Here is a 57,671-nt window from a genome sequence, read left to right on the forward strand (position 1 = left end):
GGTTGCTATTGGCCGTGCCATCGTTCGGGGCCCCGACGTTTTCCTGTTTGACGAACCCTTGTCCAATCTGGACGCCGAGTTGCGCGTGGAAATGCGTGTTGAGATCGCGCGCCTTCATCAGGAAATCGGTGCGACTATGATTTACGTAACCCATGATCAGGTCGAAGCCATGACCATGGCCGACAAGATCGTCGTGCTGCGGGATGGTCGTATCGAACAGGTCGGGGCTCCGATGGATTTGTACCGCGATCCCGACAACCGGTTTGTCGCAGGTTTCATCGGTTCGCCAGCAATGAACTTTCTGGAATGTGACTATGGGGATGGCCATGTCTCCCATCCCGCGCTAGGCAAGCCGTTGCCCGTTTCTGCAACTATCCCCTCGGGTCGGACGAAAGTGACATTGGGCATGCGGCCCGAACATATTCAGATTGACCGTTCGGCCGATACTTGCACCGTGGATCTGACCGAAGCTTTGGGCGGCGTGTCCTATTCCTATTTACGGACACCAAATGGTGATAAGCTGATCGTTGAGGAACGGGACGATCAGCGAAGCAGAACCGGGGACCGGATCGGCATCGCCCTACAGCCAGAGCGTGTGATGTTTTTTGATCCAGAGACCGGGCAACGGTTTCGTTAATCACGACCTTCCAGCCCAAGGGCAGTCCTCCCAGTCCCAAGAGTTTCACGACACATAATCTGACCCGTGGCAAAACGCGCGGGCAGATGTGATTGATTCCTAGTCAAACGTGATTTAAGGGAAGCCCTGTCAAAACAGAGTCACCCAGGGGCTGTATCGTGATTTCGCCCCTCTCGCGCCACGCAATTGTGGTTGCAACTCTTGGATAGCACGCCCCGAAAGGCTTAAAAAAGGTAAAAGAATATGGCAGATAAATCGAACTTCGACATATTGTATACCATTGTAGACGAAGCGCCAGAACTGGCCAGCGCCTCGTTCCTGCCCATCATCCGCAAGTTCGCATCTGCTGCGGGCGTTCGCGTTGGCACCAAAGATATTTCCCTTGCGGGACGCATTCTGGCAGCATTCCCCGAGAACCTTACTGACGATCAGCGGGTAAGCGACGATCTGGCTGATTTGGGCGAGCTGGTGAAGACACCTGATGCCAATGTCATCAAGCTGCCGAATATCTCTGCCTCGGTTCCACAGTTGGTTGCGGCCATCGAAGAACTGCAATCGCAGGGTTACGACATTCCGACTTACCCGGCAGAGCCTGCAACGGATGAGGAAAAGACGATCCGCGCTCGTTATGACGCGATCAAAGGTTCCGCTGTTAACCCGGTTCTGCGCGAAGGGAACAGTGACCGCCGTGCGGCGCGTGCCGTGAAAAACTATGCCCAGAACAACCCGCATTCGATGGGCGAATGGGCGTCGGACAGCAAGACCAAAGTGTCGTCCATGCCGGCCAATGATTTCTATGCAAACGAGATTTCGGCCACCATCACCGCAGCACAAGCAGGCGATGCGACAATCGAATTTGAAGGCAAGGATGGTGACGTCACCGTTCTGAAAGACGGCTGGTCGCTGGAAGAAGGGACCATCGCCGACGCGACTTTCATGTCGGTCAAGGCACTGTCTACGTTCCTTGCAGATGCCATTGAGGACACCAAGAAAGACGGGACCATGTTCTCGCTGCATATGAAAGCCACGATGATGAAGGTTTCAGACCCGATCATCTTTGGCTATGCGGTCAAAGCGTGGCTGGCCCCCGTGTTTGAAAAATTCAGCGCGGAACTGGATGCGTTGGGTGTGAACCCAAATTCAGGCCTGGGTGCATTGCTGGAGCGCGTACAGGGTCACGCCGACATCATGACGGCCATCGACGCGATCAAGGCGGACCGCCCGTCCATGTATATGGTGGATTCGGACCGCGGAATCACGAACCTGCATGTCCCATCGGATGTAATCATTGATGCCTCAATGCCTGCAGTGATCCGCGCCGGGGGTAAGGGCTGGGATGAGACGGGTGCCAAAGGTGACACCAACTGTGTGATCCCTGATCGCTGCTACGCGACCGTCTATGATGAGGCCATTAAGTTCTTCAAAGCCAATGGCGCGTTGAACCCGTCCACTGCCGGAGCCGTGGCGAACGTGGGCCTGATGGCTCAGAAAGCCGAGGAATACGGTTCGCACCCGACAACTTTCGAGGCACCGGCGGATGGTACAATCCGCATCGTTCTGCCCAATGGTGAAACGTTGCACAGCCACGGTGTCGAGGCCGGCGATATCTGGCGCGCCTGCACCGTCAAAAAGGCGCCAATTGAGAACTGGATTCAGTTGGCCATGGACCGTCAGCGTCTGACCGGTTCCGAGGCGATTTTCTGGTTGGACGCAAACCGGGCCCATGACGCAGAGCTTATCAAATATGTCAAACCGGCGCTTGAGGCCGCTGGCGTGGCCGACAAGTTCCTGATCATGGCCCCACGCGAAGCGACTCGTCAGTCGTTGGAGACGATCACAGCAGGTAATGACTCGATTGCCATCACCGGCAACGTGCTGCGGGATTATCTGACTGACCTGTTTCCAATCCTGGAACTGGGTACCTCGGCCAAGATGCTCTCCATCGTCAAACTGATGAACGGTGGCGGTTTGTTCGAAACTGGAGCTGGTGGTTCGGCGCCCAAACACGTGCAGCAGTTGGTCGAGGAAAACCATCTGCGCTGGGATTCGATGGGTGAGTTCTGTGCATTGGGTGAATCTCTGAACTTCCTTGCCGATAGCAAAGGCAACGAAAAAGCGGGCATTCTGGGTGCAGCGGCCGAAGCGGCGACGCAGGGTATTCTGGACAACAACCGCTCACCCAGCCGCAAAGTTGATCAGCCGGACAATCGCGACAGCCACTATTGGTTTGCACGCTACTGGGCTGAGGCTTTGGCCGCCCAGTCCGAAGATACGGAACTGGCTGCCGAGTTTGCATCGCTGGCCAAGGATCTGGCCGTCAACGAAGGGCAAATCCTGTCGGAGTTGGCCGCAGCGCAAGGTCAAGCTGCGGATTTGGGCGGTTACTATCACACCGATCCGGCCAAAACGGCAGCGGTTATGCGGCCCAGCACAACGTTGAACGCAATCATCGGCTAATCGCTAACGGCAAAACAGGTGATCCTTTGCCTGTTCAAAACACGGAAAGGGACCGGCACAGTTGTGCGGTCCCTTTTTTGTATCGTCGACACTGTCACGGAAAGTGGGCTGAGAAAAGTATTATGCATTTACAATGCTTTATAATGAATTTGTTTGTACTTACGGGATTCCCCTAATAGCACGGCAGCTCTGACTGTTTTAAACCTTGGATAACACAGAATTTCACTGGTGATGCCTCAGGGCCTTATCACTCACTCAGAGAATGACCAGCATTTGGGGTGCTGGTCATTTCATTTTGGTTCTCAGAATTTGCTGGGCAGCCAAGCAGTTCAACCATGGTTGAACACGAACACTATATCGAGTGCTCACAAAAATACTGGAGACTGGGTCTTAGCCAACGCGCCGGGGTTCTGGGTTGGCAATCGGCGTCTGTGTTCTTTTCGTTCCGTACGCTGCAACACCTTTGTGTCGCAGATAAGACAGGCGACGCGCCTCACGCCGGGCAAGTGCCAGAGATTCCAGGATCAGCGCGCACACGATTGACAGCATGGTTCCGACAAAACCGGATACCGCGACAACCAAGGACGGAATTCGGTCAACTAAGCCAGTTTCCAAAAACTCGCGGAAAACCGATACGAACACGAACAGCGAAGGTAAGAATATCAACAATGCCAAAGACAGGAAGAACGCGATTGGCTTTTCGTCTTTGATCAAAAGGCCAATCATTTTGAGAATTCGCCACCCATCTGAATATGTGGCCAGTTTGGAGTTCGAATCCGGAAGCCGTGAGACATATTTTGTCTCTACTTCTCCAATCGGCATACGCATCTGCATCGCGTGCACTGTAAGTTCAGTTTCAATTTCGAAACCGTTGGAAACCGCTGGAAAGCTTTTGACAAAGCGTCTGCTGAAAACACGATAACCGGACAGCAGGTCGTTGATTTTGCTGTTAAAGAAGAATTTCACCAGTCCGCTGAACAAGGCGTTTCCAAACTTATGACCCCTACGATAGGCTTGAATGTCCTCGTTAACACGCGCGCCATTAACCATATCAAGGTTTTGCGAGACCAGCAGATTAATCATGTCAGGTGCTGCCATACTGTCGTAGGTCGCATCCCCGTCTGCCATAACGTAGACATCCGCATCTACGTCAGCAAACATCCTACGGACAACGTTGCCTTTACCCTGATATGTTTCAGAATAGACCAGCGCGCCAGCGTCTTGCGCCATTCTGGCTGAGCCGTCCGTGGAATTGTTGTCGAATACGTAGATTACCGCCTCCGGCAGGGCGGCGCGGAACTGCTTGACAGTTTCACCAATGGCAATCGCCTCATTGTAACACGGTAAGATAACAGCAACCTCCAGCCCCGGCAATGACGCCCGTGTCAGAGATCCGTTTCTTAATTTCAAGGCAGCCTGTATCATACGTAACTCAAGCTCGCTCGGGTGTGTCATTTGAAGGAAAATTGCACTTCATTCCCAAGATGCTGCGCGCATGAGGCATTTCTGAAGCAGATAAATGGCCGAATTTTGGCATCCGATTGAAACGCCCTGATAATTCAAAAAAAATGGGCCGGTTCAAGTACCGGCCCCAAAGTTTCAGCTGAACCAAGGGATCAGTTCGAAGCCGCGTTCAACTTTGCGTTTTGCTCACGCAGCGTATCCGAGATGATCGCGTACCATTCACCGGATTGACGCATTTCGATCAGACCCTTGTTCATCATCGCGATGTATTCGCGCGCGAACGGGTTGGTGCGATGCGCAAGGAAGCTCATCGACGACAGTGTAGACACATAGGGGTTCTCAACGATGTCAGCCGAAGTCAAACCCATGTCTTTCATTGTCGATGCGAACAGATCAACTTCGAATGCCGCAACATCTGCGGTTCCGGTCAATACAGCGTCAAGGCAATCACGGGCCGAGCTCGGTTGAACCACAGTCGTGTTCTCGCGGTTCAGTCCCTGTTCTTCCAGAACAACCATGCTCCAGCCTGCCATACGGCAAATAGTCGAACCTTCTAGGTCCTTGAAGCTGGTCGCGCTTGCGTATTCGCTTTCCGGCAGTGTGAAGAAGCCACCGACGATATCGTAAACCGGGACGGAAGCTACGAATTGAGTGCAGCGAGCTTCGGTTTCCGGGGACCATTCGTATGTACGATTGGTACAATCCGGAACGGTCCATGCAATTGAAATATCGAAGGCACCAAGCGGCAACAGTGTATCCAGATGCGAACTCCAGTCGTCGACAAAGCTGACTGAATACTCACGGCTGTTTCCGGCCCGCTGAAGGCTGGTCGTTGCCAGGCGGGTCATGATGCCCCCGCCGTTCAGAGATTCGGTTGTGAACGGTTCCCATCCGTTACCCGCCACCATCTTGATCGGCGGCGCATAGACATTCGAGCGCTTGACGCTGGCTGCGCGCTTTTCTTCAGCAGCGATGATTTCCTGCGCGCTTTGGCCGTTCGGCAGGCTGCCGTCTTCACAGGGTAGGGCCAGCACCAGCCCAGGATTAAGAGACCCTGGGTTTGTGATAGCGTTCCTGTTCGCGTTGAAGATCGGCTGGTAGTTCGAGGTGCCATAGGCGGCGATGGCGATGGTTGCCAACGTGTCGCCGTCTTGCACTGTATAGTTTGTACACGCTTCCTGTGCAGCGGCAGCACCCGCGCTCAGAGCTGTGATGGCGGTTGCCGACAGCACTAGTTTCTTAATCTTCTCGTTAAACATTTCCACTTCCTCCAGACTTTTGTTTGTCAGGCCAAACATGGCCTTATCCATTTTCCATTTGATGGCGCAGGGCGGTCGAAACGATGTCGCGCCATTCGCCAGACTGCTGCATGATTGCCAGACCCTGATTCAGCGTCTCCAAGATCGCTTCCCCATCAGGATTATCTTTATGGGTCATGACATTAAGCGACTTGATCGCCGCCAGGTTGGGGTTTTCGATAATCCGGTGTTTATAGCCAAGCCGCGCGATGGCTTCCTCGGCCAGATGCGCCTCGATTGCCACGATATCGGCGGTTCCGTTCATCACAGCGTGAAAGCAGTCGTCGGGCGACGTGGGCCGCAGCAACTTGATGACGGGTTCGTAAAGGCTCACCGCGTCCATATGAGACAGCGACCAGCCTTCCGGGCGGCAGATCGTTGTTCCGGCAAAGTCTGCATATGTCAACGTTTGTTCGTACCCCGATCCGTCGCGAGCAAAGAATGTATCCACGACCTCGTAGAACGGGTTCGAGAAATTGTAGGTCTCACACCGGTTGCGGTCGCTTTCGGACAGCGCTTCTGCATCTTCGCAATTTGGGCGCGACCAGGGGAAAGTGCCATCAAAAGCAAGTGTTGGCATCAACAGATCCAGATGCGACGACCAATCGTTCACGAACTGAATTTTATACGCTTGTTCTGGCGCGGCCCGCAGCATCGCTGTCTCAACCAGTTGCGTATAAAGCCCCCGGTTGGGCAGCGCTTCGTCTGTAAACGGAGCGTAATTGCCGCCGGTGATCAACAGCAACTGACGATCACGAATTTCAGGGCGCGTTTCAGCGTTAGCATTTCTGATCAGTGCGGCGGCTTCCGAGCGGGCTGCCTCAATCTCTTCTTTTGCTGCGGCACGTGCAGCCACGACCGCATCTTCACTCGCCTTCTTTGCCTCAGCTTCTGCCGCTGCAACGCGCGCTTCCGCTTCGGCCACGGCTTTTTCCGCGCGTTCTTCGGCAGCTTTTACCAGTTCCGAGGCCATTTCCGCTGCCAGGCGTCCGGCTTCCGTGTCTGGCAGCTCAGGTGCGCGCCCGACATCTTCCAGACATGGCAGATTTAAAACGTCACCAATACGAATGATATTGGGGTTTGTGCCGATAACATCCCGGTTCGCATCGTAGATTGGCCGAAAATCTTCGGTCGCGTAAACTCGGATTGCCAATTCCCGCAGGCTGTCGCCGCGCTGAATCTCGTAGCTTGAACATGCCTCTTGCGCTGACGCCGCGCCGGTGGCGGCGGCTAGGGCAAGGCTTGATATGATAAGGTGTTTTCTCATGGGTCCTGTTGCTTTGCCTGGTTATTTTCTGGTAAGTTTCGCGACTGCGATCGACAGATTGTCTTGATCGGGATCGTCCTTGGCCTGGACAGCCAGTTGCAAGGCTTCGGCGATTTCCTGTGCCAGATCTTGCTGGTGTTCACGCAGAATTTCCTGAATCTCAGCGTCGCTGAGATACTGAAGCCCGTCACTGCCAAGGATCAGAATATCAGCGGGTGACACGATCAGTGGGTCTTCTGGGCAATCCACTTTTGGAATGGCACCCCCCATGATCACCGACGTCAGTTGGTTTCTGTCCAATCCCCGTGCTTCAGCTTCCGAAAGCTCACCCGCGGCCAGTTTTGCGTCGATCACGGGGGCCATCGAGTGGTCTTCGTTCACCTGTGTCAACCTGCCTTCGCGGAACAGGTAAAGGGGGCTGTCTCCGATCGATATCCTGAACACACGCTGACCCAGAAAGAGGACACCCAACAAGGTGGAGCCCATGTTGAAACCCTGGCCCTGTGCCTCGTTATGGTCGGATATCGCTGCATTGGCTTGCATGGCTGCCAACGGCAGCGCGTCAATTGCGGCTCCTTCGTTTAAGGTATCGGCTTCTAGCTCGCTATCCAGCGCGTTCCGCCAGGCGGTAATCACCATTTCTGAAGCCACTTCGCCCGCCTCGTGGCCACCCATACCGTCAGCGATCGCAATATAGCCCGCGTCCGATGCATCGAACATGCGCGCAGCAATCGCGTCTTCCTGCGTTTCCCGCTGACCCTGGTTCAGGATCAGTGCAACATCATATGCCGGAGTCGCCAGCATCTATCAGGAATCCCGCCAATCAAAACCTTCATCGCAGAAGGCCATAAATCGGATTGAGGTTTCACTGATGCGGATCAGATCACCGCTGGAGAGCGCGATTGTGCTTAGAACGGGTTTACCATTCAGGCGAACAAGGTTGGCTTTTCCGCCATGCCCCAGATAGCATTTTCGATCTTCGGGGTCATAAGCAATAACGGCGTGGTTCGAACGTGAAATACCCGTGTCGCCGAAATCCAGTTGGATCGCCTGGTCATCGTTTCGACCGATTTGCATCAAGCCTTCGGTCAGGGTGATGCTGGCGCCCCGTCCGGGACCTGCCGTCACCACCAGCCAACCAACCGGGAATGTTTCCTGAGCGGCTTCGGTTTTTGAGACGGGTTCTGATGTTTCAATCAATTCCTGAACATGCGTGTCCGCACGCTCAAACCCAAGGAACGTTGTTTTGACCCGCGAGCGACGGTCTTCGGCCGGGGCGGCAGGCGTGGGTTGAGTCTGTACGGCAACCTCTTCTTCCAAAGCCGGTTCTTGCACGGATGGGGCTGCAACCTCAGCTTCCACCGCTTCCGGCGCGCTCATTTCCACTACATCCAGAGGCAGCGTATCTTCATCCGGTGTTTCGGCAGGTTCGTCGGCTACATGCAAAGTGATGATATGATCGTCCGAGATTTCGTCATCGTCGGGGTCGGCCATCAAGTTCTTGGTATCTTGGTCGTCCTCGTCAATTGCATCTTCAACGAAGATGGACACTTCAACCGGTTCTTCCGCGTTTTCAGCCGCAACTTCGTCGAATTCCGGCATCTTCTCTTCAGGGATAAGCTCGTCTGTTTCTTCGTAAGAGTCAGACGTCATGTTTCCACCGGCCAGTGCGGCGCGCAGCGCGTTGAAGTCCGCGATAGGCTCCTGCTTTACCGTTTCAGGCACAGCGCTGTCTGCTGCATGAGCATTTTCAGCTACATCATCTTCTTTGGATTTGCCGGCACCTTCGAGAAGCCGGCTCAGAGGGCTTTTGTATTTGAACATGGTGTCGACACCTTCGAATTGTTGGCACGGACCTTTTGTGCCATGGGGCTGCTACCTAACCCTGCGTGGAACAACGCAGAGACACTCAATTGAAAACATGGAAACTGGTACTCTCTGCGGCGGGCCGGTTCCCGCCGGGCGGCAAACTGAACGCCGCCCTCAGTAAACACACACTGGCAGATCAAAAATGAACCGGTCAGATCACTCCTGCGCTAGCTGCATGGTCGCAGCTACTTCAGCACCGTTGCGCAACACGGTCAGCTTTGCCTCTGGCTGACTGTCGGAAACCAGCGCAGCCAGCATGCCATCAATGCTTTCGGACTCATCCAATGTCATGCCGGTCTGGCTTTCGCTCAACAGAACATCGCCTTTTCGCAGGCTACCCGTCGCCTCGGCCGGAACCGAGCTCACTTTTGTTTGCCACCCTTCACTTCCCGAGTTGCTGACTGTGAACGAGTAACCGTTCTCCAATCCTACCGAGCGCAGCACAGGCAATGCCAGCAGGCCATTCTGCGCGCGGGTCTTTCCAAGCGGCCGGTAGCGGGCTGCAACCCGTGTAAAGCCATCTGGGTCGACGCTCAGCTTGTCCAGGACTTGCGCTGCGAAAGAGATGTCCTGACGAACCGGGTTGCCGTTCAGAGTAAAGATCACAACTCCGGTTTCCACCCATTCGCCGATAACGCTCATGTCCTGATTGGCGTCCACACCGGTAACCGCAATAGTTGCACCTGTTGCGGTGCGGCGGCGGGACGTCTGGAAGGGGATTTCAACATCCCAATGGTGAAAAGATACCTGTTGTTCGGCTGGAGTGCCGGAAGCAACGTCAGCATCTGGTTCGGCAACAGCCACCGCAATCTCTTGTTCTGCAGGCTGCTCCTGAACACCGGCCGTCTCGGTAGATTCGGACGCTATTTCTGTGGCGGTTGGTTCCGCAGGTTCAACTTGCGCCTGCTCGACAGGCTCTTCTGGTTCAGGTTGTTGCTCTGAAGCGACCGCGACTTCGGGTTCAGGTGTTTCCGCCACGGGTTCTTCCACCGCGGGCGGTTCTGCTTCGGCAGTTTGTGTGGTTGCTTCAGGTAGCGTCGCCGTAACCTCAGCTTGTTCTTCACCTTTGTCGCCGGACATCACGAAGAAACCGCCTGCAGCCAACGCTGCCACAAGCACTGCTGCACCAGCGATCATCTTGCCGCTGCCACCGGATCCGCTCTGAACCACGGTATCAACTGCGACCGGTGTTTCCGCTTTTGCAGAAATCTTTGCCATCTCGGGTTCATTCTTTTTTTCGTTTTCGCGAACAATGTCCGAGTTCCCGGCGAGCAGAGCCGTCACAACCGCTTCGGCATTTTCGCTTTCGGCCTTGATCCGCGCCTTTTCTTCTTCCTTGTCCATGCGATCCATGCCGACAATCACAGAAACCGGGCGATAGGCGAATGTATCGAACATCACGCCAGGTCCGCGGAACATGCGCAGCCAATCCAAGGCTGTCTGCAAACGGTCCGTTGCGTGCACTTCCATTGCCTTGTCGATTGCTTCGAGGAATCCATCGGGGTATCCGTCAAAGCGGCCCGCCAAGGGTGCATAAGGGTCGTCCTGCCCGTTGTTGAACGCATTCAGGCGGCTTTGACCGTCGACCGGGCGTTCGCCACTGATCGCATGGTAAAGGGTTGCAGCCAAAACATAGAGGTCACTGCTGGGCCCTTGTTCAGCACCACGGACGTAAAACTCATGCGGCGAATACCCGTCTTTTATGACGCGTAGGGTCAACAATGCGGCCGACTTGTTTGCGGCTTGCTCACGCGCGGCACCGAAATCGATCAGAACCGGGTTTCCGTTCTCGTCAATCAGGATGTTGTCGGGAGAAATGTCACGGTGCAGCATCCCGCTTTGGTGGATGAACGACACCGCGGACAGCATCTTTTCCGTTACCTGTACTATAAAGTCAGGGCCGCCGACGTTTTCCGGATTTTCAACATAGTCCAGCAGGTCGCAACCGCGGATCAGATCCATCGCGATATAGGCGGTATCGTTGTCTTCGAACACTTGATGCACGTCGACAATATTCGGGTGCACCAGACGTGCATGATTGCGGGCTTCCTGAATAAACAGGTCGATAATGGCGCGCAGATCGTCTTTGTAAGACGGGTCGTTCGGCTCAACCTGGTCCCCGTTGCGACGGCACAATGCACCGGGGAAGCATTCCTTGATCACGACATCGCGCTCAAGGCTGTCGCGCGCAAGATAGGTGATCCCAAATCCGCCATTGCTGAGATACCGGATAATCTCGTACTGACCGCGCAACAGCTTTGCGCCCGGTTGCAGTCCTTCAATCTTTGGTTCGTCGTGCGTTGCACCGACAGCCTGGTTGTGGCTCATTTCAATCCGCCCGTTCTACTCATTTTGCGGCTTTATTTAACAGGGCCGGCAGCCCACGAACTCACAACCAAAAAACAACCGCAGGACACTTAAGAACGGTTAGACGTTTCAAATTTGACTTTAATGGGGCCGCCTGATGGCTTCACTAAGGATCGTTTTTTTGAATATGGCATATATAGTATGTCTACTACATGCAAATACTACATATTGGCTAAAGGGGTGGGGAAAACGAAAACTGATGACCCCAAACAGGTCTGTTGGTCTACGAATTCGAAACAATAAAGGGCCGATTCTTCGGCCCTTCGAATCGCTTCAATCCTGATGGAAAGTGCTAGGTCCCGGTTTTGGATTGTGCTGCGGCAACGGTACTGCCAGCCCAGGCAAGGTTATCACCAAGCTGCACAAGTATGTTGATTGCGTCTTTCAAAGGCGCATCGCCGCTTTCAAACTGAAGCAACAATAACAAGTCAGTCGCTTTTTCAAACTCGGCCGGAACCCAGTCAGCATCCGGATCGATTTCGCCACCTTGGTCCAACCGTTCCGCGAAATCTTCGACGATTTCCTGGCAGCTTTGCAAAAAGGCCGCGGGTTCGATGGCAGCGGTGTCACGCAGATCTTCATAAATGCTGGCAATAGCTGCCAGCCAGTCTTCAAGAATGGGGTTGTTCAGTGGCGGAAGGGCAGACCCCAGCGTTGACTGCATTGACGCAGCATCGTTGACGGTCGGTTCCGGCTCTGGCCCTTTCAATGTTTCCAGGAATGGCAGAAACTCGTGCTTCAGATCCTTCCGGGCAGCGCCAAGGTCACTGCGCCGCCGGTCAGACGCCGCATCAAGGACCTTTTCCGCGAGTTCCTGGCCACCACAGTTTTCCCAAAGATCGAAATCTGGTTCCGGCTCTTGAGCCATGGCGCGCACCGCGACGGGCGTGCCAATTGGGACCACAGCGCGAAACAGTCCCTCTTTCTCTTTGTTCAATCGGGCCAGTACCCGATCCAGAGCGGCCTGCACCGGGGGCAGATCAGCATGTGTGACCGCCAGCAGGCTGTTGGCTCTTAGCTCGGGCGGCACCTGCGCCCACAAATGCCGTTCGGTTTCGCGCCATGCGCTTGTGCCATTGGTGCACCAGATGGCACAGTCGACGAATTTCAGCAGGTCCAGTGTCTGTTTGTATGTATCATCCAATGCGCCAGAGCCGGGAAGATCGAACAGCGATATCTCTTTGAGAGCAGGTGTGTTCAATCCAACCGAAATAAAATCCGGCTCATCCGCAGCGGCCTTTTCCAGCGCGATGCCAGAGTATGTCTTGGGTTCCCTGTTCCACCAGCCGACAGTCGTCTCGGGCGTATCCGCGTAGGCAACGATGACAAGTGGCAGCTTCAGATGCTGCGGCCCGGTTGGAAGGATATCCGCCCCTGCCAGCATGTTCGCAAGGCTTGACTTGCCTGCTCCGAACTCCCCGGCGAAACCGATGTTGACCGCGTTGGACAGGCGCTCGGCGTGGGCGAGGGCCCGCGTGCGCATATCCTCCAATTTCGGGTCCGACGACAATTTTTCTGTCGCTGTCAGAAAGCGCTCCAGCTGCCGCACTTCCTGTTCGGTTCCGGGAAACTCAATCATTCCGCAGCCTCTGCCTGTCGTTCGTCCACGTTGTTTGTTCCAAAGACACTTTCCAACTCGTCGGTAATACGGCGCGCCCGTTCGAACGCAGCTTGTGCTTTCGCCTGAGCATTCAACTCACCCGCCCCGGAACGGTGCTCAAGATGGCCTGCCAAAAGAGCCAAGTAATGATCCAGGACGGTTTTCAACCGGTCCAGCAGATTTTCGCGTGTTGTGTCGATCAGGTCATCGCCAATCAACTCGAATTCCTGCACGATCATGCGCTCGGCCCGCGTCACAACGCTGTTGCGTGATATCAGACGCGACAACCAGTTTACACGCAGCTCAACCGTAATGCCACGGGTTAGCGCAGTGGTGTCCGGGCGGAACCAACGTACCGCACTTGTGTTCATGCGATTGTCTACCGGCTCCTGCCACCCCGGCAGTGCCCGCAAAGCGGCGTTGCATTGCATGTCGATCGCGTAAAGTTCGCTTAGCATGCGTTGGCGAACCACTTGCGACGCGCCTTGCACCAGCTCGCGCATGTGTTCGCGCAGTGGTGAGAAATTCAACTCGGTCGCGCCGCCCTTGGCAAGCAATGGGGATTGTCCTTCAGGCCCGCGCACCACAACAAAGACAGACTCGGACACCGTGTCATCCATGACTCCACGCAGGTTTGACAGAACGTCGTCCATGTCCCTGACAATGTCCTGCGTTTTGTCCGCAATCAGTTTGCGCAGATCGCCCAGCGTCTTGTCGCTGTCCTCAGCGCTGTGCGCACCCGCGCTGCCTTCATCTTGCAGAGCACGAAGATGTACCTGGGATCGCTCCAGTTCGCCACGCGCGAAGCTGTCGAGATGCTGCCACGCCATCCGCAACTGTTCGTTTATCGGCCCCTCCGTCAACGCCTGAGTGACATGGCGTCGTAAGTCGGGCAAGCCTGACGCGATCATAGCGGCAAACCGCAAGACAGCCTCACGGCTGATGGGCCCCGGTCCTTGTTTGATCTCTGCCACACCGTTCAGGTATTGTTGCATCTGTTCCGGGTGCGCCCGCAACCACGCCAGAATATGATCGTGATTCACACCGGTTTCATCGCCGGTCAGCGCATAATGCGCCCATTGTGCGCTGCCCATCAGGACATCGATATTCGAAGTACCCAAAGCTTTTTCCAGCCCGTCTACAACATCCAGACGCACCTTTGCCGCATCTTCGGCCCCGCCGCCCAATTCATCGACACGGTTGATGAAGACAACGATCTGTCCAAGTTCCAGTGCCTGCATCAGCCGGAACAGTTTCAGGTCCGCACGCGACAACGCCTGATGCGCTGAAAGAACCACCACAAAGAAATCGGATTCTTTGAGATACTGGCGGGAAATCTCCTCACGGATAAGCAGGGGGTCATTTACTCCGGGCGTATCGGTGACTGTCAGAGGGAATGGGAAATGTCCGATGTCAAAATAGACCTCGGCCTTGCGCGTGATGTCGCTGTAAAGTCCGCGATCACTGCCGGGGTCAACTGTCCCATCTTCTGCGGGGTCGTCCCCAGCGCACACGTAACGCGCCAGATCATCGGATGTCAGTTGATCCAGATCGTGATGTTGACCCAACAGCTGTTCATAACTGTCCCCCAGTCGCCGACGCGCCCGGGTCTTCATGGCTTCGACCTGCTCTTCGATCATCTCGCGCTTGTAGCTGTCCTCGTCATCCGGGAACATGTTGCGCAACTCTTCGCCTTCGGCGATCAGTGATTGCCACTGATAGTTGTCGAAGAAATGGAACTCGGCTCCTTCGGTTCGACCGTTCGGGTGCCCGAAATGCATGTCGGTGATCACGGTCGTCCAGGGGTTCACGTCCGACGGCAGGTATTCTGCCTGACCGGTGAAGCCGTTGATCAAGCGCGACTTTCCTGCTTTGATTTGTCCTACAAAGGCAACTGACGGTTTCAGTTTCCCCAGATCACCAATTATGCGCGATATGAACTGACGTGTTTCGTCATTGCTCGTCCCGTTCATGTCTTCTGCGATGCGAATAAGCTCGCGACGATGTGTTTCACTCATTACTCTTTACCCTGACTACAAAAAAACAACGCATTGAATTAGTCGAAAATTTGAATGCTTTAGGGGTAGTCATTCCTCAACCTCCCCCAAAGATGTCCACAGATTAATGACCGCACCAAGTTTGCGGGCATCGTGGATGGCCACAGCAATCTGCTCGTTATCGCTCAGAACTGCCATGCCCGCACCCTTACCACCCGATGGCCGTATGACGATCAGATGTGGGCCTTCGAATTCGTCCCGGGTGTCGTTGTTCCAACCAGCAAGATCCGAAACAAAACGTGTCAAAATCTCTTGATTGAGGTGCATTCCCTCGGAAGGTTTGCAGGTTCCTTCGAAAGCCAGCGCAGTGTTTTCCATACTATCCACAAGGACACGACCTGTGGCAAAGCGTGCAGCCCCGTCAAAAAACTGTTGTGCCAAGGAGTTGCCCGACTCTGCTACCGGGGCAGGGCTGTTGTCTGAAGATTTTTCAACATCGGGAACGACAGACACGATGGGCTCAGAGGAAAGCTCAATTCCGGCGCAGGCATTCTCGATCTCACTCAAGGTGATACCAACATCATCAGCCTCCAGCGTCGAGGCTGGCTTTCCAGACATCAGTTCCAGTGGGGCAGGGGCGGCTGAAATGTCAGAAACCAGTTGGGCCAGTTTATCGACCAGCGCGGTACGTGTTTCTGATTCGAAATCAGGAATCTGCCCGGACGGTACTTGAAACACATCCGTGATCCGGGAGCTGTTCACTTCGATCTTCAGGCAGCTTCCGTTTGCCGCGGTCAGCTCCAGTCGCCGGGGTAATATTGTTCCGCGAATGAAACGCAGTACAGCCGCGCGACGGGCTGTTGCAGTTTCACCGGGGACAATCACCGTCGGAGACAGGCGCGCAACCGAAGACCGCCCGATATCTTCGAGCATGTCGAGAATGTCTGTGTCCATCATACCGTGACCCCCTCTGGTCCCGTTCAGACTGCGGCCGCAACCGGCTTGAGGCTGAGATGCGATTTCGTGAGTGCCAGTCCCACATTCGCGCTGTTGCGGCAGATATAGCAGACCACATGATCAGGATATTCCTGGGTCCGCAAAAAGATGTTCAATCGGTCTTTTGAAAACACCGCGATTTCCCCGAACCCGGCGTTTTCCTCATCAGTGTTTCCGGCCTCGTGCAAGAGCGCTTCAAATGCAGCGACACCACGCCCCTGAAACAGATTGGCCACTGCGATTGCCAAAGTGTCCAGCGATTCAGCGCAATCGGAATCAGAGACACTGCTGCCCAAAAGCATGCCGGTCTCCATGTCGATATACCCGGCTGCGATGCAGTCGGGTATTGTTTCAATCGCGGTGTTCAATGCATCCTGAATGGACATTTAACTCTTTATCGTCCTTTTCTCAGCGCCTTGATTAAGGCATCCTTACAAAACATGCCACTCTGCACTGCTGTTTTCTTTTGACTTTGGAATGGCTTGCAGGGCGTGTTTGGAATGTTTCGCACTATATTCAACTGCGATCTGGTCAAATTCGGCAAGAAAGGCCTTGAATACGTTCTGAAGCCCGTCTGCGTCCTTTGGCAGCTCTTCGTTGTTTGTGATTTCCCGCCACATATCCGACGCGCTAAGGGGCGACTCGATTGCGGATTCCGGAAGATTAATGCGCGGTTCGTGACTGATATTGCGGGCTTCTTCCTCGACTGAGGCCACGACTTCTATCAAACCGTTTGTCTCAGGCTCAGGTTCGTAATCCTCGGCGTTGTTCTCTGGCTGAGCCGCCATCAGCGCCGCAATGGAGGATACCGAGACTTCGATACCCCGATCATCACGCGATTCAACTTCCGGCGTGAAAACTTCAATTTCATCCGCTTCGACCGAGGCTTCCCGCAACGTCGTGTTTAAGGAGGTCAGCACGTCATCAACGGACTTGTCGCCCGTTTCAGCATCTGGAGCTTCATCCAGCAGATCGTCCGCATCATCAGCATCGTCGAATTCACCGGACAGGTCGAACTCATCCACGTCTTCTTCCAGACCGGCGACATTCTTCAATTCAAGCGGATCGTTCGCAGTATCCTTGAAGAAGGCACGCAACTCGTCGCTGGTATCGGTTTCATCGAGCATCTGCTCGGGGTCTGATACCATTTCAGCCCGCAGCCGTTCAGCGTCTTCCGGGTTGATCCGAACCCGTTCGCCTTCGTCAAGGCGTCGCTCTACACGGGCTGGCCGGATGGGGAAACTTGTTACGACATTATGATCGTCGGCTCCAGGTCGCTGTTCGTTTTCCAAAGGATTGACCAGCCGCAGAGGAGTAGCTTCGGTGACGTCCGCCAGTGCCTCTCGGTCGTCTGGTTTGCGGGCAGGGCGCAGCGGTTGAACCCTGAATGCGCCGGACTGGCTTTTGTCGATCTGATACCGTGCCAGCTGATCGGCGCGATTGTCCATGATCTGTTCTGTGATTTCCAGAAAACTGTCGATCATCTTGCCGCCACCACTGCGCGACCACATTTCGGCGTCGCCCGTCTTGTCACGGGCATTGATCGCATCGCGGGCGGAAAACAGAATGGACCGGTTGAAGAGGTGTCCGGCTTCGCGATTGACGCGGCGCAGAACCTTTTGACGATCCTTAAGGTTTAGTGCGTCGGCCCGCGTCACCAACAGCAGCGAGTTGTGTTGCAAGCGGTCCGGCAGCGAAACCCATGTCGCGCGTTCGGTTTCGCGCCAGGCTTGGGTCGCGTGGGTGCACCAAATGACCCCGTTTGCCTGTCCAACTGCCCGCTGCCAGACATCTGTCGAGATCTTGGGGTCCGAAATTCCGGGGGTGTCAATCAGATCGACGGCTTCCAGAATATCCGCCTCAAGGAAGATACGAACGAACTGCGCGTCGTTGACGCCAACAGTCTCAAGCTGATCCAGTTCGATGGGTTCGATGCTTCCGTCATGCCGCTTGATGTATGGTGTTTCACTGCCCCAGCTAAACCAGACCGGTGGTAACTGGGTCGCGGTAACCTGCGTCGGCAAGGTTTGCGTTCGCAGTAAAAAGTTCATCAGTGTGGACTTGCCAGCGCTGAATTCACCCATCAAAGCGAAAACCGGTTTGCGACGGGACCACTGCTCGATACGTTCCCATGCTTTCGGTGAAACAAAGCGTGTTTGTGAATCTTTTGCCATTTTTCTACTTATGCCGCTTCGTTGCTTAGGTCTTTCAGGATGTCACCCAGAATTTCGTCTCGCGATTTCTGAGGTTGCAGGCCCGCCATCGCTGCCGAGGCCTGGCCGGAGTTTTTGTCCGCTGATGATGAGATGCTCAGCAGCGTTTCCTTCTGTTCCCGCATGAAGTCCGCCAGAATAGCGCGGACGTTTTCCAACACTGCCGCTATCTGGTTTTCCTCGATATCCTTGGTGATCGAATTTGCCTCGGACGCGATCAGGCGTGTGTAATCGGCAGCGTATGCCTCAAAGCCTTTGCGCTTTTGCCACCAGCGTCGCCACCAGGTACTTTGCAAGTCCAGGGCAATCGTCCGGCCAATCCCCAATGGTGGTGGAACACGCGGCACGATAGGTGCTTCGATGCTGAACTCGCCCAGATGGTTGCCAAGAATTTTGTGATACAGCGCTTCGACATCTGCAGCCGCAGTTGAGTAGAGCGCCCCGGCATCCTTACGCATTGCGCGGGCAAAACTGAAATAGGCAGCTTTTTGCAGCGTCCTCAAGCCAGCCGGGTCGTATTGCCAGGTGCCTTGCTCGCCATTCATCTCAAGATGCGCGATCAGGGAATCTGTTGCGCGCTTCACAAAACTTGCCTCGGCCGAGTTCAGGCGCTCCAGTACTTTGTCGCGTAATGCGTTGGTCAGTTCGGCCGCTTTCTTTTCATATTCCGCAGAAACCTTCGCAATCGCATCTTCCGGCGAAACACCATCAAGATCACGCGCGACGCCTTCACCCTCTGACAGAGTCTTTGCCACGGCGGTGGCACGAATCTGGCTGGCAATGTTGCGGGCGCGATGGCGAACCCGGTCTATCAGTCGCGCTCCGGCACCTTCTGCAATACGCTCGTTTATCGCCAGCAGCAGGTCAGGCAATCCGGACAATGCCCAGATTTTGTCAAGCGAGGGTGCCTGATCACCGAATCCAGCAGCGAGATAAAAAGTATTGAGTGCTTCGCGGGATTCCTCGTTCAGAATCTCGGGGTTCCCGGTCAGCGCTGCCTCAGCCCACAAGGCACTGCCGAACACGACACTAGTCTTTGCGTCGATGTTGTTCTGTTTCAGAGTGTCCAGAATCCGGTCGCGGATTTCGGGGACCTGGTTAACCGGGTCTGACAACTCGTCAATCCGGTTCACAAACAAGACGATCTGACGGTTCTCAAATTGGGCGATGATCCGCATCAAGGCCATGTCCATGGTGGTCAGGGCTTGGCTTGCGGCAAGCACCACAACACAGACCTCGGACCCGCGCAGGCTGCGCAGGGTAATCTGTTCACGCACCATGAAGGTATCGTTGACACCCGGCGTATCACAGAGTTTCAGCGCAATCGGGTACTGAGGGATATCCATGTACAACTCGGCCGACTTGGTCACATCTGCAAACCGGCCGGTTTTTGGATTGATATCCGGGTCGTCCTCATCGCCCAGGCACACATATCTTTGGATCAGTTCTTCATCGAAGTGGTCGTATTGGTGGCTTTGGCCAAGTATCAGGTCAAAGTGCTTTCCAAGACGCTCTTCGGACTTTGCTTTCATCTCGCCAATCTGACGGCGAATGTCCTCCATCTCGTCATCTGCACCGGCACGGTTGGCCAACTCGCCCAACCGGCCACCCCCGACCATCAGGTTGTCCCATTCTTCCTGCTCAAAGAAGGTGAACTTGGCCTTGGTATCGCCCGGCGGGCGCGTGTTGATGTTCAGGGTTGTGACGACCGACGTCCACGGGTTCACATCCGACGGAAGCAAAGATGGGCGCCCTGCGAGAATGTTTACAATCGATGATTTGCCCGCTTTTACCTGACCGACCATGGTGATGCTGGCGGTGAAGTTTTCCATCCGGGTCTTGAGTGTTGCCAGACGTGCCGAGGAGCGCGCATCAGCCACCTCAGTCAATTGATCAATCTGCGCCGTCAGTGATGACATTGCCGAAGTCATCGGCGCCAGAGCTTCGTTGCCTACAGACAACAGGTGATCATTGCGCGCCATGCTTAACCTCCGGTTCCCGTAGCAGCGATGCGGGGTTCAAGCGAAGGACGGCCCGTTGGAATTCCTGTCAGGGTGTCGATACGTGCGATCAGGTCCAAAGCGTTGCCCAAAATGTCAGCCTCGGCGCGCGGGCTGATGGTTTCGTAAGCCTTGGCATCAGCCAGCACCTCGATCGAGCTGAAGCGATCGCCGTTTTCAAGGCACGCAACGCGGCGTCCGGTCGGGAAACCTTCGGATTTGACCGCGGGCAATGGCATACGCGCATTGGCCAGCAGGTAGTGGTCGCCGGAATGAGTTCGGAGCGAAATCCCAAAGCCCGTGTTCGGATGGTCCCGGTTCAGGATCTTGAGTTCGCCAAGAAAGCTTTCACGAGCAAAGAAGACAGCCTCTTGCTCGGCAGTAGCGGAGGAATTCAGATCGGTCACAGCAGTAAACCTTGTACTGGAGTTGAGCAGGAAACTCGTACCGGCGCCAAAGTGGCAAAAAAGACTCATTAACTCCTGCTAAACAACAAGACCCTTCAAGGCGGTCTTATTTTGACGTGAATAAGATTTTTTGGCGTTTGAAATGTGGCAGCTTTGTGGTGGAGCGCTCTTGAGAATGCCTCAACCTGCGCGGGAATGCCTATGACGCAAGCGCCACTCGGCACCTACAGTGTGAAACCGAGCGGGGACCGGCGGAACACAATTGCTTGCACTTGACGGTACAGGTCATTCGATAATCTGTGTGGCCGTGAAGGGCACCACAGCCGAGTAAGCCATTCTTGTTATTTCAGAAACCTGAAGTCTCTCTCTGAGTTGGAAAGGGTCGCAGATGCGTTTCCTGGGGTGTTGGGGTGGGTAATCCCGCGCTTCGTCCCAAGGATTCAACTATGTGCATGTGAGGGCAGTGAAGGATGATTTCTATATTCGCTATTGGTGATCTGGCAACAGGCTGTCAGCTTGTCTTTTTGGCCTTTGGTCAACGTAAACGAGATATTTCGCAGGCTAACTTGGCCGAAATCTAAACTTCGGCAGGAATGAACAGCTCTTCCAAAATTGCGTGGTCTTTGTCTCTCAGGATATCGGGTTTCACGGCCACTGATGTTCCCATCAGTTTTCCACTGACAAGTCTCTTAGGGCTATACATTTTCATGAGGTACTGTGGTTGCTCAATATCTCATCAGAGGATCTACAAACTTGGCGATACGTGTATTTTACCTCTCGCGCTCGGAAGCAAGCTTTGTTATTGACCGCTTCATTCCAGCGCTGCGGCGCTGAGTTGCGGGTGTGGCGAAATTGGTAGACGCACCAGATTTAGGTTCTGGCGCCGCAAGGCGTGGGGGTTCAAGTCCCTCCACCCGCACCATTTTGATCAACTAAAGTTCTGAAAATATAAGTATTTATAAACTCTATTAGGCTTTAACCTCCAGTTGGCCCCCATGTTTAATCGCTGCTGGGTTCCCTGTCTTCGATCCAATCGCGCACCTCTGGCGCCCTCAAAGGTGTGCATCTTTTCCACTGGTGAATCGGGCTTTCCTTATCGGTCAATATGTCCAGAAGAGGTTAAGAATATCGCAGAGATCAAGACTGGAAGATACGAGTTGCTGCTGCCGCATATTTTGGATGTAGATTGCGACAGAGCTAAGCACATCCAGCAGACGAAGCGTTGCGGATATTGTTGCGGTCGATCTGCTAAAAAAGGCGCCCTCGGGCGCCTTGTTTTACTGGTCGGAGTGAGAGGATTCGAACCTCCGGCCCCTGCCTCCCGAAGACAGTGCTCTACCAGGCTGAGCTACACTCCGACCGTGGCGGGTGATCTATACGGGGCTTTTCCGATGCGCAAGAGGATTTTGAGAAGCGGTCTTCTGAATCTTCCGTCTTTTTACCGGTATCGGATGGGCTAGGCAGGCCACGCGACTCTCATGGCAGCGGATTCGTTTTGTACAGACGGATCTTGGTGCCTCCGTGGTCTACCACCGGACCGGGTGCCAGAAAAGGCAGACGGGTCGCCCGAGCCAGGGCCGGGGCGCTGGTGACCACCCCGACACGCCATCCGCGAAACCGGGTCATCAGAGACTTACCCAAGACGCCGTAGACAGAGCGCAGACGCTTTTCATCTCCAATTCGCGCCCCGTAGGGAGGGTTCACAATGACCAGCCCGGCGGGTCCCGCAGGGGGTTTGATGTCACTGACGGAAAGCTGTTGAAATCGAGTATTGGCGTTTACCTGCGCTCTCTCTGCATTGGCTGTCGCGGCTTCGATTGCTCCGGCGTTGCGGTCTGAGCCGCAGAATGTAAGAGAACATTCAGCGACGTTTGACTCGCTGCGCTTGTCTTGCCAGCGGTCAGGGTCGAAGCCCGCCAGATTTTCGAACGCAAAGCTGCGGGTCCGACCGGGGTGCAGCCCTAGGGCAATCTCGGCGGCTTCGATCACGAAAGTACCCGAGCCGCACATCGGGTCCAACACCGGTTCAGTGCCGCTAAACCCGCAGTCTCGTAGAAACATGGCTGCCATCGTTTCGCGCATTGGCGCTTTGGCAATTGCCTCTTTGTGGCCGCGCTTGTGCAAAAGCTCTCCCGAACTGTCGACCGATATGGTGCAGATGTCTTTTTCGATTCTCAGCAAGATCCTGATTTCGGCGTCGGAAGATATCGGAACACCCAGAGTTTCTGATATCGCATGCTCAATTCTCTGCCGCGCAGCACCGGCGTGATAAATTCTGGATTTGCGGCTGGTGGCCTCGACTTTGACCGGAACATTGGGCCGCAGGAACTCGCCCCACGGAAATTTGCGCGCGCGTTTGTCCAATTGGGCCAGATGCACGGCTGGAAAACTGCCCAGACGCACCAGGACCTTATTTGCGCCGCGCAAGGTCAGGTTGGCGCGCCAGACCTCGGTCCATGAGCCACGGCAGGTGACACCCCCAGGCATCGTTTTGACCTGAGCGAATCCGTTGGATTGCGCCTCGGCACCGAGGGGGGCTTCAAGACCCGGAGTGGCTACAAGAAAGATTTCGAAGTCTGTGTCTTTTTCCATTCCGGTTGCTTACACTGGAAGCTCAGCGAGCGCGACACGCAATTTTGGGCAGTTTTTTTAGCCAGCTTAATGGAAAAACTCCAAGATTTTGCGGTTTGAACTTAACTTTTGGCGGTAACAGGTTTGCGTTTACGGGCATCCGCGCGTAAAGGGTCCGTGATCAGAATTACGCCTGCGGAATTTGGACCCAATCTGACGCTTTTGCGATGGGCACCTGAAAAAACCGCGTTATTGCATGACCCCGTAAGGGTGTCAGCAAGGCTGGCGCAGGAAAGAGGCTTGGAAGAACGTAGCAGCATGCAAACTTTCAAACTGAAAAAAGGGTTGGACCTGCCGGTAGAAGGCGCTCCCGACCAAACCATTCATCCGGGTCCGGAATACTCGACCGTTGGCGTTCTGGGTGGGGATTACATTGGCCTGAAACCTAAGATGCTGGTGCAGGAAGGTGATAGTGTCGAGCGGGGTACACCGCTCTTTTGTCACAAAGATGCGCCTGACGCGATGATGGTCGCACCGGTGACTGGCAAGATTGTTGCCATCAACCGGGGTGCCCGCAGGGTGTTGCAGAGCGTCGTCATCGAAGTGTCCGACGCCAATGACACGGGCTTGGTTTTTTCGAGCGTGGGCGATGCGCATAGCGCCGAAGGCGTGACTGCAAAACTGTGCGCCGCTGGACTGTGGACCTCATTCCGCACGCGACCTTATTCGAAAATGCCGGAACCCGGTGCCAAACCGAACGCGATTTTCGTGACAGCTATGGACAGTGACCCTTTGGCGGCTGATGCCGCCACGATCATTGCCGAGGCACCTGAAGCCTTTGCCGCTGGAATGGCAGCGGTCAGCAAGCTGGCCGAAGGCAAGACCTATCTTTGCCAGAAACAAGGCGACACGATCCCCGGCGCGGATGTTGCTGGTGTCGAGGCCGCAGCGTTTTCCGGTCCACATCCATCGGGCCTGGCAGGAACCCATATTCACTTCCTCGAACCGATTGCAGGGGAAAAGCAGGTCTGGACCATCGGTTATCAAGACGTCATCGCGATTGGTCGCTTAATGCAGACCGGGCATCTGGACCCGAGTGTTGTGATCGCCTTGACCGGACCCGGTGCGCGTCAGCCGCGCTTGATCCGCACCGTGATGGGCGCCTCCACGGACGACTTGACACGGGATGAGGTAAATGTGGACGGAACGCCCCGCATTATCTCGGGTTCGATCCTGTCGGGTAAACATGCCGACGGACCAACCGCATATCTGGGGAGGTTTGCCCGTCAAATCTGTATCATCCGAGAGGATCACGATCAGATTCCGATGGGCTGGATCCGACCAATGCCTTCCAAGTATTCCGTCCAGCCTGTATTGGGCTCGTCCTTTTCCAGGAAACTCTATGCTTTTACGTCCAACCTGAACGGTGGCCGCCGTGCAATGGTGCCAACAGGCGTGTTCGAAGAGTTGATGCCGCAGGATTACCTGCCCACACAATTGCTTCGGGCCTTGCTGGTGATGGATACGGATACGGCTCAGGCACTGGGTGCGCTTGAACTGGACGAAGAGGATCTGGGCCTTGTGGGCTTTGCCTGTCCGGCGAAATACGAATACGGGCTGGCACTGCGCGACTGCCTGAACAAGATTGAAAAGGAGGGCTGATCCGAATGGGATTGCGTAACTTCTTTGACCGGATCGAGCCGAACTTTACCAAGGGCGGCAAGTACGAGAAGCTTTTTCCGATCTACGAGATGGTGGAAAGCTTCATCTACACTCCGAAAACCGTAACCACCGTTGCTCCTCATGCGCGGTCTTATGTAGATATGAAGCGGATCATGACATATGTCGTGATTGCCACTATTCCTTGCATCCTGTGGGGAATGTGGAACACCGGTTATCAGGCAAATTCGGCCATTGCCGCGCTTGGCCCAGAGTCGGCAACCGGCTGGCGAATTGCAATTCTTCAGGTTTTTGGCATTTCGCTTAGTCCGGACAGCATCTTTGCCAATGTCATGCACGGGCTCATGTACTTCCTGCCGATCTATGTCGTCACGTTGGTGGCAGGCGGTATTTTCGAGGTCATTTTCGCAACGGTCCGCGGGCATGAGGTGAATGAAGGCTTTCTTGTCACTTCGATGCTTTACGCCCTGATCATGCCAGCAACTACGCCTCTGTGGCAGGTTGCCCTGGGAATTATTTTTGGTGTCGTGATCGGCAAAGAGGTTTTCGGCGGCACTGGTAAGAACTTCCTCAACCCTGCCTTGGTGGGGCGGGCGTTTTTGTATTTTGCCTATCCCGCGCAGATGTCGGGCGATGCCGTGTGGACCCCGGTCGACGGGTTTTCCGGTGCGACGGCTCTGGCTGTGTCGGCTGCCGAAGGCTATCAGGCGCTGGCCGCTGACGGTATCACCTGGTGGAGCGCGTTTTATGGCACCATCCAAGGCAGTATAGGGGAAACCTCGACGCTGGCCTGCATCATCGGTCTAGCCTTCCTGCTGATCACCAAGATCGCCAACTATCGGCTGATTGTGGGATGTCTGGCAGGCACAATTGCGTTCACCTGGCTGCTGAACCTGATCGGGTCCGAGACGAACCCGATGTTCGCTATGCCCTGGTACTGGCATGTCGTATTGGGTGGTTACGCCTTTGGTCTGGCTTTCATGGTGACCGAGCCGGTCTCGGCCAGCCACACCAATGCCGGTCGCTATGTCTATGGCGCCCTGATTGGTGTCATGGTTGTGTTAATACGTGTGATCAACCCAGCCTTTCCCGAAGGTATGATGCTGGCCATACTGTTCGGCAACGTCTTTGCACCGCTGATCGATTATTTTGTCGTTCAGGCCAACATCAAACGGAGGGCGCGTCGCCATGTCTGATACGCAATCCCCTGAACGCAAGGGCGCGATTGCCCGGTTTCTGGCGGCCTCACCAGATTCAGTTGGCAAAACGATCTTTATTGCTGTTGCGGTCTGTCTCGTTGCCTCGATGATCGTGTCGGCCGCCGCGGTCAGCCTGCGCCCGGTGCAGGAGGCCAACAAGCTGAAGGACAAGCAGGTCAATATCCTGCAGGTGGCGGGGGTGTATGAACCCGGCGTCAATGTCACCGAAGCATTTGCCGCATTCGAGCCGCATGTGCTGGACCTGGCAACGGGCGATTTTGTGGACGATCAGTTCGAGCCGGCCACCTTTGACGATTTGGCCGCTGCCGGCGATCCGGACCTGAGCGTCGCGCTTGACGACGATCCCGCAGGCATTGGTCGCAAGGCAAAGTATCGGGTCATCTATCTGCTGCGCGACGACAGCGGAGCGTTGGACAAGGTGATCCTGCCGCTGCATGGCTATGGGTTGTGGTCTACGCTCTACGGCTTCATCGCGCTGGAAAAGAACGGCAACGACATTTTCGGCCTGCAATTCTATCAGCATGGTGAGACACCGGGTTTGGGTGCTGAGGTGGACAACCCGCGCTGGAAGACGTTGTGGAACGGCAAGAAGCTGCGCGACGACGCGGGAGTGTTGCAGATCACCGTCGCCAAGTCGCAGCCTGCGGCCGGGCCCGACTATTACATCGACGCCCTGGCAGGTGCGACCCTGACCACTGTCGGTGTCGACAACCTGGTGAGATTCTGGATGGGCGATGCGGGTTACGCGCCGTTCCTGGCCAAACTGCAAGCAGGAGAGATCTGATGTCGCAGACCAAGAAAGAGCTGTTGGTCGACCCCCTTGTCGACAACAACCCGATCACCCTGCAGGTGCTGGGCATCTGTTCAGCTTTGGCGGTGACTTCGTCGTTGCAGGTGGCCTTTGTCATGGCGCTGGCGGTGACCTTTGTGACTGCGTTTTCGTCGATGTTCATTTCGATTTTGCGCAATCAGATTCCCGGTTCGATCCGAATCATCGTGCAGATGGTGATCATCGCCTCGCTAGTGATTTTGGTGGATCAGATCCTCAAGGCTTATGCCTTTCAGATTTCCAAGACCCTGTCGGTGTTTGTCGGCCTGATTATCACCAACTGTATCGTTATGGGCCGAGCCGAGGCATTCGCCATGAAAAACCCGCCGGTAGCGTCGTTCATCGACGGTTTTGGCAACGGCATGGGCTATGGCCTGATCCTGATGCTGGTGGGCATTATCCGGGAGTTGTTTGGATCGGGCAGCCTGTTTGGCGTGACAATCCTGCAAACGGTCAATAATGGCGGTTGGTACGTACCCAACGGCCTGTTGCTGCTGCCACCTTCGGCGTTTTTCGTGATCGGCCTGCTGATCTGGGCTTTCCGCACGTGGAAGCCGAACCAGGTCGAAGAACGTGAATACAAAATCCAGCAGGTAGAGGCGCACTGATGGAAGGGCTTATCTCTCTGGCCGTGAAGGCCGTCTTTATCGAAAACCTTGCGCTCAGCTTTTTCCTTGGCATGTGTACCTTCATCGCCGTGTCGAAAAAGATTTCGACTGCCATCGGCCTGGGAATATCGGTCATGGTGGTGCAGGCCATCACCGTGCCCGCCAACAACCTGTTGCTGTCCTTCCTGCTGAAACCGGGCGCATTGGCATGGGCCGGGTTCCCGGATGTGGATCTGACCTTTCTCGGGCTGATTTCCTATATCGGCGTGATCGCAGCGATGGTTCAGATCCTCGAAATGATTCTCGATAAGTATTTCCCGCCGCTCTACAACGCGCTGGGGATCTTCCTGCCTTTGATCACTGTGAACTGTGCCATTCTAGGTGGTTCGCTGTTCATGGTCGAACGGGATTATAACTTTGCCGAGGCGACCACCTATGGCATCTCATCCGGCTTCGGTTGGGCGTTGGCGATCACCGCGATGGCGGGCGTGCGCGAAAAGCTCAAATACTCGGATGTGCCGGACGGGCTTCAGGGGCTGGGCATCACCTTTATCACCGCCGGGCTGATGGCGATGGCCTTTATGTCCTTCTCAGGCGTGAAACTGTAAGGGGGGCGAGAGAATGGAAACCTTTTCGCTCGGCGTTGTCCTGTTCACCCTGATTGTTCTGGCGCTGGTGGCCATCATTATGGCTGCTCGGTCAAAGTTGGTGTCAACCGGCAACGTCAACATCACCATCAACGGTGAAAAGACTATCTCGGTTCCGGCGGGTGGCAAACTGCTGCAAACATTGGCGGCCGAAAAACTGTTTGTTCCGTCAGCCTGCGGTGGTGGTGGTACCTGTGCCCAGTGCCGCGTGAAAGTGCATTCGGGTGGCGGTTCGATCCTGCCGACCGAAGAAAGTCACATTACAAAGCGCGAAGCCTCCTGTGGCGACCGTCTGTCCTGTCAGGTGGCGGTCAAGCAGGACATGGAAATCGAAGTTCCAGAAGAGGTCTTCGGCGTCAAGAAATGGGAATGCACCGTTCGCTCGAACGACAACGTTGCGACCTTTATCAAGGCCCTTACTCTGGACCTGCCCGAAGGAGAGGACGTGAAATTCCGTGCCGGGGGCTACATCCAGATCGAAGCGCCCGCTCATCAGTTGAAATACACCGATTTCGACGTGCAGGAAGAATACCGCGAGGATTGGGATCGCTTCAATCTGTGGCAATATGAGTCGGTTGTGACACAACCGATCGAACGCGCCTATTCGATGGCCAACTATCCGGATGAAAAGGGCATGATCATGCTTAACGTCCGGGTAGCTTCACCGCCTCCGGGCTCAGAAGGAATTCCGCCGGGCCAGATGTCGTCCTACATCTTCAACCTGAAGCCGGGCGATAAAGTTACTATTTCGGGTCCATTTGGCGAGTTTTTCGCGCGTGAAACCAAGAAGGAAATGGTCTTCATCGGTGGTGGCGCCGGCATGGCACCGATGCGCAGCCACATCTTTGACCAGCTCAAACGCCTTGAGAACCGTGACCGCAAGATCAGTTTTTGGTACGGCGCACGATCCAAGAAAGAGATGTTCTTTGTCGAGGACTTCGATCAGCTGGCGGAAGAGTTCGACAATTTCGAATGGCACGTCGCTCTGTCAGACGCCCAGCCCGAGGATGAATGGAAAGGCTATACCGGCTTCATCCACAACGTTCTGTTCGAAGAATACCTCAAGAACCACCCGGCACCTGAGGATTGCGAATACTACATGTGTGGACCGCCAATCATGAACCAGTCGGTTATCAACATGCTGCTGGATCTGGGCGTGGATCGAGAAGATATCATGCTCGACGATTTTGGTGGGTAAATAATGAAACCGGCGCTGAGTGCGCCGGTTTTTTCATTCCGGCACCAGGTCGACCTATTTTCCGTAATAGTCCCGATACCAGGCGACGAATTGGGCAATGCCGTCCTTCAAGTCGGTCTGCGGGCGATAATTCGTCAGCTGCTGCAACAGCCGATTGTCAGCCCAGGTGGCATGAACATCGCCCATCTGCATTGGCATGAAGTTTTTGACCGCTTTCTGGCCAACAGCCTCTTCGATGGCTTCTATGAAATCCATCAGACGCACCTTGTCTCCGTTGCCAATGTTGACGATGCGGTACGGTGCAACTGGCGACAAGCTGTCACCGTCTTCGATATCCGCGCGGCTGATCGGGCGAACCGGTGGAACATCGATCAGCAACCTGATCCCGCGCACAAGGTCTTCTACATGCGTGAAGTCGCGATACATATCGCCATGATTGTAGATGTCTATTGGTCTGCCATCCAGTATCGCAGCGACGAACTTGAAATAGGCCAGATCGGGGCGCCCCCAAGTGCCGTAAACGGTGAAAAACCGAAACATCGTGGTCGGCAAATCCCACAGATGGGCATAGGAATGCCCCATCGCCTCATTCGCCTTTTTGGTGGCGGAATAGATCGTCAGTTGGGTGTCGGCTTTTTCTGTTTCGATGAACGGCATGTCTTCGTTTGCACCGTAGATCGATGAGGTCGACGCCATCAAAAGATGTTCCACCTTATGCTGACGCGCAATTTCCATCACATTGAACGTGCCCACAACGTTCGACTCGATATAGCTGCGGGGATATTCAAGGCTGTGCCGCACGCCAGCCTGCGCGGCCAGATGTACGATGACATCGGGCTGAAACTCCTCAGCGACCTGCACAAGCCGATCAAAGTTTTCCAAACGGTCTTCAGTTGCCGTAAATCCTGAGGTTTGAAGCAGTATCTGATGTCGACGCTGTTTCAGGGTCACATCATAATAGTCGGTCATCCCGTCGTAGCCGTGTACCTGAAACCCTTCTGCCAAAAGCAACTTGGCCAGATGGAATCCGATGAACCCGGCAGAACCTGTAATCAATACTCGTTTCATAAAACCCTCAGAACTCACTGCAAATTCATCGCTGGCTGGAAGGCTGATCCTATCATCAGATCAACTGCTTGCGAACATCCTGCGGGCATATCGGACAATCTAAGGCTCGTGGTCAACACTTTGCCTATTCAAACAGTTGTTGATTGCGACCACCGAGCGGGGCGGGTAGGGATCAAATGCCATGATGAAAGACTGGATCAGACGGCGGTTCCAATCCGCGGCGAGGGAAAGCTCCAATGCGATGCCATGCGACGTGGCACCAGCAGAAAAAGTGACAGCTGTCGGCGATATTCACGGTCGTCTTGATCTGCTTCAGGCGGTTTTGCCACGACTCGACGATCAAAGCCCGCTGGTTTTTCTGGGCGATTACATCGACCGGGGGGCATACAGCGCGCAGGTACTGCGGCATTTGCATCACCTGAGTGAAGCGTCAGACGGGCGGGTGCAATGCCTGCTTGGCAATCACGAAGAGATGCTGCTGCAATTTGCAAACGACCCGGAACGATACGCCAGGCTTTGGTTTCATAACGGAGGAGCGGAAACTTTGGCATCTTTCGGTCTCGAATGTCCCGACGAGTTGGACGGTGGCAAGCATCTGCCTGAACTGGCAGAGCGTCTGCGGCATAAGATGGGCGACAGCTTGCTGGACTGGCTTGCAAATCTGCCGCTGACCTGGACCAGCGGCAACGTCACCTTTGTCCACGCGGCGCTTGATCCGCGGCAATCCATTCAATCCCAGGATCGCCAAATCTGTCTATGGGGTCATCCGATGTTTCCACGGCTTGCACGCAGCGACGCGCAATGGGTTGTACACGGTCATACAATTGTAAACCAACCCCGGGTTAAAAACCGGGTTGTGTCGATTGATACCGGTGCCTTTGCCTCGGGCAGATTAACTGCCGTTGAAATAGACGGCGGTAGCATCGGGTTTCTTTCAACCGGTTGAAACTAGCCTACGATCATCTGCTTCATGCGAAGCGCTTCATACTCCAATTCCCTCAGGCGGAAATGCACTACGTCACCGATAGTGATGACACCGCACAAATTGCCATCACGCAGAACCGGCATATGGCGGAAACGTCCCTCGGTCATAGTCTTCAGCACGTCATTCAGCGTATCCTCGGGCATGCAGGCTTTTACATCCCTGGTCATCAGGTCTTCGACCGACTGTGGCAGGGTCTGTCCCGGCGTATCGGCCATGCGCCTCACGATGTCGCGTTCCGACAAAATTCCTTTCAATGCCCCGTTCTGATCGGTCACCAGAACAGCACCAATTCGCTTGTCCTTGAGCGTGTTCACCACCGAATGGATGGTATCATTAGGTCGCACCGAGAACACCGCATCCCCTTTACCCTCAAGCAGTTTGGCCACGGTCGTCTGCGAATGCGACAGGTTTGATTCCGCTGATTGGCTGTAGGTTGTCTTGTCAGCCTTGTCACCGCGCGACGGCGACTGATAAGAAGTTGGGGCCATGAGCAATCTCCTTATGGTTCTTGCAAAGTCTTTCCCTTTCACTTTAGCGCAGCTAAACGACCTGTATAGGGTGCAATTGCACGAGTTGGCCAAACGCAGGTCAGCAGAGGGAGCTTAAGCCTTTGAATGAACTCTATCTTACGCCCCCGGTTGCCGCGCTGATCTTCTTTGCGGCTGTTGTGTGCGGTCACAACTTTCGTATGGCGTGGAAGCAACAGAAGCCCGGGTGGCGGAAACGCGCGTGGTTGTTCGGAATTCCGGCTGGAACTGGTCTTCTGCTGTTGGGTTTCCTTCCATTGAAACTGTAATGCCAATTTGACTCTGGCGGGGACCGCTGTCATATGCCGGGCAAAGAATGTCCCGGAGAACGCCCAATGCGTCTTTTGCCCGTACTGGCCTTTTTCACCCTTCTTTCAGGCTGTCTTTTTGACAAGGAACCCGAAGAAGTTCGTCTGTCCGGCGAGACAATGGGCACGACCTACAATATCACCGCAATTGGCGAGGACCTTGACAAAGACGCACTGGCCGCGGCCGTCAGTGATAAGTTGGCAGCAGTGAATGCCAAGATGTCCAACTGGGATCCGAACTCGGAAGTTTCTGTTTTTTCCGCATCGACCAGCACAGATCCGATGCCTGTGTCCAACGAACTCGCGCTGGTTCTTTCGGCAGCGAACGAAGTGCACTCGAAATCCGGTGGCATTTTCGACGTAACCCTCGGCCCTCTGATCGAACTTTGGGGTTTTGGCCCACGCAAGCCCGAAGACCCGGTGCCATCAGATGCGGATATCAACGCCGCGCTGAATGGTGTAGGTCAAGAACGCCTGCTAGCGCTCGATACGGATGCTGGTACGCTTGCCAAGTCAAACGCCAGTGTAGGCATTAACCTGTCCGCGATTGCAAAAGGCTATGGAATTGACGCTGTTGCGGAAACCTTGCAGGCCGCTGGGATCGAAAACTATCTGGTTGAAATTGGCGGCGATCTTGTGGCCAAAGGTAAGAATGACAAGGGCGAAGCGTGGCTCATTGGTATCGAGAAACCTGAAACGGGTTCGCAAACCATCCAGTTGATCATTTCTTTGGATGACAGGGGCATGGCCAGTTCGGGCGATTACAGGAATTTCTTTGAAAAAGATGGTGTGCGATATTCGCATATCATCGATCCGACAACAGGCCGTCCGATTACGCACCGCACCACTTCGGTCACCGTGCTGGCCGAAAACGCGATGATGGCCGATGCCTGGGCAACAGCCATGCTGGCCTTGGGGCAGGAAAAAGGGCTAGCTCTGGCAGAAGAGCATAAACTTGCAGTGTATTTCATCTCGCGGGATGTGACAGGCGGCGAAGATGCCTATATCACTGCCCATAGCACAGCGTTCAAAGACGCGCTGGGATCGAACTGACTGTTGGAGCTGAGATGAGTACCTTTATTCTGGCCTTCATTCTTCTCGCTCTCGTCATGGTGGGCATGTCATTGGGTGTCATGCTGATGGGCAAGACCATCAAAGGCAGCTGCGGTGGTCTAAACGCGATCTCGGGCGCGGATAAATGCGTTGTTTGCCAAAAAGACATCGACCCTGACAGCCCACTGCGCGACAAGCTGCAATGCAAACGTGCCAAGAAGATGCTGGAGCAAATGGACCGCCAGGCCTGACGCAGGTTTTGCTTCGCTCTGCGGATAGAAATGGCTAACTAGGTCCTCGTGACTTGTGGGGAAGGGCGTCAACTTGGCCAAGGCAAGAAACATCCTGTTCATCATGTTCGACCAGCTGCGATGGGATTATCTGAGCTGTTACGGCCATCCGCATCTGCATACCCCAAATATCGATCGTCTGGCAGCCAAAGGCGTGCGCTTCAACCGCGCCTATATCCAATCACCGATCTGCGGCAGCTCCCGCATGTCCACTTATACCGGGCGCTATGTGCATTCTCACGGGGCGTCGTGGAACGGAATTCCGTTGAAAGTCGGTGAGATTACAATGGGCGATCACCTGCGTAAGGCGGGGATGGATTGCTGGCTGGTTGGCAAAACTCATATGCGTGCAGATGCCGAAGGGATGGCGAGGTTGGGCTTGGAGCCTGACAGCCTGATCGGGGCCCGCGTCGCCGAATGTGGGTTCGACGTGTACGAACGGGATGACGGTATGCTGCCCGAAGGTCCGGATGGGTATTATGACCCGGAAGGGGCAAAGGAATACAACAAATTCCTAAAGGCCAAAGGGTATGAGAGCGACAATCCCTGGCATGACTTTGCCAATTCCGGGCTGGATGCGAATGGCAACGTTCTGTCAGGCTGGTTTCTGAAGAATTCACCCGAAGCCGCTAATATTGCCGAGGAAGACAGCGAAACGCCCTATCTGACCGGTCGCGGGATAGAGTTCATGGAAACGCATGATGGCCCGTGGTGCTGTCATCTGAGTTTTATCAAGCCGCATTGGCCGTACATCGTACCGGACCCATACGCCTCGATGTATGGACCGGAACATGTGCTGCCTGTGGTGCGATCCGAGGCGGAACGTCAGAATGCGCATCCCGTGCTTAAAGCCTTCATGGACACAAAGATCGGCCAGACCTTTTCGCGGCAGGACGTACGTGAGGCGGTTATCCCAGCCTATATGGGGCTGATCAAGCAAGCAGATGACCAGATGGGCCGCCTGTTGGACTGGATGGAGAGAACCGGGCGGATGGAAAACACGATGATCGTGTTGACATCAGACCATGGTGATTTTCTGGGCGATCACTGGATGGGGGAAAAGACCTTCTTCCACAACGCCTCCACCAGGGTGCCGTTGATCATCTATGACCCGTCGCCCGAGGCGGACGCGACACGCGGTACCGTCAGCGATGCGCTTGTGGAATCCATCGACCTTGCACCGACCTTTGTCGATGCGGCTGGCGGGGAAGTGGCGACGCATATTCTGGAAGGTCACTCCCTGTTGCCTATTCTCTATGGGGAGAGGGACGCATTGCCACGCGATGTGGTGATCTGCGAATATGACTACTCGGCTTCACCAATCGCAAATGTTTTGGACGTGTCGGTCCGCGATGCGGTGATGTTCATGGCCGCAAGCAAGAAATGGAAACTGATCCATTGTGAAGGTGGGTACCGGCCAATCCTGTTCGATCTGGAAAACGACCCTGATGAGTTGAACGATCTGGGTGACAGCGCGGAACATGCCGGTGTAATCGCTGAAATGTACGAGCACCTGTTCGCCTGGACGCGGCGGGCGTCACAGCGCACAACCCGGTCCGAGCAGCAATTGATTGAAATGCGAACCAAAAGTCGGGGCAGGGGTGTTGTTCTGGGCGTTTATGATGAAAACGATGCGCCGTTGGACCTGACCGTCAAATACCGCAATCGCAAGGCGCGCCCATTCCGGTGCTATCTAAAAGACTAACACACTCTGTGTCGGTTAAAATTGTTCATCATTGCAAAGGTGGTTCACCCGTTGAAGTCCAAAGGATAGAAGGTGACCCAAGAGCAGAAAACGGAGTACATCAATGGCCACCCCCAAACCTGTTGTCCTGTGCATTCTTGATGGTTGGGGCCTGTCCGAGGACACAAAAGCCAACGCACCCTATCTGGCAAACACGCCGACGTTTGACGCGATCCTGTCTGAGTGTCCGCATTCAACCCTGATCACCCACGGCCCCGATGTGGGTCTGCCAAGCGGACAGATGGGAAATTCAGAGGTCGGGCACACCAATATCGGTGCAGGGCGTGTGGTCGCCATGGATCTGGGCCAGATTGATCTTTCCATTGAAGACCGGACTTTCTTCGAAAACGAAGCGCTGCAAGCTTTCATCGCCAGCGTCAAATCCGCTGGCGGCACTGCGCATCTGATGGGGTTGATCTCGGATGGTGGGGTGCATGGTCATCTGAACCATATCGTTGCCGCAACCACTGCCATAACGGATGCCGGTGTCCCGGTTGCACTACATGCAGTGACGGACGGGCGTGATGTCGCGCCAAGGTCAGCTCTGACTTACATCGCTGAGTTGGAAGAACGCTTGCCCGAAAACGCACGCATCGTCACCGTAAGCGGGCGGTACTTTGCCATGGATCGCGACAATCGCTGGGAGCGTGTCAGTGAAGCGTATGCTGCAATGGTCAACGGGCAGGGCCGAACAGCAAGCAGTGCCCATGGCGCGGTTGATCACGCCTATAACCAGTCCGAATCTGACGAGTTCGTCACACCAACCGTATTGACGGGGTATGACGGTATTAACGATGGCGATGGTTTCTTTTGCCTGAACTTTCGCGCCGACCGTGCCCGTGAAATTCTGCGCGCCATCGGAGAGCCAGGATTTTCCGAGTTTGCGACAGGACCGCGCCCGAAGCTTTCAGCACTGCTGGGCATGGTCGAGTACTCCGATGGACATAATGCTTACATGACCACGGTTTTTCCAAAGCGCTCGATTGTGAATACGCTGGGCGAATGGGTCGCCAAGCAAGGGCTTCGGCAGTTTAGACTAGCTGAAACCGAGAAGTACCCGCATGTTACGTTCTTTCTGAATGGCGGTAAGGAGACGCCCGAACTAGGCGAGGATCGCTTTATGCCGAGCTCGCCGAAAGTGGCGACCTACGATCTACAGCCCGAAATGTCGGCCGCAGAGGTTACGGCGAAATTTATCGAAGCCATCGAAGGAGGGTATGACTTGATTGTTACAAATTATGCCAATCCCGATATGGTTGGTCATACAGGTGATTTGAATGCTGCGATCAAAGCGTGTGAAGCCGTCGATCAGGGGTTGGCGCAAGTCATTGCGGCTCTTGAAAAGGTCAAGGGAGCGATGATTATCACGGCCGATCACGGTAATTGCGAAGTCATGGTCGATCCTGTGACCGGCGGCCCGCACACGGCCCATACGCTCAATCCTGTTCCCGTGGCGCTGTTTGGCGGGCCTGAAGGTGCGAAATTGCGCCAAGGACGTTTGTCCGATCTTGCCCCGACCCTGCTTGAGCTGATGGGATTGCCGAAACCGCCGGAAATGACCGGGGAAAGCCTGCTGTCATGAAAATGGCTGCTCTGGCAGTGTGTCTGTTTTTAGCCTTGCCGGCACTGGCCCAGCCAGACGCCTCCAAGGCCGCTTTGGACGCAGCGCAGATGCTCGAACAGGCGTCCATCGCGTTATCCGAGGCCGAAAGCGCCCGGGACCGGGTCCATGCTCTTACGGAGACGATCCATGCCTATGAGGCCGGGTTGGGCGCGATGCGGGTGGGATTGCGCCAAGCGGCAACCCGCGAGGCGCAATTGAGTGCCGAATTGAGGGCGCGCGAAAAGGAAATCCGGCGATTGCTTGGTGTTCTGCAAACCATTGAAACGACCGAACCACCCGTCTTGATGTTACATCCGTCCGGCCCGTTGGGGGCGGCCCGTGCAGGTATTATACTGTCCGAGGTCACCCCTGGCCTGAACGCCAGCGCGCAGGAACTGGCGCAGGACCTGAATGAAGTGCAGACATTGCGTGTCTTGCAGAAAAAGGCCTCGGAAACTTTGACAGAGGGTCTAACGGGCGTTCAGGAGGCCCGTACCCGTCTGAGCGAGGCAATCGCCGACCGCACGGATTTGCCCCGCCGTTTCGTGGAAGACCCGGTGCGTACGGCCATTTTGATCTCGTCGACCGAAACACTGGATGGCTTTGCAAGTGGTCTGTCCGAGATCTCGGAGGGAGAGATCCTCGACAGCAATGCCAGTGTCTTGGACAGGAAAGGCCGGATATCAATGCCGGTACAGGGAATCTTGCTGCACAAGGCCGGTGAAACGGACGCCGCCGGTGTCACGCGCCCCGGCCTGATTGTGGGTACACGCCCGCGCGCCTTGGTCACCTCGCCCACCGCGGCGACAATTCGCTATCGCGGGCCGCTGCTGGACCTGGGGAACCTAATCATCCTTGAGCCTCAATCGGGTCTTTTGTTCGTATTTTCCGGTTTGCAGGAGGTCTATGGCCAGCCAGGTCAGGTGATCCCGGAGGGCACACCGGTTGGCCTGATGCCCGGTGAAATGCCGGAAATCGGCGCAATTTTGTCAACAAGCAGTGATGGCACTGGAACTGACCGCTCAGAAACGCTCTATATAGAGGTAAGAGAAGATAATCGCCCCGTGGACCCGGAATCGTGGTTTCGGACCGACAAGGATGGATAAACGCGTATGAAGAAATTTGTGGTGGCCGGTCTGGCTGGAACTGTGGCAGGTATTCTTGCAACAACTCAGATCGCAGGACCCCTGCTGGCGCAGGAGGCCGAGAACAAGGCAAGCGTCTATGAACAGCTGGATTTGTTCGGCGACATTTTTGAACGTATCCGTGCACAGTATGTCGAAGAGGTTGAGCCCGAAGAACTGATCGAGGCGGCGATTGACGGCATGTTGACATCACTTGATCCGCATTCGAGTTATCTTTCTCCTGACGATGCCGAACAAATGCGCGTGCAGACCCGGGGCGAGTTTGGTGGGTTGGGTATCGAAGTCACGCAGGAAGAAGGCTTTGTAAAAGTCGTCTCACCCATTGACGATACCCCCGCCGACGCAGCCGGAATCGAAGCCGGGGATTTCATTACCCATGTGGACGGTGAAAGCATTCTGGGCCTGACGCTGGACAAAGCGGTTGACCTGATGCGCGGCCCGGTCGGGTCCGAAATTATCATCACCGTCGTACGTGAGGGTGAACCTGATCCCTTCGACGTCACTATTATCCGTGACACAATCAAGTTGACCGCTGTGCGCGCACGGACCGAAGGCACCAGTGTCGTGCTGCGTGTAACCACGTTCAACGACCAGACCTTCCCGAACCTGAAAGAAGGCTTGCAGGAGCAGATTGCCGAAGCAGGTGGCATCGACAAGGTGAACGGCTTTGTTCTGGACCTGCGCAACAACCCAGGCGGCCTGTTGACTCAGGCGATCAAAGTGTCGGACGCGTTCCTGAACGAAGGCGAAATCGTTTCTACGCGCGGCCGCGATCCGAACGAAGGTGAGCGGTTCAATGCAACCCCCGGGGATCTGGCCGAAGGCAAGCCGATTGTGGTGCTGATCAATGGCGGCTCGGCCTCGGCGTCCGAGATTGTGGCCGGTGCGTTGCAGGATCATCGCCGCGCTATCGTCGTTGGCACCAAGAGCTTTGGTAAAGGATCCGTGCAGACGGTCATGCCACTGCGCGGTGACGGTGCCATGCGCCTGACCACATCGCGCTATTACACGCCATCAGGACGCTCGATCCAGGCCCTTGGCGTCAGTCCAGACATCATTGTTGAGCAGCCTCGCCCGGCACCTGCACAAGAAGAGGATGAGAGTAATGTGCGGACCCGGTCCGAAGCTGACCTGCGCGGCAGCCTGAACAATGACAGCCTGAGCGAGGATGAAGTTCGCCAGATTGAGGAAGATCGCGCTAGGGCCGAAGCCACGGCCGAGCTGCGGAAAGAGGATTATCAACTAGCATATGCCATAGACATCCTTAAAGGCTTGTCAGCGTTCACCCCGCACGGGCCGTCCCAATAACCAAACCAATGGGCCGCGTACAACGCGGCCCTTTTCTTTCTGGCTCGCGGGATATTATTTCATCATCCAGCAGCTCAATACGCAGGCACCGCGCTTAGTGCACATAACTGAATGGATCATCGGACTTCGCAAGCGTTTCAGCCGTCTCCTCGGCTTACCCGTCGGAAAGCGCGTTTCAGCATATCCAGCTCCGCGCGCAAAAGATCCACTTCAGCCCTGAGATCATCGGCGGCTGGTTCACCTGCAATAATGGAGAAACTCCCAAGTTTCTCAACGCCGTCTGCGTCGACTATGACGAAGCTGTGCACGCCTTCGGACAGGGCTGTCACGGGTACCGGAACATTCAGGTCCCATCCGTTGTCTGCGGGCGAAAGCTCAACTCCCTCCAGTGCTTTCCCCAGATATCGAACCTCCAATCCCGGTTGCCGCTCGGCCTCAACATAACCGTGCCAAATACCGTTTTCGAACCGAATGAAGGTCAGGGATGTTTGTGTCATCTTTGATCGTCTCACAAGTCGGCGCGATGGAAACGGCAAAACGTAAGGTCTCGTACACTCATACGGTTCATTTCCGGTTTTTCGAAAATTAGATCCAGCCAGATCTTTTCGATCCTGCGTTCATTCAGGGGCAGGTGAGCCAAGTCAAACTCAACTGCGTTCACGGCGTCAGAAGGGTTCAGTTGCCGCAAAACCTGCTCCATATTGGGTCCGTGCTGAACATTGAGACGTGCGAACACACCCGATGGTTTTTCGCAGTCAATCAGGGTTTCTAACCGGATCAGATGCTCGCGTGTCAGGTCGCGGGCGGCCTCACGCGGCAAGTCGATCGATACCGACAGGAACGAACCCTCGAAACCAAAGACCTCGACCTCCAGACTGAACGGAGCCAGATCACTTGCTCCCCGGTTGCGGATTTGCCGCACGACGATTTCGGTCAATGGGCAGTCGTGAAACAAGCTGACCTGATCGTCCATAACCGTTCTACGGGGAACAGAGGCCATGCCGGATTGCAACAACGGCGCGCGCCAAAGTCCGGGCCGCCAGCTCCAGTCGGTGCCGACAGGCCGGTGAAACTGAGTTGATCCTATTTTCGGACGGAGCAGGCGCGCATCCGCCAGTTGGATCAGGCGATCCAGTTGCCCACGCAGACTGCGTGCCTGATCGCGTTTCAATCGCAACTCGGCTTGCGCCGAATCTGGCGCCTGCCGCACAGCCCGGCTCCAGCGGCCGAGCGTCCGGCGATGAATATAGCGATCCAGAATCCTGCGCATGGTCTCTTCGTCCGATAATGTCCTTCTTTAGTCAAAGAAATGAGTAGGAATAAACCCGCAATCACAAAAACACTACTTGAGCGCTACGTTTTCAGGTTGGTGGGTAAGCGTAAAAAAGATAGGTGCCGGATTGGGGGGCTGATGCCGTCAATTCTTGCAATACGTCGGGTCAGTGCTTACCGTCTGTTTCCTAAAAATGGGTTACCCCAGAACAGCCAAACATCAGTTCAGCTATCGATAAGGCCAGGCTATGGAGCCCACATTATTTTCTTTTATTTGGAAGTATTCGAAAAAACAGCAACTTGTCCTGTTGCTGCTAACGGTCCTGTCCTTCCCTTTTCTATATGCATCGCTGGAGCTGCCTAAACAAATCATCAATGACGCTATTGGTGCGCCGGGCGACACGGTGACAGTCTGGGGCATCACAGTGTCTCAAGTTCAGTATCTGATGATACTGTGCTTTCTATTTCTGGCCACTGTGATCGCCAGTGGTTTGATGAAGATGCGCATCAATACGATGAAAGGCATCTTGTCCGAACGTATGCTGCGCCGTCTTCGCTATACCCTGATTCAACGCTCGATGCGGTTCCCAAAGTCCTATTTCGCGACCACCAGCCAAGGAGAGCTGGTCTCGATGATCACATCCGAGGCCGAGCCGATGGGCGGCTTGATGGGGGATGCGATTGCGCAACCGGTGTTTCAGTTCGGCCAAATGATGACAATCGTCACCTTTCTGTTCATGCAAAGCCTCTGGTTTGGTCTGGCAAGCATCGCGCTGATCCCGCTTCAGGCCTGGTTGATCCCCAAGTTGCAACGCCAGATCAATTTGCTGAACAAGGACCGTATTCAGGAGGTTCGGCGCCTGAGCTCGGAAATCGGGGAAAGCGCGGCGGGCATCAGCGACCTGCGCACGAATGGCGGCTGGCGGTATCGTCTGGCACAGTTCAGCCATAGGCTGGGAACCTTGTTCGAGATCCGGTTCAAGATCTACAAAAAGAAATTCTTTATGAAGTTCCTGAACAATCTGATCACTCAGATGACGCCTTTTTTGTTTTATTCGGTGGGCGGATACCTGGCGATCACGGGCGAGGTGACAGTAGGTGCATTGGTTGCCGCGTTGGGCGCGTACAAAGACCTTAGCGGGCCCTGGAAAGACCTTCTGACCTACTACAACCAGGTACAGGATATGTCCCTGCGATGGGAAGTGGTTACTGAAAGATTTGCCCCGGACAACATGATTCCCGAAGAGCTGTTCATCGGTGAGCCGGAAACCATTCCGCATCTGACCGGTGATATCGAATTGCGCAATGTGACCGTACGCGATGGCGATGGCAAAACCATTCTAGAGGATATTGATCTGACTATCCCACGTGGCGCGCGTGTGGCGATTCAATCCACCCATGCGTCGGAACGCAGTGCATTGGGCCAGTTGCTGACCCGCGAGGTTCTGCCTGTTCAGGGCGATGTGATCATAGCTGGCCACAGGCTGGACGAATTGCACCAATCAGTTATCGCGGCCCGGATCGGTTATGCCTATTCACGCCCGTATCTGTTTGACGGGACTTTGGGCGATAACCTCATGATGTCATTGCGCACCCATCCACAGCACGAGGCAGATGCCATAAGAACCCCGTCCCGTCGTCAGATCGAGTCTGTTCGGGCCGGTAACCCACCAGACTCGCTGGAAGATGAGTGGATCGATCCGGGACTGGCCGGTCTGGACGATATTGATGGAATACGTGATTGGTGGTTCCAACTGGTGGAAGCCATGGGGATTGACGAGTTCATGTTCCGGCGCACTCTGCGCACCCAGTTTGATCCAGAGATACACCCGATACTGGCACAGGAAATAGTCAGGCTGAGAGACTCCATCGCTGAACGGTTGAAGGCAAAAGGACTGGATCGGTATGTTTATCGGTTCGATCCCAACCAGTTCAACCCGGCTGTCCCGCTTGGGGGAAACCTGTTGTTCGCGGCACCGTCGCGCGACATCTCTCCAGACATTCTGGCTGGCGACGCGCGGTTTGTACAATTGCTCAGCACCCATGATCTTGCAGATGACGCGATCAGCATATCGAATGCCGTCATGGATACTCTTGGCAAGACATTTGGGCGGGATGGGGCTGACCATCCCCTGTTTCTGCGGCTTGGCATGTCCAAGGACATGTATCATCGGCTGCTTGACATCCAGGACCGGCGCAAAGCCAAAGGGAATGCTGCGCTGAGCGATCAGGAGCGCGCCTTGCTACTGACAGTGCCTTTCCTTCTGACCGCAGAACAGATCGGTCCTGATTTCCCAGAGGAATACAAGGAAAAAATCCTTGCTATCCGCAAGACCCAGGCTGAACGGTTGCGTGGTGCAATGGACGGTTTGTTCATGTCTGTGGCGCCTGACATCTATGTGCCGCGCCTGACCGTGATGGAAAACGCGATCTATGGCCGGATATCTTTGATGGCAGGTGCCCATGCCGAAGATATCGAAGACATCGTTGCAGAGGCCATGAACGAAGCCGGTCTGCGCCGTCGAGCAGCGGCCATTATTTATGACCTTCCGTCCGGGCTGGGCGGCAACAACCTTCCAACCGTGTTTCAGGAGCGTGCCGCTTTTTCGCGCGCAGGCATCAAACGCCCCGACATTCTGATCCTGGACAAGGCGTTGGCCAGCCACGACTCGGAAAGCCGGTTGCGCACGCGCCTGAAACTGCGGGAGTTGCTGCCCGATTCCATCATGATTTTCATGGAGGATCATTTTGCGCACCCCGAAGCCTATGACTTGTTTGTAGAAATAAAGGATGGACGGATCGACGGCGTCTCGCGGAGCAGGCCAGCGCATGAGGACAGCACTTCGGACGATCTGAGCCGGAAACTCGAGATCCTGTCAGCAACGCAGCTGTTTTCTGGCTTGGATGGCAGAAACCAGCGGCTGCTGGCGTTTTCGGCGCAATGGTACGAGGCCAGCGCCGGACAAGTCATCTTTTCCCGCGGTCAGGCGCCGGATGCGGCCTATTTGTGCATTTCAGGACAGGCCAAACTGGATTGGTCCAACGAGGATGGAACGAAACGGACAATCTCGATCATAGAACCCGGACGGCTCATCGGCGACCTGTCCATCATTACAGGGGAACCACGGCAGCTGGATCTGGTCGCGACGGAAGATAGCAGCTTCTTGCGTATCGGCGCAGAAGAGCTGCGTGCCGTTGTTGAAAGCGATGCTTCGGTCGCTATGCAGTTGCTGCAGACGGTTGCAGGGTATCTGACGACGCTCTCGAACAGGATCAGCGTGGCCCAGAACGCCGAAGACATGTTTCCGCCCGTGACAGATGAAACGGCGCAGGAAGGTATTGGTAAGAATGCCTAGAGCGTATTCGGCTCATGCGCGTTTGGTCGAAACAGCCCGCGCCAGACCCGAACTCTGGCGTCTTTTGCTTGGGCTGGCATTGATCGCCGCGCTGGTCAGCGTTTTGAACCTGGTGTTTTTTACCGTGATCACGGGGTTGGGCCCAGCGAAGTGGGGTCAGGAACTTTTGCAAGGCAACACACCTTTGGCGCTGCTTCTGATGCTGGCCAGTTTCGGGTTCATCATTCTTGGCGTGGCAGTGGCCGCGCGTCAGCTTCAGCACCGATCTTTGCGATCAATTTTTGGCCAACGGGGTCTGGTTGCGGCCCAATTTCTGAAAGTGCTGAAAGCCCTGCTTATCTTGGGCGCCGTCGGTGTCTTGCTGCCGCCCTACGGCTTGGGGGAATCTCTGTCAAAGAATCTGCCATTTTCAACTTGGCTCTTGTTGCTTCCGGTCTCGGTATTGGTTGTCCTGATTCAGACCAGCGCCGAAGAAGTTCTGTTTCGAGGGTACATTCAGCAAGCTCTTGCAGCCAGGTTTCAATCGCCCGTCATTTGGATGGGGGTTCCGTCTGTTTTGTTTGCCGCCGGCCACTACACACCGGAACTGGCAGGAGAAAATGCAATTCTGTTTGTGCTTTGGGCATTAATATTTGGGTTGTTTGCATCCGATCTCACAGCGCGATCAGGCACATTGGGGCCAGCTATCGCCTTGCATTTCTTCAATAACATCATCGCATTATTGTTCATTTCTTTGCCAGATAACTTGAGTGGGCTGGCGCTTTTCTCGCTTCCGTTCGATGCATCTGACGCCGAACGGCTTCGTCCCTGGCTGATGGTGGATTTGGCTGTGATGTTCGTATGCTGGCTGGCAGCGCGGCTTGCGCTCAGGCGTTGATTGCATTTCTTCCCGTGGCGTCTTATTTGACGTCAACACCGCACAAGCCAAGGTTCCGACATGAACTGGATCACAAACTACGTCCGCCCCCGGATCAACTCGATCTTCTCTCGCCGCGAAGTGCCCGAAAACCTCTGGCATAAATGTGACGAGTGCGGAACGATGCTGTTTCATCGTGAACTTGCGGAAAATCAGAACGTCTGTACCCAATGTGACCATCACATGGCGATTACCCCACGCGAGCGATTCAATCACCTGTTCGACGGCGGTATTTTCACTGAGGTTGCAGTGCCAGCCCCCAAAGACGATCCCTTGCATTTCCGCGACCAGAAGAAATATCCCGAGCGTATGCGAGCGGCGCAGAAAAAGACCGGCGAAAAAGAGGCGATGCTGGTTGTCAAAGGAGAAATCGGGCGCACGCCTATCGTTGCAGCAGCGCAGGATTTTTCCTTCATGGGCGGATCAATGGGCATGTATGTGGGCAACGCGATCATCGCGGCCGCTCAAGAAGCGGTTAAGCTAAAGCGCCCACTGATCCTGTTCTCGGCAGCTGGTGGTGCGCGGATGCAGGAAGGCATACTCAGCCTGATGCAAATGCCGCGCACAACCGTAGCCGTCGAAATGCTGAAAGAAGCGAATTTGCCCTATATCGTTGTGCTGACCCATCCCACCACCGGTGGTGTGACGGCGTCATATGCGATGTTGGGCGATGTCCACATCTCTGAACCGAACGCGTTGATCTGCTTTGCCGGTCCCCGAGTTATCGAGCAGACGATTCGCGAAAAGTTGCCCGACGGCTTCCAGCGGGCCGAGTACCTGCTGGATCACGGGATGCTGGACCGTGTCACCAAACGTACCGAGATGCGCGACGAACTGATCACCATCACCCGGATGCTGATGAACCAACCGCCGGCGATCAAAGGTGATCTGCCAGCACCGATCCCGGATGAAACGGCCAAGGTCGCGCAGGCCGAAGAGACCGGAAAAAAATGAACACCAAGACATCTGACGCCATCCTCGACCGGATGATGGCGCTGCACCCCAAGATCATTGATTTGACCTTGGACCGCGTCTGGCGATTGCTGGCCGCTTTGGACAACCCGCAGCTCAAGCTGCCTCCAGTTATCCATATTGCCGGAACCAACGGTAAAGGCTCGACCCAGGCCATGATCCGGGCGGGCTTGGAAGGGGCAGGGCGTTCCGTTCATGCCTACACTTCGCCCCATCTAGCGCGATTTCACGAACGTATCCGGTTGGCGGGCGAACTGATTTCGGAACCCGGCCTGACCGCGGTTCTGGATGAGTGCTACGCGGCGAATGGCGGCGAGAACATCACGTATTTCGAGATCACAACCTGCGCCGCCTTGCTGGCCTTCTCTCGCTGCAAAGCAGATTACACTCTGCTCGAGGTCGGTCTGGGCGGACGGCTTGACGCGACAAATGTGATTGATGAACCGGCGGTGACAGTCATTACGCCGGTTTCAATCGATCATGAACAGTATCTGGGCGACACCCTGGGAAAGATTGCCGCCGAAAAGGCGGGCATTATCAAACCTGGTGTGCCATGCATCGTCGGCCCGCAAGAAGACGAGGCGCTGGAGGTGATCGAGTACACAGCCGCCCGGTTGGGCGCACCGCTGCTTGTACATGGCCAGCATTGGCACGTTCATGAAGAAAACGGGCGCTTGATCTATCAGGACGAAACCGGGCTGCGTGATCTGCCGCTACCCAACCTGCTGGGTGCACATCAGTTCCAGAATGCCGGTGCCGCCTTAGCGGTTCTGCGTCATCTTTCAATGGGTGACGCGGCCTACGAGGCTGCCGTATCCAATGCCGATTGGCCTGCGCGTATGCAACGTCTCAAAACTGGCCCGCTGACCGAGCAAGCCCCTCAGGTCGAACTGTGGCTGGATGGAGGGCATAACGCGGCCGCAGGTATCGCGCTGGCCGATGTGCTGGCGAAAATGCCGCAACGTCCCACGCATTTAATCTGCGGTATGCTCAACACGAAAGACGTGACTGGGTATCTCGCGCCACTGTCCAGACAGGTTGCAAGTCTGACTGCCGTCTCCATACCGGGCGAGGCGGCCACGCTCAGCGCCGATGAAACCGCCGCCGCCGCCGCCAAAGTTGGCTTGCCCTCTTCGGTCGCTGCAAGCGTTTCGGATGCGTTGAAGGCAATCACGGATCAAGACCCACAGGCGCGTGTCCTGATCTGCGGCTCCCTTTATCTTGCCGGAAACATCCTGCGAGAAAACGGTTAAGCTTCATCTTTTCGCAAATACTCCGGGGGAGGCGTGCGCAGCGCGACGGGGGCAGAGCCCCCTACTTCCCCCAGTTCTGGTCCTGCATTTCCCGCAGGCGCGACGCAGTACGCTCAAACTCAAAGGTGCCTTCACCTTCGACATACAACATCTCGGGCTCTGCCGCAGCCGAGCAGATCAACCGAACTTTTGCCTCGTAGAGCGCATCAATCAGGATGACAAAGCGCTTGGCTTCGTTGAAGTTATTTCTCGACAGACGGGGGATGTCCTCAAGCACCAGCACTTTAATTGCTTCTGCGATAGCCAGATAGTCTGCCGGTCCCAGCATCCGGCCGCACAGGTCATAGAACGAAGCCCGTGCAACACCATTGCGAAATGCGGGCAGTTCGACAGCGCGGCCTTTGACCTGCAATATCAACGGATCGGCAGGACCGCCTGCAAGATCTTTCCAGACATCCCGTATTTTCTGCCGCGCTTCGGGCCCGATGGGTGTAAAATAGACCGGAGCACCCTCTAGTCTGTTCTGACGGTAATCCGTGGGCGATACCAGTTCCCATACCTGCAACTGGTCTTTGATATGGGCAATAAAAGGCAAGAATAATTGCCGGTTCAACCCATCCTTATACAGCTCGTCCGGATGCCTGTTCGACGTGGTCACAACAACAACGCCACCCTCGTGCAGCAGGTCAAACAAGCGGCCAACGATCATCGCATCCGTAATGTCAGTGATCTGCATCTCGTCGAAGGCCAGCAGGCGGACGGATTTCACAACCTCTCTCGCCACAGGTGCCAGAGCATCTTCGACGTTCTCTTTTCGGGCCTTGTGCATTCCGGCATGGATTTCCTGCATGAAGGCATGAAAGTGAACGCGCCGTGCGGGGACTTCACCCAGCGTGTCGACGAACATGTCCATCAGCATCGATTTACCACGTCCGACGCCGCCCCATAGGTACAGGCCTTTGGGCGTTGGCGGAGCCTTGCGGAAAAACCCTCGTTTTACCGGCTCGGCCAGTGCCGCGCGGATGCGATCAAACTGGGGCAAAACGGCTTCTTGAGCGTCGTCGCGCGTCAGAGTTCCATCCGCAACGCGGGCTTCGTAAAGCGAAATCAGATCCGTCATGACCCAGAGCCTTACCCGTGACCCAGCGCGTTGAAAAGATGCCATTTCCCTGACGTATCAAAATTGCTTATTCGTGACCGCAAATCTGTTGAATTGACGCGATCCGTAAATGCAGTACGGTCCGTCGGACCAAACTACCCGAGGTCGCTATGCCGCAATCCACCCGCATGTTGAACCCGATCCTGATCGTTGGATGCATCATCATAACGGTCAGTTTTGCCGTGCGCGCGTCTTTCGGCGTGTTTCAGATTCCGATTGCCAGCGAATTTGGCTGGCTGCGCACGGATTTCTCATTGGCGATCGCCATCCAGAATCTGGCTTGGGGCATCGGTCAACCGATCTTTGCAGCTATCGCTGAGAAAGTAGGAGACCGAAAGGCCATTGTCCTCGGTGCCTTGACCTATGCTGCCGGTCTGGTTCTGTCGGCCTGGTCCGTCACACCGCTTGGGCATCAGGTTTATGCGTGGCTGGTGGGGTTTGGCATTGCCGGAACCGGGTTCGGCGTGGTTTTGGCTGTGGTCGGTCGTGCGTCCTCTGATGAAAATCGGTCCATGTCGCTGGCCGTCGTTACAGCGGCGGGCAGTTTCGGACAGGTTTTGGGCGCGCCGGCAGCTGAGTGGTTGCTGTCATTCCTGCCCTGGCAACAGGTCTTCGTCGTGTTTGCGGCTGCGATTCTAGCGCTTGTATTGACCTTGCCCTTCATGCGGGCGCCTCAGCTAGGTTCAAAGGCAGCGTTGCAAGAAAGCATGGGCGAAATTCTGGGCAAGGCGTTCCGAGACCCCTCTTACGCTTTGATATTTATTGGATTTTTCAGCTGCGGTTACCAGCTGGGATTTATCACGGCTCACTTCCCCGCATTCGTGACCGAAATGTGCGGCCCGATCCAACCCGGCAGCGTGCTGCATTCCATCGGCATCACATCCACGTCCGCACTTGGCGCGGTATCGATTTCACTGATTGGTTTGGCCAATATCGCCGGGACCCTTTTGGCGGGCTGGGCTGGCAATCATTTTCCCAAGAAATATCTGCTGGCCTCGGTCTATGCCGGTCGGACGCTTGCTGCGGCGTTGTTCATCATTTTCCCGATAACGCCGTTGTCCGTTATTACATTCTCGCTGGTGATGGGGTCACTTTGGCTGGCCACCGTTCCGCTTACGTCGGGTCTTGTCGCGCACCTCTATGGTCTGCGTTACATGGGAACACTCTATGGCATAATCTTCTTCAGCCATCAGGTTGGCAGTTTCCTGGGCGTCTGGCTGGGGGGACGTATGTATGACCAATATGGTGACTATGCCCTTGTCTGGTGGATCGGTGTGGCAATAGGGGCTTTCAGCGCCATCGTTCATCTACCGATCCGAGAGAACCGTCTGGCAGTCCCTGCCTGAGGTGACGTTTCGCTCTCGAACTATGTGAGCGTGCCAGCGGTCATGCCGCGTGGGGTGTAAATCTAGCCGGCTCGGTCCGGAAACAAACCGGCAAGGCCTTCGGCAGAGGCGGCACAGACGCCACGCTCGGTAATAAGCCCCGTCACCAGCCGGTTTGGTGTGACATCAAAGGCAGGATTGCCACCTTCCGTCCCGTTCGGGGTGACGCGAACGTCGGCAATACCCCCTTGTCCAACCACACCCATGACATGGGTCACTTCTTTCGTATCGCGTTCTTCGATCGGTATTTCCGACACTCCATCCCGAACCGTCCAGTCAATCGTAGGTGAGGGCAGGGCGACGTAAAACGGAACCCCGTTGTCCCGCGCCGCCAAGGCTTTCAGGTAGGTACCGATTTTATTGCAGACATCGCCTTGTGCCGTGGTCCGGTCTGTACCGGTGATGACCGCGTCAACCAAACCGTGTTGCATCAGGTGACCGCCTGCATTGTCCACGATGTAACGATGGGGAATGCTGTGTTCACCAAGCTCCCAGGATGTCAGCGCCCCCTGATTACGCGGTCGGGTCTCATCCACCCAGACATGAAGCGGAATGCCCGCGTCATGCGCATGATACATTGGGCTTGTCGCCGTTCCCCAATCCACCGTTGCCAGCCATCCGGCGTTGCAATGCGTCAATAGCCGCACCGGTTCACCTGCAGGCTTTCGGGCTGCAATATCTTTGATTAGTTGCAGCCCATGGCGACCTATCGATGCATTGATCTCGACATCTTCGTCTGCAACTTCCTGTGCCAGTGCCCAGGCCCGTTCAGCGCGATCACTTGGGGCAAGTGGCATCAGCGCGTCGCGGCATCTGTCTAAAGCCCATCGCAGGTTGATAGCCGTTGGCCGGGTCGCGTGCAATACGTCATATGCGGCGTCGAACGAAGCGTCAGAGCTGTCACGGGACATCTGTTCGGCAATTCCAAACGCGGCTGTTGCACCAATCAGTGGCGCACCCCTGACCCACATGTCGCGGATCGCTGTCGCAAATTCATCCAGCGTTTTCAGGGTAACCACCCGAAAGTCATGGGGCAGCCATCGCTGATCGATAATCCGAACCTCACCTGCCGATTTGTCCCACCAAATTGACCGGTAATGAGCACCCTGTACTTTCATAATTCGGTCTCCGTTTGCGAATAGCCTGATCAGAAGTCTTTCGCAGCCTGCGTTCTTTCAGCGGGCTTGTAAACGGGCGTTTCTGGTTGCAGGCTCGCATTTTAGCTTGCCGATGATTGCACTTATCCTCGGGTCGCTGCGCGAAGTTCCCGCTCTAACGCATCCAGAAACCTTGAACGATCTGCTTTGCTGAATGGTCGGCCGCCGCCTCCGGCCCCCAGCGGATTGGCGGCCCGCAGGTCAGCCATCAAATCACGCATTGCCAATTGCTGGCCTATGTTCGCTGCCGTAAAAGCTTGGCCGTTCGGGCGCAAAACTTGGGCACCCGCTGCGACGCATTTCGCGGCCAGAGGGATATCGGAGGTAACAACTACATCCCCTGCGCCACAGCGTTCTGCAATCCATTTGTCCGCTTCATCAGCACCTTCCGAGACCACGATGACCTGTACAAGCGGGTTTGCTGACGGTCGAAGACCGCCATTCGACACCAGTGCCATAGGCACCTTGTGTCGCGTAGCAACCCGTTCGGCCTCGGCCTTTACAGGGCAGGCATCGCCATCGACATAGAGCGTTGTCACGCCTTTTTGGCCTCTTTTTTCTCCGGTTCTGCAGGTTTCTTCCGCACCTTGAATTCCTCCGGGATCGGCATCCGGTTGAAAGCATCCAGCCCGGCGATCTTGTAAGCCTCGGCCAGAGTTGGATAGTTGAACGTGTTTTGAACGAAGTAATCGACAGTGCCCTTCAGGTTCAGCACCGCCTGAGCAATGTGGATCAGTTCGGTCGCACCTTCGCCCACAATCTGCACGCCCAAGACACGGCGGGTCTTCAGCGAAAACAGCATCTTCAGCATGCCGTGTTCCAAACCCATGATATGCCCGCGTGAGGTCTCGCGGAATCGGGCAACGCCGACCTCATAGGGTATGCTGCGCTCCTGAAGTTCTTCCTCGGACATGCCGCAGGTGGAAATTTCGGGAACAGAGTAGATGCCATAGGGGTACCATGGGCTTTCCGGCAGTGTAGGTGTCTCAAGCGCATGGCAGGCAGCCACGCGCCCTTGCTGCAGTGAAGTAGAAGCCAGCGAAGGGTGGCCGATCACATCACCGGTCGCATAGATATGCGGAACAGCGGTCTGATATGTCTTGCGGTCTACCTTGATCCGGTTGCGGTGATCGGTTTCCAGTCCGACAGAATCCAGATTGAGTTTCGATGTTGCGCCCATGCGCCCGGCTGCAAAAAGCAGCATCTCCGCCCGCACGTGGCGCCCGTTTTCTAGGGTCACTTCGACGTGCTCGCCCGCATCTTCAATCTTTTCGACAGCCGATCCCAACCGCAGATCAACACCGTTTTCGCGGATTTGATGGGTGAAATCATGGATCAAGCGGCAGTCGATGAAGTCCAGAAACGTATCCCGCGGCTCGATCAGCGTCACCCGAACGTCCAGCGCCGAGAACATCGTGGCGTATTCGACCCCAATGACCCCGGCACCGATAACAACCAGTGAACGCGGGATTTCTGCCATTTCCAGAAATTCGTCGCCATCAACCACTGTCTTGCCGTTGAACGGAACATAATCGGGGCGATAAGTTTTGGTTCCCGTAGCAATCAGAAACTTGGCCGCTGTTATTCGGGTAGTCTCGCCAGCATCAGTGGCGACTTCCACTTCGTGCGGTCCAATGAACCTTGCCAGACCGTTCAGCGTATCGACATGGTTCCGGTTGAATTGATGTTCCAGCACGTCGACCTCGTGATCAAGGGTCATGTGCAGGCGGGCTTTCAGATCCTCGGCGCGGATCTGGTCTTTGACCCGATAGGAACGGCCATAAAAGCTGCGCTCGCGCCAGCCCGACAGATTCAGAACCGTTTCACGCAATGTCTTGGATGGGATTGTTCCGGTGTGAACGGATACCCCACCAAAACGGTCTTTGCGGTCGATCACCAGAACCCGTCGCTTGAGCTTGCCAGCCTGAATGGCAGCGGAACGCCCCGAAGGCCCGGATCCGATGATGACCAGATCATAGTCGTATTTGCTCATACCTCAGTCTCCGTACAGCGCTTCGGCGTGAAAAACGATGTGGTCTTCCATGAAGGTAGATACGAAGAAGTACGAATGGTCATACCCCGACTGGAGGCGGAAGGTTGCTTGCTGGCGACGCTCAGCGATGGCTTGGGTAAGCGTTTCGGGGCGCAGCAGGTCCATGAACTGATCATTGGTGCCCGTATCGATCAGGACGGGACCGTCGAAACCGGTTTCCTTCATTAACAGGGAAGCATCGTGTTTGGCCCAAAGGGATTTATCATCCCCCAGATACGCGCCAAGCTGTTTGCGCCCCCAGTCTGCACCCGTTGGGTTCGAGATGGGCGCAAAGGCCGAAACCGAGCGGTACCGTCCCGGAAGGTTCATGGCCAGTGTCAATGCACCATGCCCGCCCATGGAATGACCGGTTATGGCCTGACGTTCGCTGTCGATGGCAAAGTTTTCGAACAGCAAGGCGGGCAATTCGTCGGCAATGTAATCCCACATCCGGAAATGCGGTGCCCAAGGCGCCTGCGTGGCGTTCACGTAGAACCCAGCGCCCTGACCCAAATCGTAGTCGTCGTGATCCGCAACACCTTCACCGCGTGGCGAAGTGTCGGGAAACACCACTGCAATGCCCTGTTCCGCAGCCCACGCCTGTGCGCCGGCTTTTGTCATCGCGTTTTCATGAGTGCAGGTCAGACCAGACAGATACCACAGAATCGGAACCGGGCCATCTTTCGCCTCGGTCGGAAGAAAAAGGCCAAACGTCATGTCGCATTGGCATGCCGACGAAGCATGGCGATACACGCCTTGCACTCCGCCGAAACAGGCATTTTCCGAAAGGGTTTCCATCAGGCATCGTCCTTATTCTAGAGTCGCAACATGGCTAACGATCCACGGACCCGGCGTAAAGTCCGAGTGCCTTTGGTGTGTGTATTTTTAAAAAGGTGAAGGTCAGGGAGTTCCTAGAGTCGCAATAACAAGCGGTATTGTTACAATGCTGACGAGCGTCGACAGCAAAATAGCAGCCGAGGCACGCTGTGGGGCAATGCCGTAATGCGCGGCCAACATATAGACATTTCCTGCTACGGGCAGAGCGGACGCCGCAATTGCAATGCTTGCCGGGAATGTTTCGACCGGGATCAGCCAGATCAGGGCGATTGCCACGAAAAGCGGGTGGAGCACCAGCTTGCAGAAACTCAACCAGGCTGCGATCTGAATTCTTTCTGCGGATTTGCCAGCCAGGGACGCGCCGATTGCAAAAAGCGCTCCGGGGGTAGCGGCACCACCGAGAATGGTCAGAAAGCTGTTCAGCGGATCGGGAACCGGGATTTGCAGGGATGACCAGACGAGCCCGGCAGAGATCGAGACAATCATCGGGTTCTTGAGCAGACCCATTCCAATCAGTTTGAAAGTGGCTGGCGTCAGCCTTCCGTCACGCCCACCGTTGATCAGGATCACGATCAGAGACGAGAATACAACCAGATCTACGGTCAGAACCAGCATGACCGGGCCAATAGCTGCTTCGGTGAACAGCACCGCGAGCATTGGCAGGCCAAGAAAGCCAACGTTTCCAATGGCAGCGCACTGTGCTTCAACCGCCGAAGTCGGCACATCAAGGCTGCGAATCCACGCTACGCAAGTGGCTATGCCATAAACAGCGGCGGTGCCTATGAGGTAACCGAAGATCAGTCTTGCGTTAAAAATCTCTGCAAAGGGCAGGGTCGCCGCAAATCGAAAAAGCATTGCCGATAGTGCGAAGAAGAATACGAACTTGGTCAGATATGCGGTTGCTTCGGCCGTAAAGAACCGTGTGCGCCCAGCCCAAAAGCCAAGGCCGATGATCGCAAAAAAGGGAAGTGTACGCAAAAAGATATCGGCCATGGGCCAAGTCCTAACACGGTTTGAAACCGTCGCAAGAGACCTGCGGCACAATTAGAGCATTGCCAGATATTAGCGAAATACGAGAATCCTTGTACCTGAACCGAACGGTTTATAAACTGTGTCAGGTATTGCTCAAGGAGATGACATGACCCAGACCGCCACCATCCTGCGCACAGGCCGAAAGTTCGATCAGGTTTTGCGCGGGGCCCGAGAGGTTTTCATGGCGGATGGATTCGAGGGCGCAAGCGTGGATGATATTGCACGCGCGGCTGGGGTGTCAAAAGCAACCTTGTACAGCTATTTCCCGGACAAGCGTCTTTTGTTCATGGAAGTTGCGCAAACGGAATGCTGTCTGATGGCTGAACGGATCATCGCGATGATTGACGAGACCAAACCCGCCCGCGAAGTGCTGATGATCGCGGCCACGCAATTGACGGCGTTTCTGGTTTCAGATTTCGCGCAGCAAGTTTTTCGGATTTGTGTTGCCGAACGGGACCGGTTTCCGGAACTTGGCCGCGCATTTTATGAAGCGGGGCCGCAAAATGGCCAGCGTCAAATGGCGGAATATCTTGAAAAAGCCGTGGCCAAAGGTGAGTTGGCGATTGAAGATGTTTATATCGCGGCTGAGCAGTTCTCCGAGCTTTGCAAGGTAAGAATCTGGACCCGGGCCGCATTTGGAATTCAGAATTCGTTCAGCAAAGAAGAAATCACCGAAGTGGCGACACAAGCCGTGGATATGTTTCTTGCCCGTTATGGGGTCTGATCCGATTAAGAAATGGCCCATGTCCGGGTCAAGGACACAGGCCATTGCTCACACACCAGAACACTCGATGCAGTTCAGCTTAATGCAATAAGTCTTTTCAAACTCTTTATTTGTCAAAGCGTTGGCGTGGCTTGGGACCCAACGTTGGTCGGAAAGAAAAGCAAATCAGTGTTCGAGTTTATTGCCCAGCTTGGTAAGCTTCAGCGCGTTAACAGCAGGCCAAGCCAGAAAGCGAACCAGCACAGAGCAAGGCTGAACAGAATATTGCCTGCTGCCAAAAACAATGTGCGTTCGCGGTGAAGCTCGAGCGATTGGTAGGCAAAGCTGGAAAAGGTTGTAAAACCGCCGCAAAACCCGAAAACAAGGCGTTTTTGGTCCTCGGCTATGTCTACAGGACCTCCCAAATACCCCACCCAGATCCCCAGCAACAAGCTGCCCAATACATTTACGAGCAAGGTTGCTAGTGGCAAGTCGTGCCGAATTTTCAGCGCCAGCCAATGGCGCATCACGGCCCCCAGACCCCCACCCAACGCGAACATGGAATGAAGATACAATTCGCTCATGACGGCGACTTTTCAGAGTGAAAATGACGACCAAGGCTTTCGCCAATCAGCGCGGCCGCAAGGCCAAATGAAACTTCCAGCCCGATTGCCAGGGACGTTACCCATAGGCCGCCTTCGGCCATACGTTCAAGATCAGCAACAAAAGATGAGAAGGTCGACAATCCGCCGCAAAATCCGACGGTGCCAAGATGCAGAACATGCGCGTGCACCTTATGGCGCACGGAATACAGCCAGCCCAGAACAAAACAGGCGGTCACGTTGATGCCGAAAGTCGAAGTTAGAAAGCTGAGGCCGGGGATTTCTAGTGCAAACGCCTCACGCAACAACGACCCAAGCGCCCCACCGACGAAGACGGACAGAAACATCACGCTTTTTCGTTCACGCCAGAGGTGGGAGTGTGTGTTTGCCAAGGATCGGCCCTTTGTCGTCCGGTTAGCGTGATTTATCCGCTGGTTGCACTGGGTTCAACAGTTGGTCCGTTCGTAACATGATTTCACATTTGCGTCCCTCAGCAGACATTTTACCGCTGACACTTGAAATAAAATTTCAATCTGTTTCACGTTGAGTTCTGACAGCATGGCTCATCAGCCCGATAAAAACACAAGGAGTTTGGAACATGATTGTACGCAGAATTTTCTTTTTTCTAAGCTGTGTCTGTCTGCCAGTGGTTCTGATCCTTGGGTTCTTCTGGTCGCCTGCCCATTGGCTTCTGATCATTTTGGTGCCGTACGCGATCATCGGTCTTTATGATGTTTTGACGACCAGGCACAACGTCCTGAACAACTATCCGGTTCTTGGCCATTTCCGGTACATGTTGGAATTTGTAAGTCCGGAAATTCGCCAGTACTTCGTTGAAACCAACGAAAGTGGCCGGCCTTTCAACAGAATTGTCCGAGGGCTGGTATATTCTCGGGCCAAGGGGCAGGTGGACACACAGGCGTTCGGCACGCAATACGACATTACCGAAACCGGGTATCATCGCGCCAACCACTCACTTGCCCCCAAACATGTAGACAAAAGTGAAGAACGCATATTGCTGGGCGGTCCACAATGTACGCAACCATACAGCGCCTCGCGTCTTAATGTGTCTGCCATGAGCTTTGGCGCGCTCAGCGCCAACGCCATCCGCGCGCTGAACGGAGGAGCCAAGGATGGGGGGTTCGCGCATAACACCGGAGAGGGCGGTCTGTCACCGCATCACCTGGCTGAAGGCGGAGACATCATCTGGCAGATCGGGACGGGTTATTTCGGGTGCCGGACCCCGGCTGGTGGATTTGACAAGGACAAGTTTGCCGAAAAGGCAAGAAAGGACGTGGTCAAGGCTATTGAGATCAAGCTGTCACAAGGTGCAAAGCCCGCCCACGGCGGTGTTCTGCCTGCTGCCAAAGTTGATGCTGAGATTGCCGAGATACGTGGTGTGCCAGAACATCAGGATGTGATTTCTCCGCCCACCCACAGCACATTCGATGGGCCCACGGGTTTGATGCATTTTGTCCAGCACCTGCGGGAAATGTCAGGTGGCAAACCTGTCGGTTTCAAACTGTGCATCGGCAGGCCGTCCGAGTTCATGGCGATCTGCAAAGCAATGCTTGAAACGGGTATCTTGCCGGATTTCATCACAATCGACGGGGCCGAAGGGGGCACGGGCGCAGCCCCG

48 protein-coding genes and 2 tRNA genes (2 of these 50 cut by a window edge) are annotated in these 57,671 nt (G+C 55.2%); 23 read left to right on the forward strand and 27 right to left on the reverse strand.

Going from position 1 to position 57,671, the window contains the following annotated elements:
* Window positions 1-637: the 3' portion of an ABC transporter ATP-binding protein gene (locus AC2FLU_RS18860; protein ID WP_480519838.1), read on the forward strand. It extends 422 nt beyond the left edge of the window; 637 of the gene's 1,059 nt are visible here — the last part of the coding sequence; its start codon lies off the left edge, out of view; its stop codon occupies window positions 635-637.
* Window positions 638-880: 243 nt separating this feature from the next.
* Complete coding sequence (locus AC2FLU_RS18865; RefSeq protein ID WP_496716248.1) at window positions 881-3,094, forward strand: NADP-dependent isocitrate dehydrogenase; 2,214 nt, start codon at window positions 881-883, stop codon at window positions 3,092-3,094.
* A 390-nt stretch (window positions 3,095-3,484) separates the two neighbouring features.
* Here the strand turns inward: AC2FLU_RS18865 and AC2FLU_RS18870 are convergent, their stop codons facing one another.
* From AC2FLU_RS18870 to AC2FLU_RS18930, 13 genes are all read right to left on the reverse strand, one after another.
* Window positions 3,485-4,549 carry a glycosyltransferase family 2 protein gene (locus AC2FLU_RS18870; protein WP_480896688.1) on the reverse strand — a complete coding sequence of 355 codons (1,065 nt, stop codon included), beginning with the start codon at window positions 4,547-4,549 and terminating at the stop codon, window positions 3,485-3,487.
* A gap of 161 nt (window positions 4,550-4,710) precedes the next feature.
* Window positions 4,711-5,817: a peptidoglycan-binding protein LysM gene (locus AC2FLU_RS18875; protein WP_480494212.1), complete on the reverse strand. Its 1,107-nt coding sequence runs from the start codon at window positions 5,815-5,817 to the stop codon at window positions 4,711-4,713.
* A gap of 43 nt (window positions 5,818-5,860) precedes the next feature.
* Window positions 5,861-7,123: a type 2 periplasmic-binding domain-containing protein gene (locus AC2FLU_RS18880; protein WP_480477122.1), complete on the reverse strand. Its 1,263-nt coding sequence runs from the start codon at window positions 7,121-7,123 to the stop codon at window positions 5,861-5,863.
* Window positions 7,124-7,144: 21 nt separating this feature from the next.
* On the reverse strand, window positions 7,145-7,927 hold the full coding sequence (locus AC2FLU_RS18885; RefSeq protein WP_480477124.1) for a PP2C family protein-serine/threonine phosphatase: 783 nt from the start codon (window positions 7,925-7,927) through the stop codon (window positions 7,145-7,147).
* Window positions 7,928-7,930: 3 nt separating this feature from the next.
* Entirely contained in the window at window positions 7,931-8,947 is a 1,017-nt protein-coding gene (locus AC2FLU_RS18890) for an FHA domain-containing protein (protein ID WP_480554900.1), read from the reverse strand.
* 201 nt (window positions 8,948-9,148) lie between these two features.
* Window positions 9,149-11,320 (reverse strand): serine/threonine-protein kinase, encoded by a 2,172-nt coding sequence (locus AC2FLU_RS18895; RefSeq protein WP_480554901.1) that lies wholly within the window; start codon window positions 11,318-11,320, stop codon window positions 9,149-9,151.
* A gap of 331 nt (window positions 11,321-11,651) precedes the next feature.
* The gene (locus AC2FLU_RS18900; protein WP_496716066.1) at window positions 11,652-12,938 is read right to left on the reverse strand and encodes a dynamin family protein; all 1,287 of its coding nucleotides are present in this window, start codon (window positions 12,936-12,938) and stop codon (window positions 11,652-11,654) included.
* Window positions 12,935-14,977: a dynamin family protein gene (locus tag AC2FLU_RS18905; RefSeq protein WP_480554904.1), complete on the reverse strand. Its 2,043-nt coding sequence runs from the start codon at window positions 14,975-14,977 to the stop codon at window positions 12,935-12,937. The genes AC2FLU_RS18900 and AC2FLU_RS18905 overlap by 4 nt, the downstream gene beginning before the upstream one ends.
* Before the next feature lie 69 nt (window positions 14,978-15,046).
* Window positions 15,047-15,913 carry a hypothetical protein gene (locus AC2FLU_RS18910; protein WP_480554905.1) on the reverse strand — a complete coding sequence of 289 codons (867 nt, stop codon included), beginning with the start codon at window positions 15,911-15,913 and terminating at the stop codon, window positions 15,047-15,049.
* A 23-nt stretch (window positions 15,914-15,936) separates the two neighbouring features.
* Complete coding sequence (locus AC2FLU_RS18915) at window positions 15,937-16,338, reverse strand: hypothetical protein (protein ID WP_496716070.1); 402 nt, start codon at window positions 16,336-16,338, stop codon at window positions 15,937-15,939.
* Between the two features lie 45 nt (window positions 16,339-16,383).
* The gene (locus AC2FLU_RS18920; protein ID WP_480477138.1) at window positions 16,384-18,126 is read right to left on the reverse strand and encodes a dynamin family protein; all 1,743 of its coding nucleotides are present in this window, start codon (window positions 18,124-18,126) and stop codon (window positions 16,384-16,386) included.
* A gap of 8 nt (window positions 18,127-18,134) precedes the next feature.
* Window positions 18,135-20,147: a dynamin family protein gene (locus AC2FLU_RS18925; protein WP_480519860.1), complete on the reverse strand. Its 2,013-nt coding sequence runs from the start codon at window positions 20,145-20,147 to the stop codon at window positions 18,135-18,137.
* Between the two features lie 2 nt (window positions 20,148-20,149).
* Entirely contained in the window at window positions 20,150-20,641 is a 492-nt protein-coding gene (locus tag AC2FLU_RS18930; RefSeq protein ID WP_480494206.1) for a hypothetical protein, read from the reverse strand.
* A gap of 768 nt (window positions 20,642-21,409) precedes the next feature.
* Between AC2FLU_RS18930 and AC2FLU_RS18935 the strand changes: the two genes are divergently transcribed.
* A tRNA-Leu gene (locus tag AC2FLU_RS18935) sits at window positions 21,410-21,494 on the forward strand.
* A 359-nt stretch (window positions 21,495-21,853) separates the two neighbouring features.
* Here AC2FLU_RS18935 and AC2FLU_RS18940 read toward each other — a convergent pair.
* Window positions 21,854-21,930 (reverse strand) — tRNA-Pro (locus AC2FLU_RS18940).
* Window positions 21,931-22,048: 118 nt separating this feature from the next.
* Window positions 22,049-23,164: a THUMP domain-containing class I SAM-dependent RNA methyltransferase gene (locus AC2FLU_RS18945; protein WP_480554908.1), complete on the reverse strand. Its 1,116-nt coding sequence runs from the start codon at window positions 23,162-23,164 to the stop codon at window positions 22,049-22,051.
* Between the two features lie 297 nt (window positions 23,165-23,461).
* Between AC2FLU_RS18945 and AC2FLU_RS18950 the strand changes: the two genes are divergently transcribed.
* Genes AC2FLU_RS18950 through nqrF form a run of 6 tightly spaced genes read left to right on the forward strand, consistent with a single transcriptional unit; the run spans window position 23,462 to window position 29,325 of the window.
* The gene (locus tag AC2FLU_RS18950; protein WP_480605687.1) at window positions 23,462-24,805 is read left to right on the forward strand and encodes a Na(+)-translocating NADH-quinone reductase subunit A; all 1,344 of its coding nucleotides are present in this window, start codon (window positions 23,462-23,464) and stop codon (window positions 24,803-24,805) included.
* Window positions 24,806-24,810: 5 nt separating this feature from the next.
* Window positions 24,811-26,019, forward strand: a complete 1,209-nt coding sequence (locus AC2FLU_RS18955; protein WP_480477168.1) for an NADH:ubiquinone reductase (Na(+)-transporting) subunit B — start codon at window positions 24,811-24,813, stop codon at window positions 26,017-26,019.
* A complete protein-coding gene (locus tag AC2FLU_RS18960; protein WP_480519882.1) occupies window positions 26,012-26,827 on the forward strand; it encodes a Na(+)-translocating NADH-quinone reductase subunit C in 816 nt (271 codons plus the stop codon). Before AC2FLU_RS18955 ends, AC2FLU_RS18960 begins: the two co-directional genes overlap by 8 nt.
* Window positions 26,827-27,480, forward strand: coding sequence for an NADH:ubiquinone reductase (Na(+)-transporting) subunit D (locus AC2FLU_RS18965; RefSeq protein WP_480477172.1), 654 nt, complete (start codon window positions 26,827-26,829; stop codon window positions 27,478-27,480). Before AC2FLU_RS18960 ends, AC2FLU_RS18965 begins: the two co-directional genes overlap by 1 nt.
* Entirely contained in the window at window positions 27,480-28,088 is a 609-nt protein-coding gene (gene nqrE, locus AC2FLU_RS18970) for an NADH:ubiquinone reductase (Na(+)-transporting) subunit E (RefSeq protein WP_209507136.1), read from the forward strand. Before AC2FLU_RS18965 ends, nqrE begins: the two co-directional genes overlap by 1 nt.
* Before the next feature lie 13 nt (window positions 28,089-28,101).
* Entirely contained in the window at window positions 28,102-29,325 is a 1,224-nt protein-coding gene (gene nqrF / locus AC2FLU_RS18975; protein ID WP_480477174.1) for an NADH:ubiquinone reductase (Na(+)-transporting) subunit F, read from the forward strand.
* 54 nt (window positions 29,326-29,379) lie between these two features.
* Here nqrF and AC2FLU_RS18980 read toward each other — a convergent pair whose 3' ends face one another.
* Entirely contained in the window at window positions 29,380-30,393 is a 1,014-nt protein-coding gene (locus tag AC2FLU_RS18980; RefSeq protein ID WP_480519886.1) for an NAD-dependent epimerase/dehydratase family protein, read from the reverse strand.
* A gap of 181 nt (window positions 30,394-30,574) precedes the next feature.
* Here AC2FLU_RS18980 and AC2FLU_RS18985 point away from each other — a divergent pair, with 181 nt between their 5' ends.
* Window positions 30,575-31,339 (forward strand): metallophosphoesterase family protein, encoded by a 765-nt coding sequence (locus tag AC2FLU_RS18985; protein ID WP_480519888.1) that lies wholly within the window; start codon window positions 30,575-30,577, stop codon window positions 31,337-31,339.
* Window positions 31,340-31,341: 2 nt separating this feature from the next.
* On the opposite strand, the gene AC2FLU_RS18990 is transcribed toward AC2FLU_RS18985, so the two are convergent.
* Window positions 31,342-31,866 carry a CBS domain-containing protein gene (locus AC2FLU_RS18990; protein ID WP_480477180.1) on the reverse strand — a complete coding sequence of 175 codons (525 nt, stop codon included), beginning with the start codon at window positions 31,864-31,866 and terminating at the stop codon, window positions 31,342-31,344.
* A 374-nt stretch (window positions 31,867-32,240) separates the two neighbouring features.
* Between AC2FLU_RS18990 and AC2FLU_RS18995 the strand changes: the two genes are divergently transcribed.
* The 6 genes from AC2FLU_RS18995 to AC2FLU_RS19020 all read left to right on the forward strand — a co-directional run bounded on the left by AC2FLU_RS18995 (window position 32,241) and on the right by AC2FLU_RS19020 (window position 39,356).
* Window positions 32,241-33,266, forward strand: a complete 1,026-nt coding sequence (locus AC2FLU_RS18995) for an FAD:protein FMN transferase (RefSeq protein WP_480554915.1) — start codon at window positions 32,241-32,243, stop codon at window positions 33,264-33,266.
* Window positions 33,267-33,280: 14 nt separating this feature from the next.
* Window positions 33,281-33,517: a (Na+)-NQR maturation NqrM gene (gene nqrM, locus AC2FLU_RS19000; RefSeq protein ID WP_267366293.1), complete on the forward strand. Its 237-nt coding sequence runs from the start codon at window positions 33,281-33,283 to the stop codon at window positions 33,515-33,517.
* Window positions 33,518-33,590: 73 nt separating this feature from the next.
* Entirely contained in the window at window positions 33,591-35,261 is a 1,671-nt protein-coding gene (locus AC2FLU_RS19005) for a sulfatase-like hydrolase/transferase (RefSeq protein ID WP_496809403.1), read from the forward strand.
* A gap of 103 nt (window positions 35,262-35,364) precedes the next feature.
* Window positions 35,365-36,882, forward strand: coding sequence for a 2,3-bisphosphoglycerate-independent phosphoglycerate mutase (gene gpmI, locus AC2FLU_RS19010; protein ID WP_480554918.1), 1,518 nt, complete (start codon window positions 35,365-35,367; stop codon window positions 36,880-36,882).
* On the forward strand, window positions 36,879-38,009 hold the full coding sequence (locus tag AC2FLU_RS19015; RefSeq protein WP_480554919.1) for a murein hydrolase activator EnvC family protein: 1,131 nt from the start codon (window positions 36,879-36,881) through the stop codon (window positions 38,007-38,009). Before gpmI ends, AC2FLU_RS19015 begins: the two co-directional genes overlap by 4 nt.
* A gap of 6 nt (window positions 38,010-38,015) precedes the next feature.
* Window positions 38,016-39,356 (forward strand): S41 family peptidase, encoded by a 1,341-nt coding sequence (locus AC2FLU_RS19020; RefSeq protein ID WP_480494176.1) that lies wholly within the window; start codon window positions 38,016-38,018, stop codon window positions 39,354-39,356.
* 137 nt (window positions 39,357-39,493) lie between these two features.
* On the opposite strand, the gene AC2FLU_RS19025 is transcribed toward AC2FLU_RS19020, so the two are convergent.
* Both AC2FLU_RS19025 and AC2FLU_RS19030 read right to left on the reverse strand, forming a co-directional pair.
* Window positions 39,494-39,853, reverse strand: coding sequence for a hypothetical protein (locus AC2FLU_RS19025; protein WP_480554921.1), 360 nt, complete (start codon window positions 39,851-39,853; stop codon window positions 39,494-39,496).
* A gap of 11 nt (window positions 39,854-39,864) precedes the next feature.
* On the reverse strand, window positions 39,865-40,626 hold the full coding sequence (locus AC2FLU_RS19030) for a DUF6478 family protein (protein WP_480477194.1): 762 nt from the start codon (window positions 40,624-40,626) through the stop codon (window positions 39,865-39,867).
* Between the two features lie 250 nt (window positions 40,627-40,876).
* On the opposite strand from AC2FLU_RS19030, the gene AC2FLU_RS19035 reads away from it, so the two are divergent.
* The 4 genes from AC2FLU_RS19035 to AC2FLU_RS19050 are packed head-to-tail and all read left to right on the forward strand — an operon-like array spanning window position 40,877 to window position 47,125.
* Complete coding sequence (locus AC2FLU_RS19035) at window positions 40,877-43,984, forward strand: ABC transporter transmembrane domain-containing protein (RefSeq protein WP_480519904.1); 3,108 nt, start codon at window positions 40,877-40,879, stop codon at window positions 43,982-43,984.
* Entirely contained in the window at window positions 43,977-44,861 is an 885-nt protein-coding gene (locus AC2FLU_RS19040) for a CPBP family intramembrane glutamic endopeptidase (protein ID WP_496716461.1), read from the forward strand. The genes AC2FLU_RS19035 and AC2FLU_RS19040 overlap by 8 nt, the downstream gene beginning before the upstream one ends.
* A 60-nt stretch (window positions 44,862-44,921) precedes the next feature.
* On the forward strand, window positions 44,922-45,854 hold the full coding sequence (gene accD / locus AC2FLU_RS19045; protein ID WP_496812079.1) for an acetyl-CoA carboxylase, carboxyltransferase subunit beta: 933 nt from the start codon (window positions 44,922-44,924) through the stop codon (window positions 45,852-45,854).
* The gene (locus AC2FLU_RS19050) at window positions 45,851-47,125 is read left to right on the forward strand and encodes a bifunctional folylpolyglutamate synthase/dihydrofolate synthase (protein ID WP_480519908.1); all 1,275 of its coding nucleotides are present in this window, start codon (window positions 45,851-45,853) and stop codon (window positions 47,123-47,125) included. The genes accD and AC2FLU_RS19050 overlap by 4 nt, the downstream gene beginning before the upstream one ends.
* Before the next feature lie 61 nt (window positions 47,126-47,186).
* Here AC2FLU_RS19050 and zapE read toward each other — a convergent pair whose 3' ends face one another.
* Window positions 47,187-48,245 (reverse strand): cell division protein ZapE, encoded by a 1,059-nt coding sequence (gene zapE / locus AC2FLU_RS19055; RefSeq protein WP_480519910.1) that lies wholly within the window; start codon window positions 48,243-48,245, stop codon window positions 47,187-47,189.
* A gap of 149 nt (window positions 48,246-48,394) precedes the next feature.
* On the opposite strand from zapE, the gene AC2FLU_RS19060 reads away from it, so the two are divergent.
* Window positions 48,395-49,630, forward strand: coding sequence for an MFS transporter (locus tag AC2FLU_RS19060; RefSeq protein ID WP_496809404.1), 1,236 nt, complete (start codon window positions 48,395-48,397; stop codon window positions 49,628-49,630).
* 62 nt (window positions 49,631-49,692) lie between these two features.
* Here AC2FLU_RS19060 and mtnA read toward each other — a convergent pair whose 3' ends face one another.
* From mtnA to AC2FLU_RS19085, 5 genes are all read right to left on the reverse strand, one after another.
* Complete coding sequence (mtnA, locus tag AC2FLU_RS19065) at window positions 49,693-50,787, reverse strand: S-methyl-5-thioribose-1-phosphate isomerase (RefSeq protein WP_480605723.1); 1,095 nt, start codon at window positions 50,785-50,787, stop codon at window positions 49,693-49,695.
* Between the two features lie 122 nt (window positions 50,788-50,909).
* The gene (locus tag AC2FLU_RS19070) at window positions 50,910-51,365 is read right to left on the reverse strand and encodes a YaiI/YqxD family protein (RefSeq protein ID WP_496809405.1); all 456 of its coding nucleotides are present in this window, start codon (window positions 51,363-51,365) and stop codon (window positions 50,910-50,912) included.
* On the reverse strand, window positions 51,362-52,819 hold the full coding sequence (gene sthA / locus AC2FLU_RS19075; protein ID WP_480623176.1) for a Si-specific NAD(P)(+) transhydrogenase: 1,458 nt from the start codon (window positions 52,817-52,819) through the stop codon (window positions 51,362-51,364). The genes AC2FLU_RS19070 and sthA overlap by 4 nt, the downstream gene beginning before the upstream one ends.
* 3 nt (window positions 52,820-52,822) lie before the next feature.
* Complete coding sequence (gene fghA, locus AC2FLU_RS19080; protein ID WP_496809406.1) at window positions 52,823-53,656, reverse strand: S-formylglutathione hydrolase; 834 nt, start codon at window positions 53,654-53,656, stop codon at window positions 52,823-52,825.
* Window positions 53,657-53,758: 102 nt separating this feature from the next.
* Window positions 53,759-54,688 (reverse strand): AEC family transporter, encoded by a 930-nt coding sequence (locus AC2FLU_RS19085; protein ID WP_496809407.1) that lies wholly within the window; start codon window positions 54,686-54,688, stop codon window positions 53,759-53,761.
* Between the two features lie 145 nt (window positions 54,689-54,833).
* On the opposite strand from AC2FLU_RS19085, the gene AC2FLU_RS19090 reads away from it, so the two are divergent.
* Window positions 54,834-55,451: a TetR/AcrR family transcriptional regulator gene (locus AC2FLU_RS19090; protein WP_480554930.1), complete on the forward strand. Its 618-nt coding sequence runs from the start codon at window positions 54,834-54,836 to the stop codon at window positions 55,449-55,451.
* 200 nt (window positions 55,452-55,651) lie between these two features.
* Here AC2FLU_RS19090 and crcB read toward each other — a convergent pair whose 3' ends face one another.
* Window positions 55,652-56,014, reverse strand: coding sequence for a fluoride efflux transporter CrcB (gene crcB / locus AC2FLU_RS19095; protein ID WP_480519924.1), 363 nt, complete (start codon window positions 56,012-56,014; stop codon window positions 55,652-55,654).
* Entirely contained in the window at window positions 56,011-56,379 is a 369-nt protein-coding gene (locus tag AC2FLU_RS19100; protein WP_496809408.1) for a fluoride efflux transporter FluC, read from the reverse strand. The genes crcB and AC2FLU_RS19100 overlap by 4 nt, the downstream gene beginning before the upstream one ends.
* Window positions 56,380-56,630: 251 nt before the next feature.
* Between AC2FLU_RS19100 and AC2FLU_RS19105 the strand changes: the two genes are divergently transcribed.
* Window positions 56,631-57,671, forward strand: the 5' portion of a protein-coding gene (locus AC2FLU_RS19105) for an FMN-binding glutamate synthase family protein (RefSeq protein WP_496809409.1). The gene runs 540 nt beyond the window's last position; only the first 1,041 of its 1,581 coding nucleotides appear in the window; the start codon lies at window positions 56,631-56,633; its stop codon lies off the right edge, out of view.

The organism is Ruegeria sp. SAZD013 (assembly GCF_059612525.1).

Bases quoted from the DNA above. Each gene is read 5' to 3' on its own strand.
- AC2FLU_RS18865 (WP_496716248.1), top strand. From the start codon at position 881: ATGGCAGATAAATCGAACTTCGACATATTGTATACCATTGTAGACGAA.
- AC2FLU_RS18870 (WP_480896688.1), bottom strand. From the start codon at position 4,549: ATGACACACCCGAGCGAGCTTGAGTTACGTATGATACAGGCTGCCTTG.
- AC2FLU_RS18875 (WP_480494212.1), bottom strand. From the start codon at position 5,817: ATGTTTAACGAGAAGATTAAGAAACTAGTGCTGTCGGCAACCGCCATC.
- AC2FLU_RS18880 (WP_480477122.1), bottom strand. From the start codon at position 7,123: ATGAGAAAACACCTTATCATATCAAGCCTTGCCCTAGCCGCCGCCACC.
- AC2FLU_RS18885 (WP_480477124.1), bottom strand. From the start codon at position 7,927: ATGCTGGCGACTCCGGCATATGATGTTGCACTGATCCTGAACCAGGGT.
- AC2FLU_RS18890 (WP_480554900.1), bottom strand. From the start codon at position 8,947: ATGTTCAAATACAAAAGCCCTCTGAGCCGGCTTCTCGAAGGTGCCGGC.
- AC2FLU_RS18895 (WP_480554901.1), bottom strand. From the start codon at position 11,320: ATGAGCCACAACCAGGCTGTCGGTGCAACGCACGACGAACCAAAGATT.
- AC2FLU_RS18900 (WP_496716066.1), bottom strand. From the start codon at position 12,938: ATGATTGAGTTTCCCGGAACCGAACAGGAAGTGCGGCAGCTGGAGCGC.
- AC2FLU_RS18905 (WP_480554904.1), bottom strand. From the start codon at position 14,977: ATGAGTGAAACACATCGTCGCGAGCTTATTCGCATCGCAGAAGACATG.
- AC2FLU_RS18910 (WP_480554905.1), bottom strand. From the start codon at position 15,913: ATGATGGACACAGACATTCTCGACATGCTCGAAGATATCGGGCGGTCT.
- AC2FLU_RS18915 (WP_496716070.1), bottom strand. From the start codon at position 16,338: ATGTCCATTCAGGATGCATTGAACACCGCGATTGAAACAATACCCGAC.
- AC2FLU_RS18920 (WP_480477138.1), bottom strand. From the start codon at position 18,126: ATGGCAAAAGATTCACAAACACGCTTTGTTTCACCGAAAGCATGGGAA.
- AC2FLU_RS18925 (WP_480519860.1), bottom strand. From the start codon at position 20,147: ATGGCGCGCAATGATCACCTGTTGTCTGTAGGCAACGAAGCTCTGGCG.
- AC2FLU_RS18930 (WP_480494206.1), bottom strand. From the start codon at position 20,641: ATGAGTCTTTTTTGCCACTTTGGCGCCGGTACGAGTTTCCTGCTCAAC.
- AC2FLU_RS18945 (WP_480554908.1), bottom strand. From the start codon at position 23,164: ATGGAAAAAGACACAGACTTCGAAATCTTTCTTGTAGCCACTCCGGGT.
- AC2FLU_RS18950 (WP_480605687.1), top strand. From the start codon at position 23,462: ATGCAAACTTTCAAACTGAAAAAAGGGTTGGACCTGCCGGTAGAAGGC.
- AC2FLU_RS18955 (WP_480477168.1), top strand. From the start codon at position 24,811: ATGGGATTGCGTAACTTCTTTGACCGGATCGAGCCGAACTTTACCAAG.
- AC2FLU_RS18960 (WP_480519882.1), top strand. From the start codon at position 26,012: ATGTCTGATACGCAATCCCCTGAACGCAAGGGCGCGATTGCCCGGTTT.
- AC2FLU_RS18965 (WP_480477172.1), top strand. From the start codon at position 26,827: ATGTCGCAGACCAAGAAAGAGCTGTTGGTCGACCCCCTTGTCGACAAC.
- nqrE (WP_209507136.1), top strand. From the start codon at position 27,480: ATGGAAGGGCTTATCTCTCTGGCCGTGAAGGCCGTCTTTATCGAAAAC.
- nqrF (WP_480477174.1), top strand. From the start codon at position 28,102: ATGGAAACCTTTTCGCTCGGCGTTGTCCTGTTCACCCTGATTGTTCTG.
- AC2FLU_RS18980 (WP_480519886.1), bottom strand. From the start codon at position 30,393: ATGAAACGAGTATTGATTACAGGTTCTGCCGGGTTCATCGGATTCCAT.
- AC2FLU_RS18985 (WP_480519888.1), top strand. From the start codon at position 30,575: ATGATGAAAGACTGGATCAGACGGCGGTTCCAATCCGCGGCGAGGGAA.
- AC2FLU_RS18990 (WP_480477180.1), bottom strand. From the start codon at position 31,866: ATGGCCCCAACTTCTTATCAGTCGCCGTCGCGCGGTGACAAGGCTGAC.
- AC2FLU_RS18995 (WP_480554915.1), top strand. From the start codon at position 32,241: ATGCGTCTTTTGCCCGTACTGGCCTTTTTCACCCTTCTTTCAGGCTGT.
- nqrM (WP_267366293.1), top strand. From the start codon at position 33,281: ATGAGTACCTTTATTCTGGCCTTCATTCTTCTCGCTCTCGTCATGGTG.
- gpmI (WP_480554918.1), top strand. From the start codon at position 35,365: ATGGCCACCCCCAAACCTGTTGTCCTGTGCATTCTTGATGGTTGGGGC.
- AC2FLU_RS19015 (WP_480554919.1), top strand. From the start codon at position 36,879: ATGAAAATGGCTGCTCTGGCAGTGTGTCTGTTTTTAGCCTTGCCGGCA.
- AC2FLU_RS19020 (WP_480494176.1), top strand. From the start codon at position 38,016: ATGAAGAAATTTGTGGTGGCCGGTCTGGCTGGAACTGTGGCAGGTATT.
- AC2FLU_RS19025 (WP_480554921.1), bottom strand. From the start codon at position 39,853: ATGACACAAACATCCCTGACCTTCATTCGGTTCGAAAACGGTATTTGG.
- AC2FLU_RS19030 (WP_480477194.1), bottom strand. From the start codon at position 40,626: ATGCGCAGGATTCTGGATCGCTATATTCATCGCCGGACGCTCGGCCGC.
- AC2FLU_RS19035 (WP_480519904.1), top strand. From the start codon at position 40,877: ATGGAGCCCACATTATTTTCTTTTATTTGGAAGTATTCGAAAAAACAG.
- AC2FLU_RS19040 (WP_496716461.1), top strand. From the start codon at position 43,977: ATGCCTAGAGCGTATTCGGCTCATGCGCGTTTGGTCGAAACAGCCCGC.
- accD (WP_496812079.1), top strand. From the start codon at position 44,922: ATGAACTGGATCACAAACTACGTCCGCCCCCGGATCAACTCGATCTTC.
- AC2FLU_RS19050 (WP_480519908.1), top strand. From the start codon at position 45,851: ATGAACACCAAGACATCTGACGCCATCCTCGACCGGATGATGGCGCTG.
- zapE (WP_480519910.1), bottom strand. From the start codon at position 48,245: ATGACGGATCTGATTTCGCTTTACGAAGCCCGCGTTGCGGATGGAACT.
- AC2FLU_RS19060 (WP_496809404.1), top strand. From the start codon at position 48,395: ATGCCGCAATCCACCCGCATGTTGAACCCGATCCTGATCGTTGGATGC.
- mtnA (WP_480605723.1), bottom strand. From the start codon at position 50,787: ATGAAAGTACAGGGTGCTCATTACCGGTCAATTTGGTGGGACAAATCG.
- sthA (WP_480623176.1), bottom strand. From the start codon at position 52,819: ATGAGCAAATACGACTATGATCTGGTCATCATCGGATCCGGGCCTTCG.
- fghA (WP_496809406.1), bottom strand. From the start codon at position 53,656: ATGGAAACCCTTTCGGAAAATGCCTGTTTCGGCGGAGTGCAAGGCGTG.
- AC2FLU_RS19085 (WP_496809407.1), bottom strand. From the start codon at position 54,688: ATGGCCGATATCTTTTTGCGTACACTTCCCTTTTTTGCGATCATCGGC.
- AC2FLU_RS19090 (WP_480554930.1), top strand. From the start codon at position 54,834: ATGACCCAGACCGCCACCATCCTGCGCACAGGCCGAAAGTTCGATCAG.
- crcB (WP_480519924.1), bottom strand. From the start codon at position 56,014: ATGAGCGAATTGTATCTTCATTCCATGTTCGCGTTGGGTGGGGGTCTG.
- AC2FLU_RS19100 (WP_496809408.1), bottom strand. From the start codon at position 56,379: ATGTTTCTGTCCGTCTTCGTCGGTGGGGCGCTTGGGTCGTTGTTGCGT.